Annotated in this window: 54 protein-coding genes, 2 tRNA genes and 1 other RNA gene (2 of these 57 running past the window's edge); 22 read left to right on the top strand and 35 right to left on the bottom strand. The window is 52.9% G+C overall.

Going from position 1 to position 57,217, the window contains the following annotated elements; translation table 11 throughout:
• Positions 1–499, bottom strand: the 5' portion of a protein-coding gene (yhaJ, locus tag ACH0WD_RS16280; protein WP_001041026.1) for a DNA-binding transcriptional regulator YhaJ. It extends 398 nt beyond the left edge of the window; the window shows 499 of its 897 coding nt (coding positions 1–499); it begins with the start codon at positions 497–499; its stop codon lies beyond the left edge, outside the window.
• A gap of 104 nt (positions 500–603) precedes the next feature.
• Between yhaJ and ACH0WD_RS16275 the strand changes: the two genes are divergently transcribed.
• On the top strand, positions 604–1,305 hold the full coding sequence (locus ACH0WD_RS16275; RefSeq protein ID WP_000633549.1) for a pirin family protein: 702 nt from the start codon (positions 604–606) through the stop codon (positions 1,303–1,305).
• A 23-nt stretch (positions 1,306–1,328) separates the two neighbouring features.
• Entirely contained in the window at positions 1,329–1,493 is a 165-nt protein-coding gene (locus ACH0WD_RS16270; RefSeq protein ID WP_000039326.1) for a hypothetical protein, read from the top strand.
• Between the two features lie 112 nt (positions 1,494–1,605).
• Here ACH0WD_RS16270 and ACH0WD_RS16265 read toward each other — a convergent pair whose 3' ends face one another.
• From ACH0WD_RS16265 to tdcA, 8 genes are all read right to left on the bottom strand, one after another.
• Entirely contained in the window at positions 1,606–2,916 is a 1,311-nt protein-coding gene (locus tag ACH0WD_RS16265) for a serine dehydratase subunit alpha family protein (RefSeq protein WP_000463070.1), read from the bottom strand.
• Positions 2,917–2,941: 25 nt separating this feature from the next.
• Positions 2,942–4,273, bottom strand: a complete 1,332-nt coding sequence (locus tag ACH0WD_RS16260; RefSeq protein WP_000443189.1) for an amino acid permease — start codon at positions 4,271–4,273, stop codon at positions 2,942–2,944.
• Positions 4,274–4,588: 315 nt separating this feature from the next.
• Positions 4,589–5,953 carry an L-serine ammonia-lyase gene (gene tdcG, locus ACH0WD_RS16255; protein WP_000622082.1) on the bottom strand — a complete coding sequence of 455 codons (1,365 nt, stop codon included), beginning with the start codon at positions 5,951–5,953 and terminating at the stop codon, positions 4,589–4,591.
• A gap of 69 nt (positions 5,954–6,022) precedes the next feature.
• Complete coding sequence (gene pflB / locus ACH0WD_RS16250) at positions 6,023–8,317, bottom strand: formate C-acetyltransferase (protein ID WP_000867317.1); 2,295 nt, start codon at positions 8,315–8,317, stop codon at positions 6,023–6,025.
• Positions 8,318–8,350: 33 nt separating this feature from the next.
• A complete protein-coding gene (gene tdcD, locus ACH0WD_RS16245; RefSeq protein WP_001001854.1) occupies positions 8,351–9,559 on the bottom strand; it encodes a propionate kinase in 1,209 nt (402 codons plus the stop codon).
• Between the two features lie 66 nt (positions 9,560–9,625).
• Complete coding sequence (gene tdcC, locus ACH0WD_RS16240) at positions 9,626–10,957, bottom strand: threonine/serine transporter TdcC (RefSeq protein WP_000108129.1); 1,332 nt, start codon at positions 10,955–10,957, stop codon at positions 9,626–9,628.
• 20 nt (positions 10,958–10,977) lie between these two features.
• A complete protein-coding gene (tdcB, locus tag ACH0WD_RS16235; RefSeq protein ID WP_000548365.1) occupies positions 10,978–11,967 on the bottom strand; it encodes a bifunctional threonine ammonia-lyase/L-serine ammonia-lyase TdcB in 990 nt (329 codons plus the stop codon).
• A 97-nt stretch (positions 11,968–12,064) separates the two neighbouring features.
• Positions 12,065–13,003: a transcriptional regulator TdcA gene (gene tdcA, locus ACH0WD_RS16230; RefSeq protein ID WP_001094907.1), complete on the bottom strand. Its 939-nt coding sequence runs from the start codon at positions 13,001–13,003 to the stop codon at positions 12,065–12,067.
• Between the two features lie 713 nt (positions 13,004–13,716).
• Between tdcA and ACH0WD_RS16225 the strand changes: the two genes are divergently transcribed.
• Positions 13,717–13,944, top strand: a complete 228-nt coding sequence (locus tag ACH0WD_RS16225; protein WP_001747714.1) for a hypothetical protein — start codon at positions 13,717–13,719, stop codon at positions 13,942–13,944.
• A 102-nt stretch (positions 13,945–14,046) separates the two neighbouring features.
• Here the strand turns inward: ACH0WD_RS16225 and rnpB are convergent.
• From rnpB to garL, 4 genes are all read right to left on the bottom strand, one after another.
• Positions 14,047–14,421: RNase P RNA component class A (gene rnpB, locus ACH0WD_RS16220), an RNA gene on the bottom strand.
• Positions 14,422–14,453: 32 nt separating this feature from the next.
• Positions 14,454–15,599 carry a glycerate 2-kinase gene (garK, locus tag ACH0WD_RS16215; RefSeq protein WP_000706466.1) on the bottom strand — a complete coding sequence of 382 codons (1,146 nt, stop codon included), beginning with the start codon at positions 15,597–15,599 and terminating at the stop codon, positions 14,454–14,456.
• Between the two features lie 97 nt (positions 15,600–15,696).
• Positions 15,697–16,587 carry a 2-hydroxy-3-oxopropionate reductase gene (gene garR, locus ACH0WD_RS16210; protein ID WP_000178106.1) on the bottom strand — a complete coding sequence of 297 codons (891 nt, stop codon included), beginning with the start codon at positions 16,585–16,587 and terminating at the stop codon, positions 15,697–15,699.
• A gap of 25 nt (positions 16,588–16,612) precedes the next feature.
• Positions 16,613–17,383: a 2-dehydro-3-deoxyglucarate aldolase gene (gene garL, locus ACH0WD_RS16205; RefSeq protein WP_001057715.1), complete on the bottom strand. Its 771-nt coding sequence runs from the start codon at positions 17,381–17,383 to the stop codon at positions 16,613–16,615.
• Positions 17,384–17,900: 517 nt separating this feature from the next.
• Between garL and garD the strand changes: the two genes are divergently transcribed.
• The 8 genes from garD to ACH0WD_RS16165 all read left to right on the top strand — a co-directional run bounded on the left by garD (position 17,901) and on the right by ACH0WD_RS16165 (position 26,117).
• Complete coding sequence (gene garD / locus ACH0WD_RS16200; RefSeq protein WP_001273722.1) at positions 17,901–19,472, top strand: galactarate dehydratase; 1,572 nt, start codon at positions 17,901–17,903, stop codon at positions 19,470–19,472.
• Between the two features lie 257 nt (positions 19,473–19,729).
• A complete protein-coding gene (locus ACH0WD_RS16195) occupies positions 19,730–20,584 on the top strand; it encodes a tagatose bisphosphate family class II aldolase (protein ID WP_000469979.1) in 855 nt (284 codons plus the stop codon).
• Positions 20,585–20,703: 119 nt separating this feature from the next.
• Positions 20,704–21,975: a tagatose-bisphosphate aldolase subunit GatZ gene (gene gatZ, locus ACH0WD_RS16190; RefSeq protein WP_001747713.1), complete on the top strand. Its 1,272-nt coding sequence runs from the start codon at positions 20,704–20,706 to the stop codon at positions 21,973–21,975.
• 14 nt (positions 21,976–21,989) lie between these two features.
• Positions 21,990–22,454: a PTS galactitol transporter subunit IIA gene (gene gatA / locus ACH0WD_RS16185; protein WP_000080445.1), complete on the top strand. Its 465-nt coding sequence runs from the start codon at positions 21,990–21,992 to the stop codon at positions 22,452–22,454.
• A 30-nt stretch (positions 22,455–22,484) separates the two neighbouring features.
• Positions 22,485–22,769, top strand: coding sequence for a PTS galactitol transporter subunit IIB (gatB, locus tag ACH0WD_RS16180; RefSeq protein WP_000824293.1), 285 nt, complete (start codon positions 22,485–22,487; stop codon positions 22,767–22,769).
• A gap of 3 nt (positions 22,770–22,772) precedes the next feature.
• Positions 22,773–24,146 (top strand): galactitol-specific PTS transporter subunit IIC, encoded by a 1,374-nt coding sequence (locus tag ACH0WD_RS16175; protein ID WP_000490601.1) that lies wholly within the window; start codon positions 22,773–22,775, stop codon positions 24,144–24,146.
• 43 nt (positions 24,147–24,189) lie between these two features.
• Positions 24,190–25,233, top strand: a complete 1,044-nt coding sequence (gene gatD, locus ACH0WD_RS16170) for a galactitol-1-phosphate 5-dehydrogenase (RefSeq protein WP_000844173.1) — start codon at positions 24,190–24,192, stop codon at positions 25,231–25,233.
• A 110-nt stretch (positions 25,234–25,343) separates the two neighbouring features.
• Entirely contained in the window at positions 25,344–26,117 is a 774-nt protein-coding gene (locus ACH0WD_RS16165; protein ID WP_001083898.1) for a DeoR/GlpR family DNA-binding transcription regulator, read from the top strand.
• A gap of 157 nt (positions 26,118–26,274) precedes the next feature.
• Here the strand turns inward: ACH0WD_RS16165 and rsmI are convergent, their stop codons facing one another.
• The gene (rsmI, locus tag ACH0WD_RS16160; protein WP_000812295.1) at positions 26,275–27,138 is read right to left on the bottom strand and encodes a 16S rRNA (cytidine(1402)-2'-O)-methyltransferase; all 864 of its coding nucleotides are present in this window, start codon (positions 27,136–27,138) and stop codon (positions 26,275–26,277) included.
• Between the two features lie 63 nt (positions 27,139–27,201).
• Between rsmI and ACH0WD_RS16155 the strand changes: the two genes are divergently transcribed.
• The 4 genes from ACH0WD_RS16155 to dolP are packed head-to-tail and all read left to right on the top strand — an operon-like array spanning position 27,202 to position 30,794.
• The gene (locus tag ACH0WD_RS16155; protein ID WP_000249223.1) at positions 27,202–29,244 is read left to right on the top strand and encodes a penicillin-binding protein activator; all 2,043 of its coding nucleotides are present in this window, start codon (positions 27,202–27,204) and stop codon (positions 29,242–29,244) included.
• Positions 29,202–29,597 (top strand): YraN family protein, encoded by a 396-nt coding sequence (locus tag ACH0WD_RS16150; protein WP_000057284.1) that lies wholly within the window; start codon positions 29,202–29,204, stop codon positions 29,595–29,597. Before ACH0WD_RS16155 ends, ACH0WD_RS16150 begins: the two co-directional genes overlap by 43 nt.
• Before the next feature lie 21 nt (positions 29,598–29,618).
• Complete coding sequence (gene diaA / locus ACH0WD_RS16145) at positions 29,619–30,209, top strand: DnaA initiator-associating protein DiaA (protein ID WP_000893481.1); 591 nt, start codon at positions 29,619–29,621, stop codon at positions 30,207–30,209.
• A 9-nt stretch (positions 30,210–30,218) separates the two neighbouring features.
• Positions 30,219–30,794: a division/outer membrane stress-associated lipid-binding lipoprotein gene (gene dolP / locus ACH0WD_RS16140; protein ID WP_000643280.1), complete on the top strand. Its 576-nt coding sequence runs from the start codon at positions 30,219–30,221 to the stop codon at positions 30,792–30,794.
• Positions 30,795–30,860: 66 nt separating this feature from the next.
• Here dolP and ACH0WD_RS16135 read toward each other — a convergent pair whose 3' ends face one another.
• Positions 30,861–31,496, bottom strand: a complete 636-nt coding sequence (locus ACH0WD_RS16135; RefSeq protein WP_001747711.1) for an NAD(P)H-binding protein — start codon at positions 31,494–31,496, stop codon at positions 30,861–30,863.
• A 130-nt stretch (positions 31,497–31,626) separates the two neighbouring features.
• On the opposite strand from ACH0WD_RS16135, the gene yhbO reads away from it, so the two are divergent.
• Positions 31,627–32,145, top strand: a complete 519-nt coding sequence (yhbO, locus tag ACH0WD_RS16130; RefSeq protein WP_000037599.1) for a protein/nucleic acid deglycase — start codon at positions 31,627–31,629, stop codon at positions 32,143–32,145.
• Here the strand turns inward: yhbO and ACH0WD_RS16125 are convergent.
• Positions 32,125–32,568, bottom strand: coding sequence for a YhbP family protein (locus ACH0WD_RS16125; protein ID WP_000380404.1), 444 nt, complete (start codon positions 32,566–32,568; stop codon positions 32,125–32,127). The two genes, yhbO and ACH0WD_RS16125, sit on opposite strands and share 21 nt — an antisense overlap.
• Before the next feature lie 37 nt (positions 32,569–32,605).
• Here ACH0WD_RS16125 and ACH0WD_RS16120 point away from each other — a divergent pair, with 37 nt between their 5' ends.
• On the top strand, positions 32,606–32,923 hold the full coding sequence (locus tag ACH0WD_RS16120; protein ID WP_000928379.1) for a GIY-YIG nuclease family protein: 318 nt from the start codon (positions 32,606–32,608) through the stop codon (positions 32,921–32,923).
• Here the strand turns inward: ACH0WD_RS16120 and ACH0WD_RS16115 are convergent.
• Both ACH0WD_RS16115 and ACH0WD_RS16110 read right to left on the bottom strand, forming a co-directional pair.
• On the bottom strand, positions 32,910–33,413 hold the full coding sequence (locus tag ACH0WD_RS16115; RefSeq protein ID WP_000908562.1) for a GNAT family N-acetyltransferase: 504 nt from the start codon (positions 33,411–33,413) through the stop codon (positions 32,910–32,912). The genes ACH0WD_RS16120 and ACH0WD_RS16115 overlap by 14 nt on opposite strands.
• A complete protein-coding gene (locus ACH0WD_RS16110; RefSeq protein WP_000884721.1) occupies positions 33,407–33,931 on the bottom strand; it encodes an SCP2 domain-containing protein in 525 nt (174 codons plus the stop codon). Before ACH0WD_RS16110 ends, ACH0WD_RS16115 begins: the two co-directional genes overlap by 7 nt.
• A gap of 216 nt (positions 33,932–34,147) precedes the next feature.
• Between ACH0WD_RS16110 and ACH0WD_RS16105 the strand changes: the two genes are divergently transcribed.
• The 3 genes from ACH0WD_RS16105 (at position 34,148) to ACH0WD_RS16095 (ending at position 37,214) form a co-directional block, all read left to right on the top strand.
• A complete protein-coding gene (locus tag ACH0WD_RS16105; protein WP_000421312.1) occupies positions 34,148–35,143 on the top strand; it encodes a peptidase U32 family protein in 996 nt (331 codons plus the stop codon).
• The gene (locus ACH0WD_RS16100) at positions 35,134–36,030 is read left to right on the top strand and encodes a U32 family peptidase (protein WP_001540959.1); all 897 of its coding nucleotides are present in this window, start codon (positions 35,134–35,136) and stop codon (positions 36,028–36,030) included. Before ACH0WD_RS16105 ends, ACH0WD_RS16100 begins: the two co-directional genes overlap by 10 nt.
• Positions 36,031–36,206: 176 nt before the next feature.
• Complete coding sequence (locus ACH0WD_RS16095; protein WP_000130433.1) at positions 36,207–37,214, top strand: LLM class flavin-dependent oxidoreductase; 1,008 nt, start codon at positions 36,207–36,209, stop codon at positions 37,212–37,214.
• Here ACH0WD_RS16095 and ACH0WD_RS16090 read toward each other — a convergent pair.
• Positions 37,192–37,911 carry a murein L,D-transpeptidase family protein gene (locus ACH0WD_RS16090; protein ID WP_000532749.1) on the bottom strand — a complete coding sequence of 240 codons (720 nt, stop codon included), beginning with the start codon at positions 37,909–37,911 and terminating at the stop codon, positions 37,192–37,194. The two genes, ACH0WD_RS16095 and ACH0WD_RS16090, sit on opposite strands and share 23 nt — an antisense overlap.
• Before the next feature lie 158 nt (positions 37,912–38,069).
• On the opposite strand from ACH0WD_RS16090, the gene ACH0WD_RS16085 reads away from it, so the two are divergent.
• On the top strand, positions 38,070–38,600 hold the full coding sequence (locus tag ACH0WD_RS16085) for a hypothetical protein (protein WP_001294029.1): 531 nt from the start codon (positions 38,070–38,072) through the stop codon (positions 38,598–38,600).
• A gap of 61 nt (positions 38,601–38,661) precedes the next feature.
• Here ACH0WD_RS16085 and mtr read toward each other — a convergent pair whose 3' ends face one another.
• The 12 genes from mtr to ACH0WD_RS16025 all read right to left on the bottom strand — a co-directional run bounded on the left by mtr (position 38,662) and on the right by ACH0WD_RS16025 (position 52,454).
• The gene (gene mtr / locus ACH0WD_RS16080; protein WP_000224376.1) at positions 38,662–39,906 is read right to left on the bottom strand and encodes a tryptophan permease; all 1,245 of its coding nucleotides are present in this window, start codon (positions 39,904–39,906) and stop codon (positions 38,662–38,664) included.
• 153 nt (positions 39,907–40,059) lie between these two features.
• Positions 40,060–41,949: an ATP-dependent RNA helicase DeaD gene (gene deaD / locus ACH0WD_RS16075; RefSeq protein WP_000807248.1), complete on the bottom strand. Its 1,890-nt coding sequence runs from the start codon at positions 41,947–41,949 to the stop codon at positions 40,060–40,062.
• Positions 41,942–42,022, bottom strand: coding sequence for a protein YrbN (yrbN, locus tag ACH0WD_RS16070; RefSeq protein ID WP_010723222.1), 81 nt, complete (start codon positions 42,020–42,022; stop codon positions 41,942–41,944). Before yrbN ends, deaD begins: the two co-directional genes overlap by 8 nt.
• Before the next feature lie 105 nt (positions 42,023–42,127).
• Positions 42,128–43,012, bottom strand: a complete 885-nt coding sequence (gene nlpI, locus ACH0WD_RS16065) for a lipoprotein NlpI (protein WP_000802069.1) — start codon at positions 43,010–43,012, stop codon at positions 42,128–42,130.
• A 109-nt stretch (positions 43,013–43,121) separates the two neighbouring features.
• On the bottom strand, positions 43,122–45,257 hold the full coding sequence (gene pnp / locus ACH0WD_RS16060) for a polyribonucleotide nucleotidyltransferase (RefSeq protein WP_001670767.1): 2,136 nt from the start codon (positions 45,255–45,257) through the stop codon (positions 43,122–43,124).
• A 241-nt stretch (positions 45,258–45,498) separates the two neighbouring features.
• Complete coding sequence (gene rpsO, locus ACH0WD_RS16055) at positions 45,499–45,768, bottom strand: 30S ribosomal protein S15 (protein ID WP_000059465.1); 270 nt, start codon at positions 45,766–45,768, stop codon at positions 45,499–45,501.
• A 150-nt stretch (positions 45,769–45,918) separates the two neighbouring features.
• On the bottom strand, positions 45,919–46,863 hold the full coding sequence (gene truB / locus ACH0WD_RS16050; protein ID WP_000089678.1) for a tRNA pseudouridine(55) synthase TruB: 945 nt from the start codon (positions 46,861–46,863) through the stop codon (positions 45,919–45,921).
• The gene (gene rbfA / locus ACH0WD_RS16045) at positions 46,863–47,264 is read right to left on the bottom strand and encodes a 30S ribosome-binding factor RbfA (protein ID WP_001040208.1); all 402 of its coding nucleotides are present in this window, start codon (positions 47,262–47,264) and stop codon (positions 46,863–46,865) included. The genes truB and rbfA overlap by 1 nt, the downstream gene beginning before the upstream one ends.
• A gap of 220 nt (positions 47,265–47,484) precedes the next feature.
• A complete protein-coding gene (gene infB / locus ACH0WD_RS16040; protein ID WP_000133064.1) occupies positions 47,485–50,163 on the bottom strand; it encodes a translation initiation factor IF-2 in 2,679 nt (892 codons plus the stop codon).
• A 24-nt stretch (positions 50,164–50,187) separates the two neighbouring features.
• Positions 50,188–51,690, bottom strand: coding sequence for a transcription termination factor NusA (gene nusA, locus ACH0WD_RS16035; protein WP_001031038.1), 1,503 nt, complete (start codon positions 51,688–51,690; stop codon positions 50,188–50,190).
• A gap of 27 nt (positions 51,691–51,717) precedes the next feature.
• Positions 51,718–52,170, bottom strand: coding sequence for a ribosome maturation factor RimP (gene rimP / locus ACH0WD_RS16030; RefSeq protein WP_000105461.1), 453 nt, complete (start codon positions 52,168–52,170; stop codon positions 51,718–51,720).
• A gap of 207 nt (positions 52,171–52,377) precedes the next feature.
• Positions 52,378–52,454: transfer RNA gene (locus ACH0WD_RS16025), tRNA-Met, on the bottom strand.
• 343 nt (positions 52,455–52,797) lie between these two features.
• On the opposite strand from ACH0WD_RS16025, the gene argG reads away from it, so the two are divergent.
• Complete coding sequence (gene argG / locus ACH0WD_RS16020) at positions 52,798–54,141, top strand: argininosuccinate synthase (protein WP_000207646.1); 1,344 nt, start codon at positions 52,798–52,800, stop codon at positions 54,139–54,141.
• 85 nt (positions 54,142–54,226) lie between these two features.
• On the opposite strand, the gene ACH0WD_RS16015 is transcribed toward argG, so the two are convergent.
• The 4 genes from ACH0WD_RS16015 to glmM form a co-directional block, all read right to left on the bottom strand.
• Positions 54,227–55,291 carry a YwqG family protein gene (locus ACH0WD_RS16015; protein WP_000051502.1) on the bottom strand — a complete coding sequence of 355 codons (1,065 nt, stop codon included), beginning with the start codon at positions 55,289–55,291 and terminating at the stop codon, positions 54,227–54,229.
• A 334-nt stretch (positions 55,292–55,625) separates the two neighbouring features.
• Positions 55,626–55,712: transfer RNA gene (locus tag ACH0WD_RS16010), tRNA-Leu, on the bottom strand.
• A gap of 13 nt (positions 55,713–55,725) precedes the next feature.
• On the bottom strand, positions 55,726–56,058 hold the full coding sequence (gene secG, locus ACH0WD_RS16005; protein WP_000272680.1) for a preprotein translocase subunit SecG: 333 nt from the start codon (positions 56,056–56,058) through the stop codon (positions 55,726–55,728).
• 222 nt (positions 56,059–56,280) lie between these two features.
• On the bottom strand, positions 56,281–57,217 hold the 3' portion of the coding sequence (gene glmM / locus ACH0WD_RS16000; protein WP_000071169.1) for a phosphoglucosamine mutase. It continues 401 nt past the right edge of the window; 937 of the gene's 1,338 nt are visible here — the last part of the coding sequence; its start codon lies off the right edge, out of view; it ends in the stop codon at positions 56,281–56,283.

The following is a 57,217-nucleotide window of genomic DNA, read 5'->3' as shown; positions in this document are numbered from 1 at the left end:
ACTTACGGGAGTTAATTTCCGACGACGATCGAAAATGCATATCCGGAGCGATAACGATATCCGCCCGTCCCTGCTCAAGCCGCTCCCATGCGCCAGCCAGTACTTCGGTAATCAATGAAAGCTGCGTATTGGCTTTAGCAGCCAGCCGGTCGATCAGCGGAAAAAAAGCAGGCGTCGGTACCAGAGCTTCAGTGACCAGCGTCAGATGCGTTTCCCAACCGCGGGCCAACGCTTCAGCATCCGTCGTTAACTTGTCTGCCGCTTCCAGCAATACCCGCCCGCGTTCCAGCAGCATACGTCCGACGTTGGTGAATTTTGTACGATGGCCGGAGCGATCGAACAGTACAACGTCCAACTCTTCTTCCAGCTTCTGCATGGTGTAACTCAGCGCGGAGGGCACCCGCCCCAACTCATCAGCCGCTGCGGCAAAACTGCCCCGGCGGTCAATGGCGTCCATCACACGCAATGCTTCAAGCGTCAGCGCTCTCTCTTTAGCCATAACGTTCTCATTCAGGAAATTTGAACATACCGGGCAGAATATCTGGCTAACAATGCAGCGTCCAGCCCCTTAACATAAAAGGAAGTAAAGAGAGGTTAATAACGATGATTACGACCCGAACCGCCAAACAATGTGGACAGGCAGACTACGGATGGCTACAGGCCCGCTATACCTTCTCCTTTGGACACTATTTCGACCCTACACTGCTGGGCTACGCGTCGTTGCGCGTACTGAACCAGGAAGTGCTGGCGCCGGGCGCCTCTTTTCAGCCTCGAACTTATCCAAAGGTGGATATTTTAAACCTGATTCTGGACGGCGAAGCGGAATACCGCGACAGCGACGGCAACCATGTACAGGCTAAAGCGGGCGAAGCGCTACTGCTCGCCGCGCAGCCAGGCATTAGCTACAGCGAACATAATCTCAGCAAAGTTAAGCCGTTAACCCGAATGCAACTGTGGCTTGACGCCTGTCCTGAACGGGAAAACGCGCTGGTACAAAAAATCCCACTCCTGGCGGCGCAACAACAGCTTCTTGCCTCGCCCGACGGTGAGCAAAACAGCTTACAACTGCGCCAACAGGTATGGGTACATCATATTACGCTGGAGAAAGGCGAATCGCTTAATTTCCAGCTTCACGGGCCGCGCGCCTATTTGCAGTCGATTCACGGTACGTTCCACGCGATGACGCACAACGAAGAACGCGAGGCGTTAACCTGCGGAGATGGCGCATTTATTCGTGATGAACCTAACATTACGCTGGTTGCCGATACGCCGCTGCGCGCATTACTGGTAGATTTACCGGTGTAGTCAGCCAGAAAAGGAGTCGCAAGATGAGCAAAAAATCGGCGAAGAAACGTCAGCCCGTGGTAAAACCTGCCGTACAGGAGGCGATGAGCGCCACTGTGCCGCTGGGCTATGAAGAGATGCTAACCGAACTGGAAGCCATCGTGGCGGACGCCGAAGCCCGGCTGGCAGAAGAAGAGGCCGCAGCCTGAAATCATGCCGGATGGCGGCGCAAGCGCCCGCTCCGGCTGATAACAGGTAGACCCGATAAGCGCAGCGCCATCGGGCAGCACGCTGCCCCGACGACATGCCGGGGCGTTATTATTAATGCGCTTTACTGGCCATAATCTCGATGATCTGCTTGTCTGTCTGCTGCATTGAGCGACACGCCAGCGAACACAAATTCGCAATAGATTGTTCGACATTGTGCGCCACAATCCCTTCGTTTCCGGTCACCGCCGTATCATCCAACGCCATCAGTACGGCTTTCCACGCCGCCGACGCGCTGGTAGAGACTTTCATCGCGCAGCTATTCGACGCGCCATCGCAAATCATCCCGCTGACATCGCCGATCATACTGCTGATAGCCATTGCGATAGTGTCATAACGACCATCTATCAGCCACGCCATACCCGCCGCCGCGCCCATCGCCGCCGTGGTTGCCGCGCACAGAGCCGACAAACGCGGAAGCTGATGGTGAATATAGATAGCGCTCAAATGCGATAACATTAGCGCGCGCGCCAGGCGTTCGTCATCGGCGCCGACATGTTCAGCCACCACCATGACTGGCACCGTGGCGGTAATCCCCTGGTTGCCGGAGCCGGAGTTGCTCATCGCGGGCAACGTGGCGCCGCCCATTCTGGCGTCTGACGCCGCGCTGGTACGGATCAAAATCGCCGTGGAGAGATCTTTCGCCAGCAGACCGCGATCGCACTGTTTGGCCAGCGTCGAACCAATATGCAGCCCCCAGGAACCACGCAGTCCCTCCTGCGACAACGCGCCGTTTAGCCTGGCCGCATCGAGAATAAAGCGAATAGCGTCAAAGGGCACCGCATTCACAAACGCCAGGATCTCTTCCAGCGAGGTATGAGACAGCACTCCCAGTGGCGAGGTTTTTTCTTCTTCCTGCGCATTATCGGCCTGGGTAAATACCACGCCCTTGTCGGTTTCTATCCGCACAATATTTGTATGATCGCCGACGATCGTGACACATGCCCAGCTATCGCCGCTATACACTTTCGCCCGTGAAAACAGGATATCGTTACATGGCTCCTGCAACATCACTGCGACATGTCCGGCGGCCAGCATCGCTTTTGCATCGGCAACGGCTTTAGCGGAAGCGTCTTTTAGCACCTCCAACCCGGCTTTCGCATCACCGCCCAACGCGCCAAGCGCCGCGGCGATCGGTAGCCCTACCATTCCCGTTCCTGGAACGGTAACGCCCATACCATTTTTCATCAGATTAGGCGAAACCCACGCGTCAATGCGTTCAACTGTGCCGTCAAGTTCAGCCGCCGCCGCCGCTGCCGCCAGCGCCAGTGAAATTGGCTCAGTACACCCCAGCGCCGGTTTTACTTCTTCCTGTACGGCCAGGATAAAACTTTGCCACAATGGATTTATTTTAGATTCAAACATAACAACAACCTTAATCTCAGGTATATCAAGAGAATGCCAGGAACGGAGAAACGCATAGCAGCAGACCGGTAATAATAATCAGGTACAACGAAGCGCCTTTATATTTGTGCAATGCGGGAACCTTGTAGACCAACCATGCCGGAATTAAACAGCCCACCATACCGAAGATAGGGCTACAAATAGAGGTGAAGCTCAGTACCGGCGCGTTGAGCACAATGGCGCTCCAGGCCAGCAAAATAGCGAAAATCATAATGCCGCGCTGTACCAGATTTTCCTTAATCTTCTCGGCGGGCATTTTGCGGCGCAGGATATTCATCACAATGCCTTGCGTCGCTTCGCGGAATCCTAAGTAAACGCCAAAGAAGGCGGTCATGACGGCAAAGATGTTCAGAATTACGCTAACCACTTTGACCCAGCCTGCGCCATCGCCGCTAATAAATTGCGCGGCGATCGCCAGGGCGGAAATATTCTGCTCATAGGCTTTCACCGCTTCGTCATGCCCCATCGCCAGGGTAAAGGAAACCGCATAGAAAAAGACGGTAACGAACAGGACGCCAAACGCGATATTCATGGCGCGCAGCGCTTTATGACGTGCGACCTCAATAGATTTTTCGCGTGAACGGTAAGAGATCACCATTGGGCTTAACGTCTGGATAAACAAAATCGAGGTCAGCGTAAATGGCAGGGTAATAATGGCGTTTTTAATCAGCAGGGCCATCGGCGGCAGCGCGCCAATGTTATACAGATGCCACATACCCACCATGGAGACGCCCAGCGCCGCCACTACCAGTAGCTTGGTCAGCACCATGCCGGTGGAGATTTTGAACAGTAATTTTTCACCGCGTGAGGAAATCGCCACCAGGATGCAGATCAGCACCAGACCATAAAATGGACTATCGGAAAGCAATCCTTCCGTTACGCCGAAAGTATGCAGATAAGAGGCGCTGTCGTTAGTAATCGCCGTAGAATAGACGAACATCCAGATGACGAGCATCACAAAGTACAGCGCGCCTAATAAAATACCCCAGTTTTTGCCCAGATAGCCGCTGATCACGCTGGGGTAGTCTTTACATTCCGGGGATTCCGCCAGCGTATTAATAAACAGCCGCTGGAACAGGTACATGGCCGGATAGCCAATAATAGAAGAGAGTAAAAAGACCCAAAGTCCCATCAGGCCAACCTGGACAGGAAGAAAAACGATCCCTGCGCCAATCGCCATCCCGATACTCATAATGACCCAACCGGTGTCGGTACTATCAAATTTGATGGCTTCACGCCATTCGCTTTCTGTCATCCCTGCCCGACGCGCCGGGGCTGATGCGTCGAGGATTACGCTGGTATTACTTGCCGATTCCATAAAATTCTCGCTCAATGTGTAGGTAGAGGTTTTTTTTATTTTTCGTGCCGCAGCAAGGCGATATGCAGAACGTGAGGTGCAGGTACTTTCTTGTAATAAGAAAATCATACGCGCACGATAAGAGAAAAACTTACCAATAAAACGCCTGCATTTCTTGTGGGTTAAGAATTCTTTTCTATTTACTATTGGTTTAATGTTGTTATTTTCTCTATTTGACGCGTATCACAACAAAAAAGGGCGCACTTTGGTGCGCCCTTTTCTCAACTTCTGTCTTCTACGTTATCCCATAGCCTGCTCACTCTGCGCCTGTCGGGCCTATCCACAAACGACTTTAATCGCCAGACCGCCGCGCGACGTCTCGCGATATTTGTCGTTCATGTCTTTACCCGTTTCGTACATGGTTTCGATTACTTTATCGAGCGAAACCCGCGGTTCAGAGGTACGGCGTAGCGCCATTCGCGCCGCATTTACCGCTTTAACGGCGTTAATCGCATTACGTTCAATACAAGGGATTTGTACCTGACCCGCCACCGGGTCACAGGTGAGGCCAAGGTTATGCTCCATCGCAATTTCCGCCGCAATACAGACCTGCGCCGGGCTGCCGCCCAGCAGTTCTGTCAGCCCCGCCGCCGCCATCGAACACGCGACGCCAACCTCACCCTGACACCCCACTTCCGCGCCGGATATCGAGGCGTTCATCTTGTACAGCATGCCAATTGCCCCCGCCGACAGCAGATAACGGGCGATAGAGTTGGCATTGACCGGACGACGGAATTTGTCGTAATAGGCCAGCACCGCGGGAATAATGCCGCACGCGCCGTTGGTCGGCGCGGTGACCACTCGCCCACCCGCCGCGTTCTCTTCGCTCACGGCCAGGGCGAACATGTTAATCCAGTCGATGACGTTCATCGGATCGCGGGAGAGATTATCGCTGGAAACCAGCAGACGCCGTAACGCTACCGCGCGGCGTGGAACGTTCAGCGGCCCCGGCAGCACGCCCTCAGTATTCATGCCACGTTCAATTCCGGTCGCCATCACCTGCCAGATGCGGGCAAAGCCAGCGTCAATCTGCTCTTTGCTCCGCAACGCCAGTTCATTTTGCATCATCAGGCCGGAAACCGAGAACCCCTGTCTTTCACACAGCGTCAACAGTTCGCTGGCGGAATGAAAATCATACGGCACCGATTTTTCTACGTCGTGCGACTGGCCAAAGCGTTCCTCTTCGACAATAAAGCCGCCGCCAATAGAGTAATACGTTTTGTGTAAAAGCGGCGTTTGCCCGTGCCAGGCGGTAATTCGCATACCGTTTTCATGGCGCGCCAGGGTTTCAGCGTGAAAGAGAATACTGTCGGCGACGGGAAAATCCACCACATGCGCGCCACCCGCCACCGATAAACGGCTGCTGCGGGCAACCTCCTGGATAAACGCCGGAATGCTATCAATATTGACATCCTGCGGCGTATTGCCCGCCAGGCCCATAATGACGGCGGTATCGGTCGCGTGGCCTTTTCCCGTCAGCGATAGCGATCCGTAAAGATCAACCGTGATGCGCGTCGTTCGCGGCAGGTCGCCGCTGTCGATCAGCCGATCGATAAAACATTTTCCTGCATTCATTGGCCCTACGGTATGGGAGCTTGAAGGTCCAATGCCAATCTTAAAAATATCAAATGCGCTAATCATATCTCCCCCTAAGATTACCGTTCAGTGAAGATCCGTCGCGGGGCGATCCACACGATCGCCCCGTTCACGTTACATCGCCTGAGTAAAGGTGCGCGAAATAACGTCCTGTTGCTGTTCACGCGTCAGCGCATTGAAGCGCACGGCATAGCCGGAAACGCGGATCGTCAGGTTCGGGTAGTTTTCCGGATGTTCAATCGCATCCAGCAACATTTCACGGTTCATGACATTGACGTTCAGATGCTGCCCGCCTTCTACCTGTGCTTCATGATGGAAATAGCCGTCCAGCAGGCCGACCAGATTGGTTTTCCGCACCGCATCTTCTTTCCCGAGCGCCGCAGGCACAATCGAGAAGGTGTACGAAATACCGTCTTTGGCGTAGGTAAACGGCAGTTTCGCCACCGACGTCAGCGAGGCTACCGCTCCTTTGCGGTCACGACCGTGCATCGGGTTCGCCCCCGGCGCGAACGGCGTTCCGGCGCGGCGTCCATCCGGCGTATTGCCAGTCTTCTGCCCGTACACGACGTTCGAGGTGATGGTCAAAATGGACTGCGTCGGCACCGCATTGCGATACGTCGGCAACACGCTAATTTTTTGCATAAAGCGTTTCACCAGGTCGCAGGCGATGCTGTCCACGCGCTCATCGTTGTTGCCGTACTGCGGATACTCGCCTTCAATAGCGAAGTCGATGGCAAGGCCATTTTCGTCGCGAATCGGTTTCACCTGAGCGTACCTGATGGCGGACAGGGAATCCGCCGCCACCGACAGTCCGGCGATGCCGCACGCCATCGTCCGATACACATCACGGTCGTGCAGCGCCATCAGCGAAGCTTCATAGCTGTACTTATCGTGCATGTAGTGAATGATGTTCAGCGCGCTAATGTACTGCACCGCCAGCCAGTCCATAAAATGGTCGAGGCTCTCCATTACCGTGTCGTAATCCAGCACCTCATCCGTTAACGGCGCGGTTTTCGGCCCAACCTGGATTTTCAGTTTCTCATCAACGCCGCCATTGATAGCGTACAGCAACGTTTTGGCAAGGTTGGCGCGCGCTCCGAAGAACTGCATCTGCTTACCGATGACCATCGGGCTGACGCAACAAGCGATGGCGTAATCGTCGCTGTTAAAGTCGGTACGCATTAAATCGTCGTTTTCATACTGCAAAGATGAGGTCACGATGGAGACCTGCGCAGCATATTTTTTGAATGCCACCGGCAACGCTTCAGACCACAGTATGGTCAGGTTCGGCTCCGGCGCTGGCCCCATCGTGTGCAGGGTATGCAGATAACGGAAGGAGTTCTTCGTCACCAGCGTGCGGCCATCGAGCCCCATCCCGCCAATAACTTCGGTGGCCCAGATCGGATCGCCGGAAAAGAGCGAATCAAATTCCGGCGTGCGCAGGAAGCGCACCATGCGGATCTTCATGATGAAATGGTCGATCAGTTCCTGCGCCTGCTGCTCTGTCAGAAGGCCCGCGTTGAAATCGCGCTCAATGTAGATATCAAGGAACGAGGCGGTTCTTCCCAGCGACATTGCACCGCCATTTTGCGATTTTACCGCCGCCAGATAAGCGAAGTAGAGCCACTGTACCGCTTCCTGCGCGTTCCGCGCCGGGCGGGAGATATCATAGCCGTATTTCGCCGCCATCTCTTGCATTTGCAGCAGCGCGCGACGGTGCTCCGCCAACTCCTCACGCAGGCGAATCGTCGCCTCAAGATTCTGTCCCCGCTCCAGATTCGACTGCAGGTCGGCGAATTGCAGCTCGCGTTCGCGCACCAGATAACGGATGCCATACAGCGCGACGCGGCGATAATCGCCAATAATGCGCCCGCGACCATAACCATCCGGCAAACCGGTTAATACGCCGGATTTACGGCAGCGCAGCATATCCGGCGAGTAAACATCGAATACGCCCTGATTATGGGTTTTCCGCAGGTCGGTAAAGGTATATTCAAAATCGGCGTCCATTTCGCGGCCATAAGCGTGGAATGAACTTTTAATCATGTTAACGCCGCCAAACGGATGCAAAGCGCGTTTAAGCGGCTTATCCGTTTGTAAACCGACGATTTTTTCCAGATCTTTTTCAATATACCCCGCATCGTGCGCGGTAATCGTCGTCGCGATGTTGGTATCGAAATCCACCGGCGCATGGGTCGCGTTCTCGATACGTATTCCCGCCATCACCTTTTCCCACAACGCCGTGGTCGCTGGCGTCGCGTCGGCGAGAAAAGATTCATCCCCCTCATAGGGCGTATAGTTATGCTGAATAAAATCACGGACATTAATTTCTTCTTTCCAGTCCGTACCTTTAAAATCACGCCATGCTTCGGCATACAGCATATCGCTGGTATCGATATTTACCTTCATGAAAAATAATCTCTCTACAGAACAGCCGTTAAGTTATGCAAATTCCACTGGTGCTTTCACGTTGCCTAAATGAATGGCATCAAGGGCAATCATTTTCTCTTCATTCGTGGGAATAACAGCGCAAATAACCTGAGAAGGGTTAGCGGAAATAATGCGCTCGCCGTGAGAATTCGGCTGCTTATTCATTTCAACGTCTAACGTAAGCCCCAGTACGCCCAAATGTTCAATGGCCAACTGGCGAATTAATACTGAATTTTCACCAATACCGCCGGTAAAAATAATGCCATCCAGCCGATGTAACGATGCCGCGTGTCCGGCAATATGACGGGCGATACGGTGGACAAATGTTTTTATCGCTAACCGGGCGCGCTCATGTCCTTCGTGCCAGGCTTTTTCCAGGACTCTAAGGTCGGATGACAACCCGGAGATGCCGAGCAAACCGGACTCTTTATTCACCACTCGCTCCAGATCGCTCAACGTCTGCCCGGTTTCTTTGGCTATCCACGCCATCGCGCCGAAATCAACGTCGCCGCTGCGAGTACCCATCATCAGCCCCTCAAGCGGCGTCATCCCCATTGAGGTATCCACGCTCTGACCATTGCGTACCGCGCAGATAGACGCCCCATTGCCCAGATGCGCGACAATCAGACCCGAGTTTTTTTCATCGAGGTCAAGCAGTTCATACGCGCGCCGCGAAACATAGCGATGCGACGTACCGTGAAAGCCGTAGCGACGCACACCCAGGCTGGAAAAATATTCCCACGGCAATCCGTACAAATAGGCTTCCGGTGCCAGCGTCTGGTGGAAACTGGTATCAAATACCGCCACCTGACGCACGGCCGGGAAAAGGTGCCGCGCCGCGTCAATGCCGCTTAAATTAGCGTAATTATGCAGCGGCGCTAAAGGTGATACCCGACGAATATTATCGATAATCTCATCGGTAATAATGACGGACTGCGTAAATAGCTCTCCACCGTGCGCGATACGGTGACCAATTAATGCCACGCTATCCGTTAAATCACGTTTTTCCAGCTCAAAGGCAATGGCTTTTAACGCGTCCTCATAATTAGAGTGCGCGAGGTTTATCGGCTTATCGCCATTAATAGATAAAAAGGCGTTTTCAGTATTCATTCCATCTGCTATTCCCGCCATTAAAACATCACAGGTAGCGACATCCAGTACAGAGAATTTGATAGAAGATGATCCGCAATTAATGACCAGAACGACCGGAAATTCATTCATGTAGTGCCTCCGTCGATGTCAGCCTGCGTCCACGCCCTGGGGCGGAACGCAGGCTAAACGTGAGGATTAGAACAATTTGTAGACAATATTCAGGATGGTCAGCAAACCAATCAGGGTGACGAACACGTTATCCAGACGGCCACGGTACTTCGCCAGCGACGGCGCTTTACGAATGGCGTACATCGGCAGCAGGCATAACAGCGAGGCGATAATCGGCGCGCCCATCGCTTCAATCAGGTCCAGAATGTTCGGGTTTGCGTAAGCTACGACCCAGGTAGACCCCATAATGAAGATCATGCTGATGGTGTTAAGCTTGCCCATAGAGACTTTGGTTTTATCGCCTTTATAACCGAATTTCAGCACCAGGCCGTTCAGCCCTTCCAGCGTCCCCAGGTAGTGACCGAAGAAAGATTTGAAAATAGCAACCAGCGCGATGATAGACGCGCCATACTCCAGCACCGTTGCAAAAGTAGATTTTGTCCCCGACAAAGAGGCGAAATGGTTGGCCAGGTAGGAAAGTACCGGAATGTTCTGCGCTTTCGCATCCGCCATGTTCTGCGGAGAGAGCGTAAACAGGCAGCTAAAGGCGAAGAACATCACCACGGCGACCATCAGCATACTGGCGCGCGAGATGATCTGTGAACATTTACGCTCGGTAAATTCGCGACCAAACTCTTTCTCATACTCTTCCCGCTTAGACACCACGAAGGAAGAGACGATGGGCGAAAAGTTAAAGGAGAACACCATGATAGAGATGCCCAGCCACACCGTAACCAGTATGCCATCATGCCCGGTCAGCGCGATATTACTGAGATCAACCTGATCGATAACCGCCGAGTTCCAGTAAGGAATCAGCGATAATGAGATTAGCACCAGACTGGCGATAAACGGCCATACCAGGTAACTCATCACCTTAACCATCAGATCTTTACCAAACCAGATCACAAAGGCCATCAGCAGCAGCAAGAACAGCGCCACGAAACCGCGATTCAACGCTGGCATCTGCAACTGGTTTTCCCAAAACGTCATGAACGTGTTAGTGATGGTGACGCCATAAATCCACAGCAGCGGACAAATCGCAAAGAAGTAAAGGAACGTGATAACTACCCCGCCCGTTTTACCAAAGTGCTCTTCGACCGTTTCCGTAATATTGCCGGACGGATTAGATCCGGATAAACACAGACGCGCCAGCGCCCGGTGACAATAGAACGCAATGGGGTAAGCTAAAACCAGCATCAGCAGAATGGGGATAAGCCCGCCAAACCCGGCGCGGATAGGGAAAAACAGCACCCCGGCGCCAATGGCGGTACCAAATAAACCCAGCGTCCACGTCGTGTCCGATTTACGCCATGACGACTGTTTTGCCTGGCTGGATACAATGCTATCAGTAGTACTCATATCCTATCCTCACGAAAAGATTAAGCGTCAACTAAACCCGTAATTTGTGATACACGAGAAAGATCGATATTGCCGCCAGAAATAATACTGACCGTTTTTCTGTTCTGAATATGGCTATCTAATTTCCCGCTTAATAGTGCGGCGCAGGCCAGTGCGCCAGCGCCTTCAGTAATAACCTTATTGCGCTGAATTAAAGCGATCATGCTGTTACGAATTTCATCTTCGCTAACCAGAACAATGTCATCGACTAATTCACGAACAATTTCATAGGTTAAATTACCCGGGCGGGAGACATCACAACCATCCGCCAGGGTGCCGGTCGTTCGGTGCGTGGTTATTTCGCCAGCGTAATAAGACGCCGCCATACCGTGAACATTTTCGGCCTGTACGCCGATAACTTTAATAGTCGGGTTAATCGATTTAATCGCAATGGCAATACCTGCAATTAAACCGCCGCCGCCAATAGGCACGATGACATTATCGACATCGTACAGATCTTCCATAATTTCCAGACCAATAGTACCCTGTCCGGCAATAACTTTTGGATCGTCGTAAGGCGGAATAAAAATGCGGCCTTCGATTTCGACAATTTCACTCACCTTAGCAATGGTGTCATTGAAGTTGTCACCGTGGAGCACCACTTCCGCCGAATAATCACAGGTGGCCGCCACTTTTGACTTTGGCGCGCCCTTCGGCATCACGACTTTGCCGTCAATACCCAGCATTGCGCAAGAAAGAGAAACGCCCTGTGCATGATTACCTGCGGAACAGGCCACGACGCCTTTACGTTTTTCCGCCTCCGTTAACGAGCTAAGTTTGTTAAAAGCGCCACGAATTTTAAATGAACCCGTACGCTGCATATTTTCAAACTTGAGAAATATTTCGCCTTTGCAACGTTCACTAAAATAGTTAGAGCGAGGCATTCCCGTTTTATATATCTTCCCCGCCAGTCTTTTTTTCGCTTCGAGGATATCTTCAATTGCAACCGGGAGATCGTATGTAATGTGCATTATAACCTCTTAACCTGGGTATTAAAAATAAGTTACCGTTGCCCACTGTTCAAAAGAAACAGGTGACGTCAATTTCGCTAAATATGTTTATTCCATATCATTCAATTTCTATTAACTGCCTGCGTCTGCATCCATTATATGATGAATATTGCTTAGCCAATTCTACTAATACTGAAGCGGCTTTTTTGATACGATAATTTTTAGACCATACCGCCGCATAACGTGCGACGGGTAACGTGTCTTTTATGGGTATCGTGATAAATTGATTAGAGCCAAAAGGCGTGGTCATATCGCAGGGAATAACAGTTAAGAAATCAGCATTGAGAACAAGATTATATATTGTGACAACGGAATCTGTTTTAACAATGTTTTCGATGCTGATGCCATTTCGTTGTAGAGTGGTGAGTAATTCGCTGTAGTAGCCCATATTCGTTTGCGGCAACACCCACTGTTCGTCTTTTAACGATTCCAGTGTGATGGTGCCGGTGCATGTTCGGGACTTGCTGGCTACCAGGACAAACTCTGATTCAAACAGCGGCTCGACATGCAGATCCTGTAGTTGCATTTCATTACTGAGCGTACCGATAGCAAAGTCCAGCCGCCCGTCGCGCAGGGCCGGCAGAAATGAAGAGAGCTGGGCTTCGTACATGGATACCTGCGCTTTTGGAAATACCTCTTTGAACTTATGAATCATATCGGACATGAAGGTAAAGCCAATCAGCGAAGGAAAACCAAACGAGACGTCGACAACGGTATTGCACGTCATACTGTTCATCTCGTTGATCATGTTTTTCATTTCGCGGGTGATAGATTCAGACCAGGAAAGCAGTACCTGTCCCGCTTCGGTCAACGTAACGCCGGTATTTTTACGTACAATTAGCTCAACGCCAAAATAGGCCTCAACATCGCTAATGATTTTACTGACGGCGGGCTGGGTTAACCCTAACGATTTTGCGGCAGAACCGATAGAACCACTTCTAATGACTTCCTGAAAGACCACCAAATGCTGTGTTTTAGGGAGAACAAGAGTATTCATATCTACCGCTCTGAAATAACATTGTGAACGGCAGGAAGTGTAGCAAATTAAATCTTAAAGGTTATGTGCGACCACTCACAAATTAACTTACCGCAATTTTTACATGGTCTTTATTAAATAAAGAAAGCCTATTACTTCAATGAGTTACAAAAATAAAACAGCAACTTAGTCTGATTTCAATCAAAAAATAGGGTCGGGATAACGATATATTATGGCGATAACCAGTCTATTTTACCTCCTATTTTCGACATCCCATGAAGACGATATTTCAATCAATTACGGGGCATTTTATCGACAATTCCAGCGTTAAATTTAAAACGTAATTTCTCAAATTTAAGTATAAACCGAAGGTAAATGCGCTTAAAAACCGTTACGCGTCACATTTTTTTACCTTATTTGTTTGTAAAGAAACATTTAATAAAATTTTAACCAAAATATTTCATACATTTAATTTTCATTTACAACAAATAATTTACACCGCTTTCTTGCTGTTTTTCAGGATGTAATTTTGTGAAAGAAATCGATTTCTTTTCACTTCAACTAAAAAGAGCGCAATCCATAGCGTTTTGTGTTTCTCATCACAAAAACGAATAATATTATGTCACCACGGCTGTCAATTAATTGCCGGATAGTGACGCTGGCGTCTTCTGCAACCTCTATACCCTTCACCGGCCTGATAAGCAAAAACCCGCCGAAGCGGATTTTATGAAGAGGTGAAACTGACCGATAAGCCGCTTTCTTTTGGGTATAGCGTCGTGGACAGTCATTCATCCTGCCGCCCTGTAAAAGCAAAAACCCGCCGAAGCGGGTTTTATGAAGAGGTGAAACTGACCGATAAGCCGCTTTCTTTTGGGTATAGCGTCGTGGACAGTCATCCATCCTGCCGCCCTGTAAAAGCAAAAACCCGCCAGCTTACACTGACGGGTTTTATGAAGAAGTGAAACTGACCGATAAGCCGCTTTCTTTTGGGTATAGCGTCGTGGACAGTCACTCATCCTGCCGCCCTGTAAAAGCAAAAACCCGCCGAAGCGGGTTTTATGAAGAAGTGAAACTGACCGATAAGCCGGGTTCTGTCGTGGACAGTCATTCATCTAGGCCAGCAATCGCTCACTGGCTCAAGCAGCCTACCCGGGTTCAGTACGGGCCGTACCTTATGAACCCCTATTTGGCCTTGCTCCGGGTGGAGTTTACCGTGCCACGGACTGTTACCAGCCGCGCGGTGCGCTCTTACCGCACCCTTTCACCCTTACCTGATCCCACTTGCGTGGGCCATCGGCGGTTTGCTCTCTGTTGCACTGGTCGTGGGTTTCCCCCCCAGGCGTTACCTGGCACCCTGCCCTATGGAGCCCGGACTTTCCTCCCCTCCGCCCGTCTCCCCGAAAGGACGACGACGAAGCGGCGACTGTCTGGTCAGCTTCGGCGCGCAGTATAGAGGGTTCGCGCGACTTTGTCACCCTGCGCTGCGCATTCCTATCGCCAGAGCGGCAGCAACATTTCTGGATGCCCGATAAATATTGTCAAAAGCGCCCCGAAAAGCCTCCTCCAGCGTCACGATGCGCGTGAGTACGCTAAAGACAGCGTCGATGCCATAATGATGCACTATCCCTACATCGTGCGTCAGGCTGCCGGCAATGCCAATCACTGGCTTATGATATTTTTTCGCCACATTCGCGACGCCAATCGGCACTTTACCGCGAATACTTTGGCTATCAATCCGCCCTTCTCCCGTCACCACCAGCGTACAGTCGTGGATATGCTCCTCCAGGTTCAGTGCCGCCGTGACAATTTCGATCCCGCTGCGTAATTCCGCACCGAGAAAAGCCATTAACGCCGCCCCCATACCGCCTGCCGCGCCTGCGCCGGGCGCCGCCTTTACGTCGACATTCAGCGATTTTTTTATGACGTCGGCATAGTGAGCAAGATTTCTGTCCAGCTCAACAATGTTCTCTTCGGTCGCGCCTTTCTGCGGCCCAAAAATTCGTGATGCGCCGTTGTCGCCGATCAGAGGATTAGAGACATCGCAAGCGACACGAATCGCGCAGAGTTTTAAACGGGGATCGAGCTCTGAAATATCAATGTCGCTTAGACAATGAAGGCTTCCGCCACCGTAACCGATATCCGCGCCGTTTGCATCGCGCAGTTTTGCGCCTAGCGCCTGCATCATCCCCGCGCCGCCGTCATTTGTCGCGCTGCCGCCAATGCCGATAATGATATTGCTTGCGCCGCTTTCCAGCGCCTGCAATATCAGCTCCCCCGTTCCCCGCGAGGTAGTAATCAAAGGGTTGCGTTTTTCTGGTGGAACCAGCGCCAGTCCGCTGGCCGCCGCCATTTCAATAAACGCGGTTTTACCATCCCCGGACATTCCCCAGCAGGCTTTCACTTTTTCACCCAACGGCCCGGTCACCCATGCGGTGCGTTCAACGCCCTGCGTCGCGGCAATCATAGCTTCGACCGTTCCTTCGCCGCCATCGGCAACCGGAACAGAGACATATTGCGCATCGGGGAAAATTTCCCGAAATCCTTTTTCTATCGCCTGCGCTACCTCGGCGGCAGAAAGGCTTTCTTTGTAGGAGTCGGGGGCAATTACGATTTTCATAGTGGTAGCCTGTTACTGCACAACGCCGGATGGCGTTTCACTTATCCAGCCTGAAATTCAGGCCCGGATCGCTACACGCCATCCGGGCACAACGTCGTTAGCGAGTGACTTCCACTTTCGCCAGTTTTTCGTAGTAGCACGCCAGCGCGCTATGGTCGTCATTACCGTGTCCATCCGCGCGTAACGCCTGCATCATTTCCATAACGGCGGCGGTCAGCGGGAGCTGCGCGCCAACGCCGTGGGAGGTATCCAGCGCATTCGCCAGATCTTTAATGTGCAGATCGATACGGAAACCTGGTTTAAAGTTTCGGTCCATGACCATCGGCGCTTTCGCATCCAGTACCGTGCTGCCAGCCAGACCGCCGCGAATCGCCTGATAGACCAGATCCGGGTTGACGCCCGCTTTAGTCGCCAGCGTCAGCGCTTCAGACATGGCGGCGATATTCAACGCCACGATCACCTGGTTAGCCAGTTTTGTGACGTTGCCTGCGCCGATATCGCCGGTATGCACCACGGAACCCGCCATCGCTTTCATCAGGTCGTAGTACTTGTCGAAAATGGCTTTATCGCCCCCCACCATCACCGACAGCGTGCCATCAATCGCCTTCGGCTCGCCGCCGCTGACCGGCGCATCCAACATCTCAACGCCCTTCGCCTTCAGCGCATCGCTGATTTCACGGCTTGCCAGCGGCGCGATAGAACTCATATCAATCAATACGGTTCCCGGCTTCGCGCCTTCGATGATACCGTTCTCGCCCAGCGCAACCTCTTTCACATGCGGAGAGTTAGGCAGCATCGTGATGATGACGTCACACTGTTCAGCGATCGCCTTCGCCGTAGAGGCCGTTTCCGCGCCTGCGGCAATGACGTCGGCAATCGCTTCAGGATTACGATCGGACACCACCAGCGAATACCCTGCTTTCAGTAAGTTTTTGCTCATGGGCTTACCCATGATGCCTAAGCCAATAAAGCCAACTTTCATCGTCATAGCGTTCTCTCTTTCCATACCAGGATTATTTTTTAAAGGTGTCGGCAAGCTTCTGCGTGCTGGCGCGGAATGCGCCTAAATCGCTGCCAACGGCGACAAAGGTCGCGCCCCATTCCAGATAACGGCGGGCATCCGCCTCTACCGGCGCCAGAATGCCGCACGGTTTACCGTGCGCTTTAGCGCGGGCGAAAATATGTTGAATCGTCTGCTGCACGTCAGGGTGAGAAGCATTGCCGAGATGACCCAGCGCGGCGGCCAGATCGCTTGGGCCGACAAAAATGCCATCAACGCCTTCCGTTGCGGCGATGGCATCAACATTGTCGACACCCAACTGGCTTTCGATTTGAACAATAATGGTGATGTTTTTGTTCGACTGCGCAAAGTAATCAGGCACCGTACCGAACATATTCGCGCGGTGAGAAACGGAGACGCCGCGAATGCCTTCCGGCGGGTAACGCGTCGAGGCGACGGCGCGAGCCGCTTCCTCTTGCGTTTCAACAAAGGGGATCAGGAAGTTATAAAACCCAATATCCAGCATCCGTTTGATAATGACCGGTTCATTGGTTGGCACACGTACTACAGGCGCGCTGGCGCTGCCTTTCAATGCCATTAACTGCGGAATTAAGGTGGTCACATCGTTCGGCGCATGTTCGCCATCCAGCACCAGCCAGTCAAATCCCGCCAGACCGAGAACTTCGGTGGTGATTGGGCTTGCCAGTGCAGACCAGCAGCCAATCTGCACCTGTTGCGCCGCTAGCGCCGCTTTAAACTTATTCGGGAAAATAGCGTTATTCATCGCTTATACCTTTAATTCTCTACATGTGATGCCGCCACCATAACTTATAGCAACGACAATAAAATGCTTATCTGAAATCAGAATGGGTCTCCGCATTCTATTTCTAATGTGGTACACATCCTGTAGCACAATATACCGTTCTGATATCTTTATCGTCTTTTATTATTATCATGGTATTTTCAAATAACTCGTCAGATACACTGAATTCGCCATTCAGTATAAACAGCCTATGGCGGATAATCATTGTGCAAACGCTCATTAAAAAGGGATTATTTAACGCTTATTTTTGAGCATACGCCCATGATACTGGGCGCTAATGCACACATTTACGCTTTACCCGGCCTGCATAAAAAATTTCATAATTTGCGGTGATCTGGATCACATTCTTATATTTATACTCCTGTCATTCTTATTTCATTATGCATGAACTTTATTTCTTATATTGAGATTTAACGATTTAACCATAACCAAAATAGATAATCCTATTTCTATCATCCAGGCTGGAGAATGTTGAACAATGGCCAATATCGAAATTCGCCAGGAATCGCCATCGGCGTTTTATATAAAAGTACATGAAACCGATAATGTCGCAATTATTGTTAATGACCACGGTCTTAAAGCCGGAACACGTTTTCCGGATGGCCTGGAACTGACTGAACATATTCCGCAAGGCCATAAAGTTGCTCTGACGGATATCCCCGCTCACGGCGAAATCATCCGTTATGGCGAAGTCATCGGTTATGCGGTACGCGACATCCCGCGCGGAAGCTGGATCGACGAGTCGCTGGTTGAACTGCCAAAAGCGCCGCCGCTGAATACGCTACCGCTGGCGACCAAAGTACCGGAACCGCTGCCGCCGCTGGAAGGCTACACGTTTGAGGGCTATCGTAACGCCGATGGCAGCGTCGGCACCAAAAATCTGCTTGGCATTACCACCAGCGTGCACTGTGTGGCGGGCGTGGTCGATTATGTGGTGAAAGTGATTGAGCGCGATCTCCTGCCCAAATACCCGAATGTCGATGGCGTTGTAGGGCTAAACCATCTGTACGGCTGCGGCGTGGCAATCAACGCGCCGGCGGCGGTCGTGCCGATTCGCACAATTCATAACATCGCGCTCAACCCCAATTTTGGCGGCGAAGTGATGGTGATTGGCCTCGGTTGCGAAAAACTGCAGCCGGAACGACTGCTGGAAGGCACCGAGGATGTCCCCGCTATCGCCGTTGAAAGCGCCAGTATTGTGCGTTTACAGGACGAGCAGCATGTCGGCTTTAAATCAATGGTCGACGATATTTTGCGGGTCGCCGAACGCCATCTGACGAAACTGAACCAGCGCCAGCGCGAAACCTGCCCGGCCTCCGAGCTGGTCGTCGGGATGCAGTGTGGCGGCAGCGATGCGTTTTCCGGCGTCACGGCAAACCCGGCGGTGGGTTATGCTTCCGATCTGCTGGTACGCTGCGGCGCGACCGTCATGTTCTCGGAGGTCACCGAAGTGCGCGATGCCATTCATCTTCTGACGCCGCGCGCCATCAACGAAGCCGTGGGTAAACGCCTGCTGGATGAAATGGCCTGGTACGATAACTACCTTGATATGGGGAAAACCGATCGCAGCGCTAACCCGTCCCCTGGCAACAAAAAAGGCGGTCTGGCGAACGTCGTGGAAAAAGCGTTGGGCTCTATCGCTAAATCGGGTAAGAGCGCCATTGTCGAAGTATTGTCGCCGGGCCAACGCCCCACCAAACGCGGCCTGATTTACGCCGCGACGCCCGCCAGCGATTTCGTCTGCGGCACGCAGCAGGTCGCTTCCGGCATTACCGTACAGGTCTTTACCACCGGACGCGGCACGCCGTACGGGCTGATGGCGGTGCCGGTCATTAAAATGGCGACGCGTACCGAGCTGGCGAACCGCTGGTATGACTTAATGGATATCAATGCAGGCACCATCGCCACGGGTGAAGAGACAATCGAAGATGTGGGCTGGAAGCTGTTTCACTTTATTCTCGATGTCGCCAGCGGCCGGAAAAAGACTTTCTCGGACCAGTGGGGCCTACATAACCAACTGGCGATATTTAACCCGGCGCCAGTGACCTGATCCAGTCAGTACCCTTCTCCGACCAGGGTATAACCGCATAATCTGTAGACCGGGTAAGCGCCAGCGCTACCCGGTATTTTTTCGCCCTTAGTCTGTAGCCTGAAGTATGTCTGCCCGACATGCTTTTTTTACTCCTGACTTTCGATAACTTCCATTTTATTTCGAAACTTTCATTTATCAGATCAAAATCACAAAAAAACATTCCGAAAGCCTATAAATTCTTTCAAAGAAAACAAACGAAAGATTTCGGAGGAAGGATGTTTATCATTTCAGGCAGAACAATGCTAAAGAAGGCGCAGCAGGAAGGCTATGCTGTGCCAGCGTTTAACATCCACAACCTGGAGACATTGCAAGTGGTGGTGGAAACCGCCGCAGAATTGCGCTCTCCGCTGATTGTCGCCGGTACGCCAGGCACCTTTAGCTACGCAGGCGTCGGTAATATCGTGGCTATCGCCGCAGAACTGGCGAAAAGCTGGAACCATCCTCTCGCGGTACATCTCGATCATCATGAAAAACTGGCCGACATCAAAATGAAAGTCGCCGCCGGGGTACGCTCGGTCATGATCGACGGGTCGCATTTCCCCTTTGCCGACAATATTGCGCTGGTGAAAAGCGTGGTTGATTACTGTCATCGCTACGATGTCAGCGTTGAAGCTGAACTTGGGCGTCTCGGCGGGCAGGAAGACGATCTTATCGTTGACGGCAAAGATGCGCTTTATACCCATCCGGAACAGGCCCGGGAATTTGTAGAAAAAACGGGTATCGACTCGTTAGCCATTGCTATCGGCACCGCTCACGGCCTCTACACCGCTGAACCAAAACTTGATTTTGAACGACTGACGGAAATTCGTCAGCGGGTTGATGTCCCCTTAGTCCTTCACGGCGCCTCTGGCCTGCCGACCCGCGATATTACCCGCGCTATTTCGCTGGGCATCTGCAAAGTTAACGTCGCCACCGAGCTTAAAATCGCCTTTTCCGGCGCGCTTAAAAACTATTTAACGCAACACGCAGAGGCCAGCGATCCCCGCCATTACATGATCCCGGCGAAAGCGGCCATGAAAGAGGTTGTACGTAAAGTGATTGCCGACTGCGGTTGTGAAGGGAAGCTCTAAAGCCCCCGGATTTAGCACGGCAAAGGGCGTTTTCATAGCTGGATCACGAAAGCCATTATTATCCTTTGCCTTCAAACCAAAAATATTATGAAGATAAACAAAAGATATCGGAGCCAGAAGTGAAAGAAATAATTTCTCGTCACAAAGCAGGGGAACAGATAGGGATCTGTTCCGTATGTTCAGCACACCCGCTGGTGATTGAATCCGCATTACGTTTTGATCTGAATAGCGGGAACAAAGTTCTGATCGAAGCGACCTCTAACCAGGTGAATCAGTTTGGCGGTTATACCGGAATGAAACCGGCTGATTTTCGTGATTTTGTTTATGGCATTGCTCAGGAAGTGGGATTTCCACGTGAGCGGTTGATTCTTGGCGGCGATCATTTAGGGCCTAACTGCTGGCAGAACGAACCGGCAGCGGCGGCAATGGAAAAGTCAGTTGAGTTAATAAAAGCGTATGTCGTCGCTGGTTTTAGCAAAATTCACCTGGACGCGTCGATGTCCTGCGCTGACGACCCGACACCGTTGGATCCGATGGTCGTTGCACGCCGTGCCGCCGTGCTTTGTAAAGCAGCAGAAGAGACCGCAAACGAAGAACAAAAATGCCATCTGACTTATGTCATCGGCACGGAAGTGCCCGTTCCTGGCGGTGAAGCCAGTACCATCGGCAGCGTTCATGTCACCCGCGAAGTCGATGCTGCCCGTACGCTGGAAACTCACCAAATCGCGTTTCGTGAATCAGGTCTGGAAGAAGCACTGTCACGCGTGATCGCCATTGTGGTGCAGCCGGGCGTTGAATTTGATCATACCCAGATTATTCATTATCAGCCGCAGGCGGCACAGGCGCTCTCCGCATGGATAAAAGAAACGCCGATGGTCTATGAAGCGCACTCCACCGATTACCAAACTCGCCAGGCCTACCGCGCCCTCGTTCGCGATCATTACGCCATTCTGAAGGTCGGCCCGGCGCTCACTTTCGCGCTGCGCGAAGCCATTTTCGCACTTGCGCAAATGGAAAACGAGCTGATCTCCCCGGAACAACGTAGTCGGGTACTGGAGGTCATTGATGAAGTTATGCTAAACGAACCGGGCTACTGGAAAAAATACTACCGTCCAACCTGGAGCCAGGCGATGGTCGATATCCACTTTAGTTTGTCTGACCGTATTCGCTATTACTGGCCGCACCCGCGTATTCGTCAAAGCGTAGAAAAGTTAATCGCCAATCTGAACAACGTCACATTGCCGCTGGGATTAATTAGCCAGTTTATGCCCGTACAGTTTGAACGCCTGTCTGAGGGCGTGCTCACCCCCACGCCGCATAACCTGATTATTGACAAAATTCAGGATGTTCTGCGCGCTTATCGCTTCGGTTGCACGCCGGATGTCGCCTGAATAATGGAGAATTTATGAGCCAACTATTTGTCCGAACCGGAATCACATTCGACTCGAGCCAACAGGCGCTGGCGCACATTGGCAAAGAGATGCTGGCGAAAGGCGTGGTACATGATAGTTATCCGCAGGCGCTGGTGGAACGTGAAGCGTCTTTTCCTACCGGCATTGCGCTGGAGCGTCACGCCGTCGCTATCCCTCATTGCGAGGCGGTTCATGCGAAATCACCCGCTATCTATCTGATTCGTCCAGATAAGCCGGTCATGTTTCAACAGGCGGATGATGACGAAGAGATTGCTGTTTCGTTAATCATCGCCTTAATCGTTGAAAACCCGGCGGCACAGCTAAAACTTCTGCGCCGCCTGTTTAGTGAGCTACAGAACCCAAGCACCCTCGATGCCCTGTTAAGCGCGCCGGATGCCGAACTGGCGATACGCTTTCAGGAAACCATCCTTGAGCCTGAGCAGTGCGTCCAGGTTTGATAATAAATTGATAATAATGAGGAATACCCTATGAAACGTAAAGTAATTGTGGCCTGTGGCGGTGCGGTTGCAACCTCAACGATGGCTGCGGAAGAAATTAAAGAGCTATGTGATGCCAACCATATTGAGCTCGACTTAGTGCAATGCCGGGTCACCGAAATCGAAACCTATATGGACGGCGCCGATCTTATCTGTACCACTGCCAGGGTCGATCGCGCCTTTGGTGATATTCCCGTCGTTCACGGTATGCCTTTTGTTTCCGGCGTGGGTATTGAAGCATTACAGCAAAAAATTCTGTCCATTCTCATGGGGTAACGTATGTTTAGCGAAATAATGCGTTATATCCTCGACTTAGGCCCAACGGTGATGTTGCCTCTGGTGATCATCGTGTTCTCTAAACTGCTGGGAATGAAGCTTGGGGATTGTTTTAAATCGGGTTTGCATATTGGTATCGGCTTCGTGGGTATTGGTCTGGTCATCGGCCTGATGCTGGATTCTATCGGCCCCGCGGCGAAAGCCATGGCGGAACATTTCCAAATCAATCTCCACGTTATTGACGTCGGCTGGCCAGGTTCATCGCCCATGACCTGGGCGTCACAAATCGCGCTGGTCGCGATCCCTGTCGCCATCGGGGTTAACGTCCTGATGCTGGTGACCCGCATGACCCGCGTGGTGAATGTTGATATCTGGAATATCTGGCACATGACCTTCACGGGCGCCATGCTGCATCTGGCGACCGGTTCATACTGGCTGGGGATTCTGGGCGTTGTGGTTCATGCCGCCTTTGTCTACAAACTGGGGGACTGGTTTGCCAAAGATACCCGCGACTATTTTGGCCTCGAGGGGATTGCAATCCCACACGGTTCATCCGCGTACCTGGGCCCCGTGGCGGTACTCGTTGATACCATTATCGAGAAAATTCCGGGTCTCAATCGTATTCACTTTAGCGCAGACGATGTCCAGAAACGCTTCGGACCGTTTGGCGAGCCGGTGACTGTCGGCTTCGTGATGGGGCTGGTGATTGGTGTACTGGCAGGCTACGACGCCAAAGCCGTTCTGCAACTGGCGGTCAAAACCGCAGCGGTGATGCTGCTTATGCCACGCGTCATTAAACCTATTATGGATGGCCTAACGCCTATCGCGAAACATGCGCGTAAACGTCTACAGGCTAAATTTGGCGGGCAGGAGTTCCTGATAGGCCTTGATCCAGCGCTACTGCTCGGTCATACCTCTGTTGTCTCCGCGAGCCTGATATTCATTCCGCTGACCATCCTGATTGCCGTCTTAGTACCGGGGAACCAGGTGCTGCCGTTCGGCGACCTCGCCACCATCGGTTTCTTTATTGCGATGGCGGTTGCGGTACACCAGGGCAACCTGTTCCGCACGCTGATTTCAGGTGTCATTATCATGGGCATCACCCTGTGGATAGCCACCCAGACGATTGGCCTGCATACCCAACTGGCTGCCAATGCCGGAGCGCTAAAAGCTGGCGGACAAGTCGCCTCGCTGGATCAGGGCGGTTCCCCCATCACCTGGCTGCTGATTCAACTTTTTACCTGGCAGAATATCGTCGGCTTCGCCGTCATTGCCATTATCTATCTGGCTGGCGTACTGCTGACCTGGCGTCGCGCCCGACAGTTTGTCGCGGCTGAGAAAGCCACGGCGCTACAGCAAAGTCAAATCGCCTCTTAATTTTAGGGGAGCAATCGCTCCCCTCACCTTCCTGGAGAATGTTATGAAATCAGTGGTTATTCACGCTGAGGGAGACGTGCGCGTTGAAGAACGCCCCTTACCACAACTGCAAGCCGAGGACGATGTGTTGGTCAAGGTCGTTAGCTCAGGGCTTTGCGGGTCGGATATCCCGCGTATTTTCGCGCAGGGCGCCCATTATTATCCTATTACGTTAGGTCATGAATTCAGCGGCTACGTTGAATCCTACGGCACAGGCGTAACGGATATGCAGCCCGGCGATGCCGTCGCTTGTGTCCCGCTTCTTCCCTGCTTTCACTGTCCACAATGCGAACGCGGTTACTTTTCTTTATGCAAACAGTATCAGTTTGTAGGATCGCGCAGCGAAGGCGGTAATGCGGAATATGTGGTGGTCAAACGGGCCAATCTTTTCCGCTTGCCGTCTGATATGCCAATTGAAGATGGCGCGTTTATCGAACCGATTACCGTGGGCTTACACGCCTTTCATCTGGCGCAGGGCTGCGAGGGGAAAAACGTAATTATCGTCGGGGCCGGGACAATTGGCCTGCTGGCCTTACAGTGCGCGCGGGAACTGGGCGCGCGAAGCGTAACGGCGATTGATATCAATCCGCAGAAACTGGAACTTGCGAAAGCGCTCGGCGCAACGCATACCTGTAATAGCCGGGAAATGACCGCCGACGACATCCAGACCGCGTTGTCCGACATTCAGTTTGATCAACTGGTTCTCGAAACGGCAGGAACTCCCCAGACCGTCTCGCTGGCTATCGATATCGCCGGGCCGCGCGCGCAACTGGCGCTGGTGGGGACGTTACATCACGATCTCACCCTGACAACGCGTACATTCGGGTTAATTTTGCGTAAAGAGCTCACACTCCTCGGCAGTTGGATGAACTACTCCGCGCCATGGCCAGGAGAGGAATGGGAAACCGCAGCGCGCCTGTTGGCTGAAAAACGTCTTCAACTGGCCCCTCTCATTGCCCATCGCGGCGATGCGGAAAGCTTTGCAGAAGCAGTCAAAGCGCTTAATGGCGCGCCCATGCAGGGCAAAATTTTACTTCAACTTTCCTGATGGTACGAGCCAGCAACCTGCGCTGGCTCACATTTCCTTTCGAAATTTAGCGTTCACCTTTCGCAATCCTTCGTTTAAACTAGTTACAGTTAATTATCAGGCAAATCAATATGAACTCATTTGAGCGAAGAAATAAAATTGTCGACCTGATTAATACGCAAGGCAGCGTGCTGGTGATGGACCTTTCAAATACCTTTGGTATTTCTGAAGTGACTATCCGTGCTGACCTGCGTCTGCTGGAAGAGAAAGGCCTTGTCACCCGTTTTCATGGCGGCGCGGCAAAACCGGGAAGTCATCTGGCGGAAGGCGACAATCAGGAAGTCATTCTGGAAGATCGGTATCAACTCGCCAGCGATCCGAAAAAGCGGATTGCCCAGGCGGCTGCGGCAATGGTTGAAGAAGGAATGACCATCATTCTGGATAGCGGGAGCACAACATTACTGATTGCGGAAGCGCTCGCGCGAAAAAGCAATATTACGGTGATCACTAACAGCTTGCCTGCCGCTTTTACGCTATCAGAAAATAAAGATCTCACGCTGGTGGTCTGCGGCGGTACGGTACGGCATAAAACCCACTCAATGCACGGCACGATTGCGGAACGATCGCTACACGGCATCAGCGCCGATGTCATGTTTGTCGGGGCGGATGGCATTGATGCGACAAACGGTATTACCACGTTTAACGAAGGTTATTCCATTAGCGGCGTCATGGCGGCGGCGGCACACAAAGTTATCGCGGTACTGGACGCGACCAAATTTAACCGTCGCGGCTTTAACCAGGTATTGCCGATGGACAAGATCGACTGTGTGATAACCGATGACAGTATCAGCAAACAGGATAAAGCGGCATTAGCGAAAACAGGCGTGGAACTAATGATCGTCTAAAAAGGAGTCGGTTATGCGTTGCTGATCGCGAGAGTAAGCCCGAAGGAAAGGTCCGGTCCGCTATTACCGCCCAATGCCCCCATCACTTTACCCACATCAATCACCTGATTGAGTATTAACGCGATGGCGATAAAAGGCGGTTCCCGGGCGCTCGCTTTTATTCTTCCTGCTGCTCCAGCGCATACTTATACAGCGCATTTTTCTTCACGCCGTGAATTTCTGCTGCCAGCGCCGCCGCTTTTTTCAGCGGCAGTTCTGCCTGTAGCAGCGCCAGCGTGCGCAGCGCGTCGGCGGGCAGGTCGTCTTCTTGCGCTTTATGGCCTTCGACAATCAGCACCATTTCGCCTTTGCGACGGTTTTCATCTTCTTTGACCCACGCCAGCAGCTCGCCAACGGGCGCGCCGTGAATGGTTTCCCAGGTTTTGGTCAGCTCCCGCGCCAGCACCACATAACGGGATTCTCCCAATACCGCGACGATATCTTCCAGGCTATCTAACAGGCGGTGGGTTGACTCATAAAAAATCAGCGTTCGCGGTTCCGTTTCAATGGCTTTTAGCGCATCACGGCGGCCTTTGGATTTCGCCGGTAAAAAGCCTTCATAGCAGAAACGGTCAGATGGCAGGCCAGCGGCGCTCAGGGCGGTAATCGCCGCACATGGCCCCGGTAGCGGCACCACGCGAATCCCCGCTTCACGGCAGGTACGCACCAGGTGATAGCCGGGGTCATTAATTAGTGGCGTACCGGCGTCGGAAACCAGCGCAATGTTCTGCCCTTCTTTTAGCTTCGCGACCAGCGTTTCCGCTTTTTGTTGTTCGTTATGGTCGTGCAGCGCGAACAATCGGGCATTAATCCCAAAATGTTGCAGCAATAAACCGGTGTGACGAGTATCCTCGGCGGCAATCAGATCTACAGCCTGTAACACCTCCAACGCACGCTGGGTGATATCCGCCAGATTACCGATAGGAGTAGGTACAATAAAGAGTTGGCCCTGAGAATTATCCGCCGATTCGTTTTGTTTCATTGTGTCGTCCGTATTGCCGATTTAATATTGAGCATTGCGTAAAAAAATATCACTGGATACAGTATGGTACCCTCAACATTTTCTCGTTTGAACGCCGCACGCGCGCTGCCTGTCGTCCTGGCTGCGCTACTTTTCGCCGGGTGCGGCACCCAGGCGCCAGATCAAAGCGCAGCCTATATGCAGGGTTCAGCGCAAGCTGACTCCGCCTTTTACCTGCATCAGATGCAGCAAAGCGCAGATGATAGCAAGACCAACTGGCAATTACTCGCCATTCATGCACTGTTGAAAGAAGGAAAAAGCCAGCAGGCCGTCGACCTGTTCAACCAACTCCCGCAAAATCTGAACGATGCCCAGCGTCGCGAACAGTCTTTATTAGCGGTAGAAATCAAACTGGCGCAAAAAGATGTCGCAGGCGCGCAGGCCTTGCTGGATAAACTAAAACCCGCCGACTTTGCGCCACATCAGCAAGCGCGTTACTGGCAGGCGCAGATCGTTGCCAGCCAGGGACGCCCGTCGCTTACCCTATTGCGGGCGTTAATCGCCCAGGAACCGCTACTGGCGGCGAAAGAGAAACAAAAAAATATCGACACCACCTGGCAGGCGCTCTCCGCCATGACGCCGGATCAGGCCAGGACGCTGGTTATCAACGCCGATGAAAATGTGCTTCAGGGCTGGCTGGATCTGCAACGCGTCTGGTTTGACAACCGCAACGATCCAGACATGCTGAAAGCCGGGATCGCCGACTGGCAAAAACGCTACCCGCAAAATCCGGGGGCGAAAATGCTGCCGACGCAGCTCGTCAATGTACAACGTTTTAAACCAGCTTCCACCAGCAAAATCGCTCTGCTGCTGCCGCTGAACGGTCAGGCTGCCGTGTTTGGCCGTACCATCCAGCAAGGTTTCGAAGCCGCGAAAAACCTCGGCACCCAGGCGGTAGAGACGCAGCCTGCCGCCGCGCCTGACGCGCCGGTCGAACCTGGCGTGGAGGAGACGCAGCCACAAATGACCAACGGCGTCGCCAGTCCGTCGCAGGCCTCGGTGAGCGATCTGACTGATGACGCTCCATCCCAGTCCGCTACGCCAGTCAGCGCGCCACAAACTCCCCCTGCTACAACAAGCGCGCCGGCGGATCCCTCCGCTGAATTAAAAATCTACGATACCTCTTCCCAGCCGTTGGATCAGGTGCTTGCTCAGGTTCAGCAAGACGGCGCCAGTATCGTGGTCGGGCCGCTGTTGAAAAACAATGTGGAAGCGCTGATGAAAAGCAACACGCCGCTCAACGTGCTGGCGCTCAACCAGCCGGAAACGGTACGTAGCTTCCCTAATATCTGCTATTTCGCGCTCTCTCCAGAAGATGAAGCCCGTGATGCGGCGCATCATATTTATGACCAGGGCAAGCAGTCGCCGCTGCTGTTGATCCCACGCAGCACGCTTGGCGATCGCGTGGCGAACGCCTTCACCCAGGAGTGGCAAAAACTGGGCGGCGGCATCGTGTTACAGCAAAAATTCGGCTCCGTAGCCGAGCTGAAAATGGGCGTGAACGGCGGTGCGGGTATCGCGTTGACGGGCAGCCCGGTCGCCGCCAGCGTGCCTGCGCAGCCTGGCGTCACCATTGGCGGTCTGACCATCCCTGCGCCGCCGACCGACGCGCAAATCACCGGCGGCGGACGCGTAGACGCGGTCTATATTCTGGCTACGCCGGAAGAGATTGGCTTTATCAAACCGATGATCGCCATGCGTAACGGCACTCAGAGCGGCGCGACGCTGTATGCCAGCTCCCGCAGCGCGCAAGGCACCTCCGGCCCCGACTTCCGTCTGGAAATGGAGGGTTTACAATACAGTGAAATTCCTATGCTGGCAGGCGGCAATATGCCGTTGATGCAGCAGGCGCTGAGCGCTGTACATAACGACTATTCTCTGGCGCGGATGTACGCCATGGGCGTGGATGCCTGGACGCTGGCGAACCACTTTTCGCAGATGCGTCAGGTGCAGGGATTTGAGATCAATGGTAATACCGGCGCATTAACCGCCAGCCCGGATTGTGTGATTAACAGGAAGTTATCATGGCTCAAATACCAGCAAGGGGAGATTGTTCCCGCCAGCTAACGCGTAAACAGGCTGGCGACGCGTGGGAAGCTGCCGCGCGTCGCTGGCTGGAAAGCAAAGGACTGCGGTTTATCGCCGCCAACGTGCGCGAGCGCGGCGGCGAAATCGATCTGATCATGCGCGATGGAAAAACGACGGTTTTTGTTGAGGTCCGCTATCGGCGCTCCGGGCTTTATGGCGGCGCGGCGGCTAGTGTGACCCACAGCAAGCAACACAAATTATTACATACTGCCCGCTTGTGGCTCGCCCGCCAGAATGGGAGTTTTGATACTGTGGATTGTCGGTTCGATGTGTTAGCCTTCACCGGAAATGAGATTGAGTGGTTTCGGGATGCGTTTAACGACCACTCATAATTGAAGATTTTAAGGATTAGCGTGCTCGAAAGAATCAAAGTTTGCTTTACAGAAAGCATTCAAACTCAAATTGCTGCGGCGGAAGCGCTTCCGGATGCCATTTCCCGCGCCGCCATGACGCTGGTTCATTCCCTGCTTAACGGCAACAAAATCCTCTGTTGCGGAAACGGGACGTCCGCGGCCAACGCACAGCATTTTGCTGCCAGCATGATTAACCGCTTTGAAACGGAGCGACCCAGTTTACCCGCCATTGCACTAAATACCGATAATGTGGTCTTAACTGCGATCGCTAACGATCGCCTGCACGATGAAGTTTATGCAAAACAAGTCCGGGCGCTGGGACATGCAGGCGATGTTTTATTGGCGATCTCTACGCGTGGTAATAGTCGCGATATCGTAAAAGCCGTTGAAGCAGCCGTCACACGTGACATGACCATTGTGGCGCTAACCGGGTATGACGGGGGCGAGCTGGCCGGACTATTAGGGCCGCAGGATGTCGAAATTCGTATCCCTTCACACCACAGCGCGCGCATTCAGGAAATGCATATGCTGACGGTAAACTGCCTGTGCGATTTGATCGATAACACGCTTTTTCCTCACCAGGATGATTAAGGAGTACACATGAAGGCATTTTCGCCGCTCGCAGTCCTTATTTCTGCGTTGCTATTGCAAGGTTGCGTCGCCGCCGCGGTAGTGGGTACGGCAGCCGTCGGCACCAAAGCCGCAACCGACCCGCGTAGCGTGGGCACCCAGGTGGATGACGGAACGCTGGAACTGCGTGTCAGCAGCGCGCTGTCGAAAGATGAGCAAATCAAAAAAGAGACGCGCATCAATGTCACGGCTTATCAGGGCAAAGTTTTGTTAGTGGGGCAGTCGCCAAACAGCGAACTCTCCGCACGCGCTAAACAGATAGCGATGGGCGTTGAAGGCACCACCGAGGTCTATAACGAGATTCGCCAGGGTCAGCCTATCGGCCTGGGGACCGCCTCTAACGATACCTGGATCACCACGAAAGTTCGCTCACAGCTACTGACCAGCGATCAGGTAAAATCGTCAAACGTGAAAGTCACCACCGAAAATGGCGAAGTGTTCCTGCTGGGCCTGGTGACTGAACGTGAAGGTAAAGCGGCAGCGGACATCGCCAGCCGGGTGAGCGGCGTGAAACGCGTGACCACCGCCTTTACGTATATTAAGTAACCGGTGTGCCGGGTGGCGATAAGAATGTGTAAACCGCGTCGCCATCCGGTAAATCATCCGGCTTCGCTATTCCGCTTTTTCCCGCAGTTGCGATGAGGTCAGAATCGTCACGCCTTCTTGTGCTGGCGCCAGCGCTTCCGCCAGCATGGCCCGCGCCACATCCCGCGCATCGATCGATTTCCAGTTTCCTGGCAACAGCCGAAATAGCGGAGCGAAAAGCGTTTCATTCACCCGCCGCGTTGTTCTGTCGCCGAGCAGCATAGAAGGCCGGGCAATCGTCAAACGAGGCCAATTTTGCGCGATTAACGCCTCCTCCATTTCTCCTTTCACCCGATTGTAGAAAAACGGAGAGTGCGCGTTTGCTCCCATTGCGCTGACCACCAACATGTGCTGCGCGCCCAGTCGACGCCCGGTCAGCGCGGTATCAACCACCAGCGTATAATCCGCATGAATAAACGCCGCTTTACTTCCCGCTTCATGCCGGGTCGTGCCCAGGCAGCAAAAAACAATATCTACCGGGTCGGTCACCTGAGCTAACGCATCGGTAAGCTGCGGATCGTGAGGGTTATAAACGCCGACAATATCCGTCAGCGGGCGACGCGTCGGCGCGGCGATAGCGCTCACCTGCGGCGTGTTGATTAACATTCTCAGCAGATGTCCGCCGACCAGTCCGGTCGCGCCGGTAATCAGTACCTGACTCATCCTCGCTCCTTTACAGATTTGTCCACCTTGCACTCTCGGCCCTATCGACCAGGCTTAATAGTCTACGAGGTAAGTATCCATCATTGTGGAAAATTTGCCTTACCCGACGCCACCACTGCGGAGGAAACGCATGAGTAAGAAAATTGCCGTTTTGATTACCGATGAATTTGAAGATTCAGAATTTACCTCGCCGGCTGCAGAATTCCGTCAGGCCGGCCATGAGGTCATCACCATCGAAAAAGAGGCGGGAAAAACGGTGAAAGGAAAAAAAGGCGAGGCCAGCGTCACCATTGATAAGGCTATTGATGACGTTCGTCCCGACGAGTTCGACGCCTTGCTATTGCCGGGAGGTCATTCGCCGGACTACCTGCGCGGCGACAGCCGTTTCGTGGATTTTACCCGCGATTTCGTTAACAGCGGTAAACCGGTTTTTGCCATTTGCCACGGCCCACAGTTGTTGATCAGCGCCGATGTCATTCGTGGCCGCAAACTCACGGCGGTGAAACCGATTATTATCGATGTGAAGAATGCGGGCGCGGAATTTTACGATCAGGAAGTCGTCGTCGATAAAGATCAGCTGGTGACCAGCCGCACGCCTGACGACCTGCCGGCATTTAACCGCGAGGCGCTACGCCTGCTGGGCGCGTGAGTCGCGTAACCAGTGCAGTTTTTTACCAAACCCCAGCGTGTTGTCGGTGAATTTAATTTCATCCAGCCGGATTTCCCATACCGGCGCTGGCAGCACCCTGGCGACCGGGAAGCGACGAAGGTAAGCTTTACGCGCGGCGTCGCTCTCCTGCCCCTCCAGACGGCGAATTTCCCCTTTAAACTGTACGCCGCGAATGCGCGCCACCGTTTTCGGCTGACCATTGACCGTTCCCGCAACTGGCGCGCACGCGCCAGACATTTGCGCATGGCGGGTTTTATCATCCGTTAACAGATACAGCGCGACGTTTTGCGCATCAAACAAATAAAACGCATTGGCGCACCACAGCTCTCCCTCATGGTGTACGCACCAGGTCACCACGTGTTGTTTCGCCAGCCAACGGCCAATAGCGGTAAGTGTGTCCATCTTTATTCTCGCTTATACTGGGAACCTGAAAATTATCATGCTGATGGCGACAATGACACCCTGGTATCTGTATCTGATTCGTACTGCAGACAATGCGCTTTACACCGGAATAACCACCGATGTGGCGCGTCGTTACAGGCAGCATCAAACGGGAAAAGGCGCAAAAGCATTACGGGGAAAAGGCGAGTTAACGCTGGCGTTTGCGGCGCAGGTCGGCGATCGCTCGCTGGCCCTGCGCATAGAGTATCGCATCAAACAGCTCACAAAGCGCCAGAAGGAGCGCCTTGTGACGGAACGCGAAGCGTTTGAGGCGCTGCTGTCCAGCCTGCAAACGCCGGTGCTTAAAAACGATTGAAGTGGTCGTGATACTCCACCAGCCCCGTCACGCCTTCCAGCGCATCCTCAGCCAAACGGTGTACCTGGAAAGCGCTTTCCGTACCGGGCCAACGGCAGTGAAGATCGTAATGCGCGGCCAGTTCAAAACCGAAGCGGCTATATAACGCCGGGTCGCCCAGCGTCACGACCGCCGCGTAGCCGAACTCGTTGAGCGAATCCAGCCCTTCATACACTAACTGGCGCGCCAGCCCTTGCCCGCGATACTTTTCATCGACCGCCAGCGGCGCCATGCCGACCCACTGTAAATCTTCGCCCTGCACATCAACCGGGCTAAAGGCGACATAGCCCACCACCTGACCTTCATCATCCGTGGCCACCAGTCCGAGCGTCAGAAAACCATCTTCACGCAAATCGTGAACCAGCTTCGCTTCCGCATCGCTTTCGAATGAACGGCGTAACAGCGCATCAATACCAGGCGCATCAATGGGAATTTCTACTCGAATTAGCATGGTTCACCTACCGAGGTCTGTTTGGTTTCCGGCGAGTTTTTCATACCCGCCTCAACAAAATCCGCCAGTTGCAGCAGCATAACGCGTAACGCTTTCGGCATCTGCTCCAGTTCGATGGCGTCCATCAGATTCTTCACATACAACCCTAACTCAGTATCGCCTTCAATGACCAGTCGACGCTGGAAAAAGAGCGTATCCGGATCCTGTTTACGGGCGGCGATCATTAGCAGATCGCTGGCGTCGGCGCTAAAACTGACGTCGGCATCCGCCTGCTGGCTAACGATCAGTTTTTCATTTTCAACCGTGGTATACCATTTTAAGTCGATGTCACGAACATGAATGCTTAACCAACGACCTTCGAGGAATTCCAGCTCTCCATCGGCCAGCGCCTGACGAAACTGCCAGCTCAGAACCTGTTCCAGAACCTGGCGCTTTAGCGCAAAGGGCGTCAGTTTAACCGGTACACTCATCAGAGACGGGCCAGCATGGACTAAGCGTGAACGCAGTTTATCTAACACGAGCTTTACTCCCTGTTTCAATAGTCCTGTTATTTTGCCATATCCAATAAATCACATGGCGGCGTAAATCAACAATTGGGTCTGATTTTCTACCCCATTATTGGTGTTACCAATACGCCTTTAACTGCCTTAAATCAAAAATTGTCGCAGCAAGGTTAACTAAAATCCCTGTTCGTTAACAATTTTGCGTCTCAGACGTAACCCTCAGGATAAATTATGGAGCTGCTCTGCCCTGCCGGAAATCTCCCGGCGCTGAAGGCGGCCATCGAAAACGGCGCTGACGCCGTTTATATCGGGTTAAAAGACGATACCAATGCCCGTCATTTTGCCGGCCTTAACTTTACCGAAAAAAAATTGCAGGAAGCGGTGAGTTTTGTTCACCAGCATCGCCGCAAATTACACATCGCCATTAATACTTTTGCGCATCCGGACGGCTATGCTCGCTGGCAGCGCGCCGTGGATATGGCGGCGCAGCTTGGCGCCGACGCGCTGATTCTTGCCGACCTCGCTATGCTGGAATATGCCGCAGAGCGTTACCCACATATTGAGCGCCATGTTTCCGTTCAGGCCTCGGCAACCAACGAAGAGGCGATTCGCTTTTATCACCGCAACTTTGATGTCCACCGTGTAGTACTGCCGCGTGTACTGTCGATTCACCAGGTAAAACAACTCGCCCGCGTCACGCCGGTGCCGCTGGAGGTATTCGCGTTTGGCAGCTTGTGCATTATGGCGGAAGGTCGCTGCTATCTTTCTTCCTACCTGACGGGGGAGTCGCCCAATACCGTCGGCGCCTGCTCTCCCGCCCGCTTTGTCCGTTGGCAGCAAACGCCGCAGGGGCTGGAATCGCGCCTGAATGATGTCCTGATTGACCGTTACCAGGATGGCGAAAACGCGGGCTACCCAACGCTGTGCAAAGGCCGCTATTTAGTGGACGGCGAGCGCTATCACGCGCTGGAGGAGCCAACCAGCCTGAACACGCTGGAACTGCTGCCGGAGCTCATGGTGGCGAACATCGCTTCGGTGAAGATCGAAGGCCGCCAGCGCAGCCCGGCCTACGTTAGCCAGGTGGCGAAAGTGTGGCGCCAGGCGATCGATCGCTGCAAAGCCGCCCCGCAAAACTTCGTTCCACAGCGCGACTGGATGGAGACGCTCGGCGCGATGTCCGAAGGCACTCAAACCACGCTTGGCGCATATCACCGTAAATGGCAGTGAGAGGAGCTATGAAATATTCCTTAGGACCGGTGCTTTATTACTGGCCGAAAGAGACGCTGGAAGATTTTTATCAGCAGGCCGCAAAAAGCAGCGCTGACGTCATTTATCTGGGCGAAGCGGTGTGCAGCAAGCGTCGCGCGACTAAAGTCGGCGACTGGCTGGAAATGGCGAAATCCCTCGCTGCCAGCGGTAAGCAGGTGGCGCTCTCCACCCTGGCGCTGGTACAGGCGTCATCTGAATTAAGCGAGCTGAAACGCTATGTGGACAACGGCGATTTTCTGCTGGAAGCCAGCGATCTTGGCGTGGTGAATCTGTGCGCCGAGCGCAAACTGCCGTTTGTCGCCGGCCATGCGCTGAACTGCTACAACGCGGTCACGCTGCGCCGGTTGCTGAAAGAAGGCATGGTACGCTGGTGTATGCCAGTGGAGCTGTCTCGCGACTGGCTGGTGAATTTGCTTAATCAGTGCGATGAACTGGGCATCCGCAATCAGTTTGAAGTGGAAGTGTTGAGCTACGGCCATCTGCCGCTGGCCTACTCCGCTCGCTGCTTTACCGCCCGTTCGGAAGACCGTCCGAAAGATGAGTGCGAAACCTGCTGTATCAAGTATCCAAACGGTCGTGACGTGCTCTCGCAAGAGAATCAGCAGGTGTTTGTGCTTAACGGTATTCAGACCATGAGCGGCTATGTCTATAACCTTGGCAACGAACTGACGTCAATGCAGGGATTGGTCGATATCGTGCGCCTGTCGCCGTTGGGGACGGAGACATTTGCCATGCTTGATGCCTTTCGCGCTAACGAAAACGGCGGCGCACCATTACCGCTTGCCGCGCATAGCGACTGTAACGGCTACTGGAAGCGGCTGGCCGGGCTGGAGCTACAGGCCTAGCCGGATGGCGGCATCAATACCTTATCCGGCCTACAAATAGCGCTCCCGTAGGCCCGATAAGCGCAGCGCTATCGGGCATTGTTTTGCCGTCAGTCTCATAAAGCTCACTTTGTTAACAACATTCGCTAATCTTTAATGCAGTATTAAAAGATTAATCGGTAACAAAGTGAGCCGTTATGACTGACAAAACTATTCCGTTCTCGGTGCTGGATCTGGCGCCGATCCCTGAAGGATCTTCGGCAAAAGAAGCCTTCACGCACTCGCTTGATCTCGCACGGCTGGCCGAAAAGCGCGGTTATCACCGCTACTGGCTGGCGGAACATCACAACATGACCGGTATCGCCAGCGCGGCGACCTCGGTATTGATTGGTTATCTGGCGGCCAATACCACAACATTACATCTTGGCTCCGGCGGCGTGATGCTGCCTAACCATTCACCGCTGGTGATTGCCGAGCAGTTCGGCACGCTGAATACGCTCTACCCGGGACGTATCGACTTAGGATTGGGACGCGCGCCGGGTAGCGATCAGCCGACGATGCGCGCGCTGCGTCGCCATATGAGCGGCGATATCGATAACTTTCCACGCGATGTCGCAGAGCTGGTGGACTGGTTCGACGCTCGCGACCCTAATCCGCATGTGCGCCCGGTGCCCGGCTACGGCGAGAAGATCCCGGTCTGGCTGTTGGGCTCCAGCCTGTATAGCGCACAACTGGCGGCCCAGCTTGGCCTGCCGTTCGCCTTTGCTTCGCATTTCGCGCCGGATATGTTGTTCCAGGCGCTGCATCTGTACCGTACCCAGTTCAAACCTTCAGCGCGGCTGGAAAAACCGTACGCGATGGTGTGTATCAATATTATCGCCGCCGACAGCAACCGCGACGCCGAATTCCTGTTTACCTCCATGCAGCAGGCTTTTGTGAAGCTACGTCGTGGGGAAACCGGCCAACTGCCGCCGCCGATTGAGAATATGGAGACCTTTTGGTCGCCATCCGAGCAGTATGGCGTGCAACAGGCGCTGAGTATGTCGCTGGTCGGTGATAAGGCGAAAGTCCGCCACGGGCTGGAATCCATCCTGCGGGAGACCCAGGCGGATGAAATTATGGTAAATGGGCAGATTTTCGACCACCAGGCACGCCTGCATTCGTTTAATTTAGCGATAGATGTTAAGGAAGAGTTGTTGGGCTGATTTTATAACGCCGATTTTCAACGGTGATGGTTGGCAATCGGCGATTTTTTTCGAAGTAATCATAGCCGGGCTTCAACATACGCCAGAAATTATATTCCGGCCATGCTTGCGCCTGGCGCATATTTTTGTCATTCATCGTAAATGGGAAGATATGGACAGGCACGCTCTTCTGCCCGCTGTTTAGCGCCTGCGCCACCAGTTGATAAATCTCTTCAATACCGGCATCGGTCATGGCATAGCAACCCGCCGAAACGCAGTTCCCATGAACCATAATGAAATCACCGGTGTAGCCATTTGCCCGATCGTAAGCATTCGGGTAGCCAATATTAAATGCCAGATGATAGCGGCTGTTTGGGTTAAGCAACCCTTTGTTGGTGGCATAAAAGCCTTCCGGGCTTTTACCATCTCCCTGTTTGTGTTTTGGCCCTAAGCCACCAGACCATGCGCATATAGTCCAGGTTTTGTAGAGTTCGTAAGGCTTGTTATTGGCGCTTGCCCACAGTTCTAGCTTATCTTCCGCTTTCAGAATGCGGATAAATAACTGGTCGCCGGGGTGAATGATTTTTAAAGACGATACGACAGGTTTTTCCACTGGCAGGTAAATGTGTTCATCGTACGGAGTGAGCCAGAAAAATTTTAAAATAAAAGCGATAAACAGGCTCAATAATACAATAGCGAGTAGTCCTTTACGCCCCATTTTCGTATTCCGCTTATTCTGAACCAGTTCAAGTATATATTTTCCTATGACAGGAAATAGAGGAAAGGTCCAGTTCTGTACTTTTATAAAATAGTAATCGTTTTATCATAACCGAACAGGGATATGAATAAATCGACTTATTACCAGAGAAAATCATCATGAGTGAACCTGCTTCCTTTTTTCTTCATGCACATATTACCGAGAGTAACCTCAAGAAATTTTTCCATTCACCGGCAACAAATATTAAAGACTATGACGACTGGTTGCCATGGTTTACTGAGGAGCAAAGGTTGTACGGCGAGCCTGCAAAAATGCTTAACAATCTTGCCGCATGTAATTCTGGTGAAAGTGAAAAGAATATTTATGCTGAACATATCAACTTTAATAAAGAAACACAGATAGTCACGATGGATCACATATTTCTCTCAGAGAGCTATGAAACCTTCATGCCACTCATGGCCTGTGTGCGGGGAATCGAGAAATTTATTACGCCAGGGAAAAATAATTTTGCGCTAATTTATTATTACTGGTGGGGTTCGGAGATCGCCATCGCACTCGAATTTGACGCCAATGGTAGCAGAATAACGGCAAATCCTAAGGCAGAAAATTTAACTATCGCCGATGCTTTTTTCGATGAACACGGGGAAGCACTCGCCGAAGAACTTTATAATAAACAGGGATTTATTTGATACCATTTCGCGGACTTGTGAAATATTGCCGGATGAAAACAGCTCATCCGGCACAATAACGTTACTGGTACACCGGCAGCAAATTAAAGCTCGATAAAATATGCACCAGTGCGTTCCCAACGCCAAATAGCAGAATCAGTACAATCATCGGCGTGCCGCCCCAGACGCGGAATTTCGGGCTGCCGAAACGTTCGCGAGATTTACGCGCCAACAGCGCAGGCACAATGGCCGCCCAGATCGTCGCGGCCAGCCCTGCATAACCAATGGCATACAGAAAACCGTTCGGGTACAGCAGGCCACCGACAATCGGCGGTACGAAGGTCAGCAGCGCCGTTTTAAAACGCCCCATTGCCGAGTCGTCAAAACCAAACAGATCCGCCAGATAGTCAAACAGCCCCAGCGTCACGCCGAGGAAGGAACTGGCGACCGCAAAGTTAGAGAACACCACCAGCAGCAGATCCAGGCTGCGGCTGTTCAGCACGCCGCTCAACGCCTGTACCAGCACATCAATATTGCCGCCTTTCTGCGCAATGCCGATAAATTCCGGACGCGGGATGTTGCCCATCGTCCCCAGCAGCCAGACGGAATAGAGCGCCAGCGCCAGTAACGTCCCATAAATCAGGCATTTCACGATGGTGCGCGGATCTTTGCCGTAATATTTCATCAGGCTCGGTACGTTACCGTGATAACCAAAAGAGGCCAGACAAAATGGCAGCGTCATCAGCAGGTACGGCGTATATGACGCGTGGCTTTCAGCCACGTTAAACAACGTGGCAGGCTGAACGTGCCCTAACAGGCTGCCGAAGGTCAGGAAGAAAGTAATCACTTTCGCGCCCAGCACAATCGCCGTCATCCGGCTGACCGCCTTCGTACTCAGCCACACAACAAACGCCACCAGCAGCGCAAAGGCAAAACCTGCCGCTCGCGCCGGAACGTTCAGCGACATCTCAGCAAAGGTATGATGCAGAATTGAGCCGCTCGCCGAGATATAGGCGTAAGTCAGGATGTAGAGCACAAAGGCAATAGAAATGCCGTTGACAATGTTCCAGCCTTTCCCCAACAGATCTTTGGTGATGGTGTCGAAACTCGAACCTATGCGGTAGTTAAGGTTGGCTTCGAGAATCATCAGCCCGGAGTGCAGCATACAAAACCAGGTAAAGACCAGCGCCGCCATCGACCAGAAGAACCACGCCCCGGACATGACCACCGGCAGGGAGAACATCCCCGCGCCAATGATGGTGCCGCCGATAATCACCACGCCGCCAAGCAGCGAAGGTGACGTTTGGGTGGTGGTAAGTGTTGCCATTCAGCTCTCTCTCCAGTCATTTATAATGTGACTATCTCTCAATACGTTGCACTGTACCAGTACGCGAGTACAAAAGAAATAAAAAAAGCCCCGATTGTGACGATCGGGGCTGTATATTTTACTTTACGCTGTGAATGCGCAGGTCAGCGTGAGTTACGCATCACCGCCGAAACGACGGCGACCGGTAGAGTCATCACGACGCGGACCACGGCTTTCACGACGCTCGCCGCTGAAGCGACGACCATCACCACGACCACCTTCACGACGTTCGCCGCTGAAATTACGACCGCCTTCACGACGTTCGCCACTGAAGCTACGACCACCGCCGCGACGTTCGCCGCCCGCGTGCGGAACCGCATCACCCAACAGCTGCATATTCATCGGCTTGTTCAGAATGCGGGTACGCGTGAAGTGCTGGAGCACTTCGCCCGGCATACCTTTCGGCAGCTCGATGGTGGAGTGAGACGCGAACAGCTTAATGTTACCAATGTAACGGCTGCTGATGTCGCCTTCGTTAGCGATAGCGCCCACGATATGACGAACTTCAACGCCGTCATCACGGCCCACTTCAATGCGGTATAACTGCATATCGCCAACGTCACGACGTTCACGACGCGGACGTTCTTCCCGGTCGCCACGCGGGCCACGGTCATTACGATCGCGCGGACCACGGTCATCACGGTCACGGAATTCACGCTTAGGACGCATCGGCGCATCCGGCGGCAGAATCAGCGGACGCTCGCCCTGCGCCATTTTCAGCAGTGCGGCAGCCAGCGTTTCGAGATCCAGCTCTTCACCTTCAGCAGACGGCTGGATTTTCGCCAGCAGCGCACGGTACTGATCCAGATCGCTGCTTTCCAGTTGCTGCTGAACTTTCGCGGCGAATTTTTCCAGACGGCGTTTACCCAGCAGTTCTGCGTTCGGCAGTTCCACTTCCGGAATGGTCAGCTTCATGGTGCGTTCGATGTTGCGCAGCAGACGACGCTCGCGGTTCTCAACGAACAGCAGCGCGCGACCGGCGCGACCCGCACGGCCGGTACGACCGATACGGTGAACGTAGGACTCGGAATCCATCGGGATATCGTAGTTCACCACCAGGCTGATACGTTCAACGTCCAGACCACGTGCCGCAACGTCGGTAGCGATCAGGATGTCCAGACGACCATCTTTCAGGCGCTCCAGAGTCTGCTCACGCAGCGCCTGGTTCATATCGCCATTCAACGCGGCGCTGTTGTAGCCGCTACGTTCCAGAGCTTCTGCTACTTCCAGGGTCGCGTTTTTGGTACGTACGAAGATAATCGCCGCATCAAAGTCTTCCGCTTCCAGGAAACGCACCAGCGCTTCGTTTTTACGCATACCCCAGACAGTCCAGTAGCTCTGGCTGATGTCAGGACGGGTAGTCACGCTGGACTGAATGCGCACTTCCTGCGGCTCTTTCATAAAGCGGCGGGTAATGCGACGAATCGCTTCCGGCATGGTGGCGGAGAACAGAGCGGTCTGATGACCTTCCGGGATCTGCGCCATAATAGTTTCAACGTCTTCGATGAAGCCCATACGCAGCATTTCGTCGGCTTCATCCAGCACCAGACCACTCAGTTTAGAGAGGTCGAGGGTGCCGCGTTTTAAGTGATCAAGCAGACGTCCCGGCGTACCGACAACGATCTGCGGCCCCTGACGCAGGGCGCGTAACTGCACGTCATAACGCTGACCGCCGTACAGGGCAACCACGTTTACGCCGCGCATGTGTTTAGAGAAATCCGTCATGGCTTCGGCAACCTGTACCGCCAGTTCGCGGGTCGGCGCCAGCACCAGAATCTGAGGTGCCTTCAGCTCAGGATCAAGATTGTTGAGCAGCGGTAAAGAGAACGCTGCGGTTTTGCCGCTACCGGTCTGGGCCATGCCCAGCACGTCGCGACCGCCCAGCAGATGCGGAATGCACTCTGCCTGGATTGGAGATGGTTTTTCGTAACCCAGATCGGTAAGGGCTTCAAGGATAGGAGCCTTCAGCCCCAGATCTGCAAAAGTGGTTTCGAATTCAGCCATGTAGTACGTGTGCCTCAAAATTAATGGCGGCCAGTCTACATAACTCATCATGAAATTGATCTGCAATTTTCATTGAAAAGTGTGAACCGGCTCAAAGTAGGTGTATTAACGAACAACAACGCCCTCACCCGCGAAGGTGATGGCAATCAAAAAGATTACGGGCTGATATGTTCGTCAGCTATTGCTGGTCCGATTCTGCCAGGTCATCTTGGTCCTGGCCCAGGAGCGATAATTCCAACAATGCGTATCGGTGCTCAACAAAGTTATGAACGTTGTTGGCCACCGCCAGTTTGAACAGAGCCGTGGCGCTGTCCAAATCCCCCAGACTTAGGTAATACTTACCTAAATAGAAGTTGGTTTCACTGAGATGCTCAGCGAGCGAGGTGTTATCCGTTGCGTCCGCCTTGAGCCTTTCCATCAGCGTTGCTTCGCTAATGTCGCCCAGGTAGAACTCGACAATGTTCCATCCCCATTGCTCTTTATCCGATTTTTCAAAGCGTGCTTTTAACGCTTCTTTCGCCTGCTTCTCATTAAGCTTCTGCTCAACAAGATACAGCCACAGGCTGCGGTAAGGATCATTGGGATCGTCTTGATAAAACGCCAGCAGATCATCTTGCGCTAACTTATCACGGCCGCCGTAATACAATGCGATACCGCGGTTTAAGTGCGCGTAGTTGTAAGTTGGATCAAGCTCTAGTACAGAATCAAACGCTTCATAGGCAGCATCAAAATTGCCTGCCTGCGTTAAATAAATGCCTAAGTAATTGAATACTTCAGGCATATCCGGTCTGATTGCCAGCGCTTGTGAAAAATCATTTCGCGCTAATGCCCTCAAACCAAGACTATCATACAACACTCCGCGCTCATATAAAAGCTGTGCGCGTTCGTCATCGGTTAAAGCCCGACTGGCAAGAATCTGTTCCATACGCGCCAGAATCACTTCCTGCTGTAAAGTCGGTTGCAATGGTACTGCGAGGACTTCACTTTTACGCCAGGCGGAATTACTGCATCCTGCAAGCGTAAGTGCTGTCGCAACGAAACACCAGCGCAAAAAAGGCTTCATTTCCCACTCCCGAAGACAACGATTGAATGAACGTCCTGTTCCCCGGTGGCTCAACAAGGCGTCCAGCCAGGTCTAAAGCCCTCCGCACTGCGGAGGGCAAAAGGCTACCTTACTCGGCCTGTTCGCTCGCCGGAGCTTCCGGCGCAGCCGCAGGTTGAGACTGCTCGGTTGCTTCTTTAATGCTCAGACGTACACGGCCCTGGCGGTCAACTTCCAGAACCTTAACCGGGACTTCCTGACCCATCTGCAGATAGTCGGTCACTTTCTCTACACGTTTATCCGCGATTTGAGAGATGTGAACCAGACCTTCTTTCCCGCCGCCGATGGCAACAAACGCGCCAAAGTCAACGATACGGGTCACTTTACCATTGTAGATACGGCCGACTTCGATCTCCGCGGTAATCTCTTCGATACGACGGATAGCGTATTTCGCTTTTTCACCGTCGGTCGCCGCGATCTTCACAGTACCGTCATCTTCGATTTCGATGGTGGTGCCGGTCTCTTCAGTCAGCGCGCGGATCACAGAACCGCCTTTACCGATCACGTCTTTGATCTTGTCCGTGCTGATCTTGATGGTATGGATACGCGGCGCAAATTCAGAGATATCGCCGCGCGGCGCGTTGATCGCCTGTTCCATCACGCCCAGGATGTGCAGACGCGCACCTTTAGCCTGGTTCAACGCAACCTGCATGATCTCTTTGGTGATACCTTCAATTTTGATATCCATCTGCAGCGCAGAGATACCGTCGCGGGAACCCGCCACTTTGAAGTCCATATCGCCCAGGTGATCTTCGTCGCCCAGAATGTCAGACAGTACAACGTAGTTGTCGCCTTCTTTCACCAGACCCATAGCGATACCTGCTACGGCGGCTTTAATTGGCACGCCAGCGTCCATCAGCGCCAGAGAAGCGCCGCACACGGAAGCCATAGAAGAAGAACCGTTGGATTCGGTGATTTCAGACACCACGCGAACGGTGTACGGGAATTTATCCATGTCCGGCATCACTGCCAGCACGCCGCGCTTCGCCAGACGACCGTGACCAATTTCACGACGCTTCGGAGAACCGACCATGCCGGTTTCGCCTACGGAGTACGGAGGGAAGTTGTAGTGGAACAGGAAGCTGTCAGTACGCTCGCCCATCAGTTCATCAAGCACCTGCGCGTCACGGGCAGTACCCAGAGTTGCGGTAACCAGCGCCTGCGTTTCACCACGGGTAAACAGAGCGGAACCGTGAGTACGCGGCAGTACGCCAGTGCGCACGTCCAGACCACGGATCATGTCTTTTTCACGGCCATCAATACGCGGCTCGCCTGCCAGTACGCGGCTACGCACCACGTTTTTCTCGATAGCGTGCAGGATTTCGCCCAGCTCGTTAGCATCCAGAGTTTCATCTTCTGCAATAAGCTGCTCGATGGTTTCGGATTTGATTACGTCAACCTGAGCATAGCGCTCTTGTTTATCGGTGATGCGGTACGCGTCGCTCAGACGAGATTCAGCCAGCGCAGCAACACGCGCGTTCAACGCGTCGTTGACGGCTTCCGGCTGCCAGTCCCAACGCGGTTTACCGGCTTCTTTCACCAGATCGTTGATCGCCTGGATAACAACCTGCTGCTGCTCGTGACCGAATACCACCGCGCCCAGCATAGTGTCTTCGCTCAGCAGTTCAGCTTCGGATTCCACCATCAGCACAGCCGCTTCGGTACCGGCAACCACCAGGTCCAGCTTGCTTTCTTTCAGCTCGTCCTGGGTCGGGTTCAGCACGTACTGGTCATTGATGTAACCTACGCGCGCCGCGCCGATTGGACCGTTGAACGGAATGCCGGACAGGGACAGCGCAGCGGATGCGCCGATCATGGCAACGATGTCTGGGTTAACCTGCGGGTTAACGGAAACGACGGTCGCAATAACCTGCACTTCGTTAACGAAGCCTTCCGGGAACAGCGGACGAACCGGGCGGTCAATCAGACGCGCGATCAGGGTTTCGCCTTCGCTTGGACGGCCTTCACGACGGAAGAAGCTGCCCGGGATACGACCAGCAGCGTAGGTACGCTCCTGATAGTTAACGGTCAGTGGGAAGAAGTCCTGGCCTGGCTTGGCTTTTTTCTGGCCGACAACGGTAACGAATACGGCGGTGTCATCCATGCTTACCATAACAGCGGCAGTGGCCTGACGCGCCATCATGCCAGTTTCCAGCGTAACGGTATGCTGACCGTACTGGAATTTACGAACGATCGGATTAAGCAAAATAATATCCTTTCCAATTTTTGACGGCATAATACGCGCCGTCGTTAATACCCGACCTTCTGCGCATCCTCGCGACTAATGACAACCCTAACCCTGATATGGGTAAAGCCTCTCATTAGCCGCGCGAACCTCTGCAACGGAAGATCATTCATAGCAACAATACATTAGTTTCCAGCGAATTGCTGCCATCTGCTGGAAAAAAGGGGCCATGAAGGCCCCCTCTTTCTGAAACTCGAAAGAATTAGCGACGCAGACCCAGACGCTCAATCAGCGCGGTGTAGCGTGCAACATCTTTACGTTTCAGGTAGTCGAGCAGTTTACGACGCTGAGAAACCATACGCAGCAGACCACGACGGCTGTGGTGATCTTTTTTATGCTCTGCAAAGTGACCCTGCAGGTGGTTAATCTGTGCAGTCAACAGAGCAACCTGAACATCGGTAGAACCGGTGTCGTTTGCGTCACGACCGAACTCAGAAACGATTTTAGCTGTAGCTTCAGTACTTAGAGACATTTTAAAACTCCAAAGTATTTAAGAATGAGAGGACGCCGATCTCTAATTCAGCGATCCCAGTGTACGCCGCGTAAACTGTTAAATAATTTACGCGACGTTAAGCGGCGGTATTCTACTCGCAGCGCTCTCTTATCGCAAGACGAAGCGACATTACGCTGGGTACTCTACTACCAGCCGACGAGGCGCGACACGGCCTTCGTCGTCAATTTCGCCCATACCGATAAATTTATCGTCTTCACCTTCCGTCACACGAACCAGTCCCTTCAACGGCGCGCCCGTGGTACGAACCGGGTTGCCATTTTTGAAGTATACCGAAGATGTTAACGGCAGATTAACAACAGGATAGTCCGAAGCTGGACTGTCCATTGGCATCAATAATGGATCGAGCAACTGCGCCGCCGGAACGCCCTGCTGTTCCGCCTGTGCTACCAGCTCGCGCAAGTGCTCCAGCGTCACCATACGATCCACCGGATACTTGCTGACCGTCAGACGACGCAGGTAGGTTACGTGCGCGCCACAGCCCAGTTTCTCACCTAAATCATCAATAATGGTACGAATATAGGTGCCTTTGGAGCAATGAACTTCCAGCTCCAGCTCGTTACCTTCATGGCGAATAAACAGCAACTCATAGACGGTAATCGGGCGGGCTTCGCGCGGCACTTCGATACCCTGGCGGGCATATTCGTACAGCTTCTTGCCCTGATACTTCAGCGCCGAATACATTGAGGGAATCTGTTCGATATCCCCACGAAAGGTCTCCAGCGCGCTCGCAAGCTGCTCAGCGCTGAAAGTCACCGGACGCTCCTGCACGATTTGACCATCGGCGTCAGAGGTATCCGTGCGCTGCCCCAGACGGGCAATAACACGATAGCGTTTGTCAGAATCCAGCAGGTACTGCGAAAATTTTGTCGCTTCGCCGAGGCAAATCGGCAACATGCCGGTCGCCAGCGGGTCCAGCGCGCCGGTATGCCCGGCGCGGTTGGCATTGTAGATGCGCTTAACTTTCTGCAGCACGTCATTGCTGGACATACCCTGCGGCTTATCCAGCAGCAGAACGCCGTGAATGTCGCGGCCACGACGACGAGGACGACTCATCAGTCCTCCTTGCTGTCGTCCGGGTTCACACGACGTTCTTCGTCATGTTTCACCACGTTAGTCACCAGGTTGGACATACGCATCCCTTCCACCAGCGAGTTGTCGTAGAAGAAGGTCAGTTCCGGTACGATGCGCAGACGCATCGCTTTACCCAGCAAGCTGCGGATGAAACCAGACGCTTCCTGCAGGGCCTTAATGCCGTTTTTCACAGCCGCTTCGTCCTGATCATTGAGGAACGTCACGAATACTTTGGCGTATGCCAGATCGCGGGACATTTCAACACCCGATACGGTGGTCATCATACCTACACGTGGATCTTTGATTTCGCGTTGCAGGATGAGCGCGATCTCTTTCTGCATCTCTTGCGCTACGCGCTGAGGGCGACCAAATTCTTTCGCCATAATAAATTCTCCAGAATAAAGACAAAAAAGGGGCCATAAGCCCCTTTTTAAATTTCTTGCCGGGTGGCGCTTCGCTTACCCGGCCTACGCCTAATCATCTTCTAAGGATTTTGGATTGCAACAAGGCGGCAAGCTCGTAAATCCCCGGGAGCATAGATAACTATGTGACCGGGGTGAGCGAGCGCAGCCAACGCCGTTGCGGCCCAAAAGACGACGAAGATTAAGCGATGGTACGTTGGATCTCGATGATTTCGAACACTTCAATCATATCGCCAACGCGAACGTCGTTGTAGTTCTTCACGCCGATACCACATTCCATGCCGTTACGGACTTCGTTAACGTCATCTTTGAAGCGGCGCAGGGATTCCAGCTCGCCTTCATAGATAACCACGTTGTCACGCAGAACGCGGATTGGGTTATGGCGTTTAATCGTACCTTCGGTAACCATACAGCCCGCGATCGCGCCGAATTTCGGCGATTTGAACACATCGCGCACTTCAGCCAGACCGATAATCTGCTGTTTCAGTTCCGGAGACAGCATACCGCTCATCGCCGCTTTCACTTCGTCGATCAGGTTATAGATGACGGAGTAGTAACGCAGATCCAGGCTTTCAGATTCGATCACTTTACGCGCAGAGGCATCGGCACGAACGTTGAAGCCCACCAGAATGGCGTTGGACGCCGCAGCCAGGGTCGCGTCGGTTTCGGTGATACCACCTACGCCAGAACCGATGATCTTCACTTTCACTTCGTCGGTAGACAGTTTCAGCAAGGAGTCGGAGATCGCTTCCACAGAACCCTGTACGTCGGCCTTCAGCACGATGTTCACTTCGTGAACTTCGCCTTCGGTCATATTGGCGAACATGTTCTCGAGTTTAGATTTCTGCTGACGAGCCAGTTTAACTTCACGGAATTTACCCTGACGATACAGAGCAACTTCACGCGCTTTCTTCTCGTCACGAACCACGGTCACTTCGTCACCGGCAGCCGGAACGCCGGACAGGCCGAGGATTTCCACCGGAATGGACGGACCCGCTTCCAGCACTTCCTGACCCAGTTCGTTACGCATCGCACGCACGCGGCCGTATTCGAAGCCACACAGCACGATATCGCCCTTATGCAGCGTACCTTCGCGTACCAGAACGGTAGCCACCGGACCACGACCTTTATCCAGGAAGGATTCGATCACCGCGCCGCTCGCCATACCTTTGCGTACCGCTTTCAGTTCCAGAACTTCGGCCTGCAGCAGGATAGCATCAAGCAGTTCGTCAATACCGGTACCCGCTTTCGCAGACACGTGAACGAACTGGCTTTCACCGCCCCACTCTTCCGGCAGAATGCCGTACTGGGACAGTTCGTTCTTAACGCGATCCGGATCGGCTTCCGGCTTATCGATTTTGTTCACCGCAACCACGACCGGCACACCTGCCGCTTTCGCGTGCTGGATAGCTTCGATAGTCTGCGGCATCACGCCGTCGTCTGCCGCTACCACCAGAACCACGATATCCGTTGCCTGGGCGCCGCGAGCACGCATAGAAGTAAACGCGGCGTGACCCGGGGTGTCCAGGAAGGTGATCATCCCGTTGTCAGTTTCAACGTGGTAAGCACCGATGTGCTGGGTAATGCCGCCCGCTTCGCCAGAGGCCACTTTCGTGGAACGAATGTAGTCCAGCAGAGAGGTTTTACCGTGGTCAACGTGACCCATGATGGTCACAACCGGTGCGCGCGGTTCAGCCGCAGCGCCGGTATCACGGTCGCTCATTACCGCTTCTTCCAGTTCGTTTTCACGACGCAGGATAACTTTGTGGCCCATCTCTTCGGCAACCAGCTGTGCGGTTTCCTGGTCGATGACCTGGTTGATGGTGGCCATGGCGCCCAGCTTCATCATCGCTTTGATGACCTGAGAACCTTTCACCGCCATCTTGTTCGCCAGTTCGCCAACGGTGATGGTTTCACCGATCACCACGTCGCGGTTAACGGCCTGAGCGGGCTTCTGGAAGCCTTGCTGTAAAGAAGATCCTTTACGCTTGCCGCCTTTACCGCCGCGAACCGCAGCACGCGCTTCTTCGCGATCGGCTTTGGATTCGGCATGTTTGCCTTTTTTCGCCGGACGCGCCGCTTTTGCATTACGGCCACGACCACGACCGCCTTCTACTTCACGATCGTTTTCGTCTTCGGCCTGGCGAGCGTGCTGAGAAGTGGTGACATGATAGTCACTGGTGTCTTCTACTGGCTCAGGCGTTGCGGTCCATTTGTTTTCTTCCGCCATGCGGCGAGCTTCTTCTGCTACACGACGCGCTTCTTCTTCGAGTTTGCGACGTGCTTCTTCTTCCGCTTTACGCTTCAGCTCTGCAGCTTCATTCTCACGGCGGGCTTTTTCGGCCTGGGCGGTTTTGGTCATATCGTCAGTCTGTTGATTGCTCACTTTGTCTTTTTCCGCAGCTTCACGTTTCGCTTTTTCAGCGGCTTCACGCTTAGCTTGTTCTGCGGCCTCGCGTTCAGCTTTTTGTTGCGCCTCGCGTTTGGCCTGTTCTTCTGCCTCACGACGGGCTTGCTCTTCCGCTTCACGCTGCGCCTGCTCTTCCGCGGCCAGGCGTTCAGCCTCTTGCGGATCGCGTTTCACAAAGGTGCGCTTCTTGCGGACTTCGATTTGTACCGATTTACTTTTTCCACCGGTACCTGGAATGTTCAGGGTGCTGCGCGTCTTACGCTGCAGCGTCAGTTTATCGGGACCAGAAACCGCTTCGCGGTTCAGGTGCGCCAGTAAAGTCTGTTTTTCTTGTGCGGACACAGAGTCGTCAGCAGATTTCCGGATACCTGCATCAGCAAACTGCTGTACCAGGCGATCCACGGAAACCTGTCTCTCTGCGGCCAGCGCTTTTAGGGTTACATCTGTCATGCTGTTCCTTCCTGCTACAGTTTATTACGCTTCGTCGCCGAACCAGCAAATATTACGGGCAGCCATAATCAGCTCACCGGCTTTTTCGTCGGTCAACCCTTCGATATCAGCCAGATCATCAATGCCCTGGTCGGCGAGATCTTCCAGCGTACAAACACCACGAGCCGCCAGTTTGAAAGCCATATCGCGATCTAATCCTTCCAGATTCAGCAGATCGTCAGCCGGTTTGTTATCACCGAGGCTTGCTTCCTGGTCCTGCGCCAGAGTGGCCAGTGCGTTTTTAGCACGCTCGCGCAGTGCTTCAACGGTCGGCTCATCAAGGCCGTCAATTTCCAGCAGTTCTTTCATTGGCACATAGGCCAGTTCTTCGAGCGTGGAGAAACCTTCTTCTACCAGAACGGTCGCGAACTCTTCATCAATATCAAGATATTTAGTAAAGATCTCGATAGCGGCATGTGCTTCAGCCTGATGTTTAGCCTGCAAGTCATCAACGGTCATTACGTTGAGTTCCCAGCCGCTCAATTGCGAAGCCAGGCGGACGTTCTGACCATTACGTCCGATCGCCTGCGCCAGATTACCGGCTTCAACGGCGATATCCATGGTATGTTTATCTTCGTCCACCACGATAGACGCGACGTCTGCCGGCGCCATCGCATTAATGACGAACTGCGCCGGGTTATCATCCCACAGCACGATATCAATACGCTCACCGCCCAGTTCGGTAGAGACCGCCTGAACGCGCGCGCCGCGCATCCCCACGCAAGCGCCGACCGGATCGATACGTTTATCGTTGGTTTTCACTGCGATTTTCGCACGAGAACCCGGATCGCGAGCCGCCGCTTTAATTTCAATCACTTCTTCGCCGATTTCCGGCACTTCGATGCGGAACAGTTCGATCAGCATTTCCGGCTTGGAACGGGTGACGAACAGCTGCGCGCCACGCGCTTCCGGGCGAACAGCATACAGCACGCCGCGAATACGGTCGCCAGGGCGGAAGTTTTCGCGCGGCAGCATATCTTCACGCAGAATCACCGCTTCAGCGTTACCGGCCATCCCTTCGGATTTAATTTCCAGAGAGATATTGTCGCGGTTCACTTTCTTCACCACGCCAGTGACGATTTCGCCTTCCTGGTCACGGAACTGATCGACAACCATCGCCCGTTCAGCTTCACGCACTTTCTGAACGATAACCTGTTTCGCAGTCTGCGTGGTGATACGGTCAAAGGTGACAGATTCAATCTGATCTTCAACATAGTCGCCGACATTCAGGCTTTCGTCTTCAAAACGCGCCGCTTCCAGCGTAATTTCCTTCGTCGGCATGGTTACTTCTTCAACGATCAACCAACGGCGGAAAGTATCAAAATCACCGCTTTTACGATCGATTTCTACACGAACATCGATCTCCTGCTCATATTTTTTCTTTGTTGCTGTCGCCAGCGCACTTTCCAGCGCTTCAAAAATTTTTTCGCGTGGCAGCGCTTTTTCGTTGGAGACGGCTTCAACAACAGCCAAAATTTCTTTGTTCATCGCGGGCTTTTCACCTCATCCAGACTGTTAAAAGTGGGGAACCAGGTTCGCCTTCTGGATATTACTCAGCGCGAACACTTCATCTTTGCCTTCGACTGTGACGGTAATCATTTCACCGTCCACCGCTTTGATAATGCCCTGCCACTTGCGACGGTTCTGTACCGCCATGCGAAGAACCAGCGCGACTTCTTCACCCTGGAAACGCGCATAATGATCGGCAGTGAACATAGGACGGTCGAGACCCGGTGACGAGACTTCAAGGTTGTAAGCCACGGAGATAGGATCTTCAACGTCCAGCACCGCGCTTACCTGGTGGCTCACATCAGCACAATCATCAACATTGATGCCATCTTCACTATCAATATAGATGCGCAGTGTGGATGTGCGACCGCGAATAAATTCGATGCCGACCAGCTCGTAGCCTAAGGCTTCAACTGGCGCTGTAATCATCTCTGTTAATTTTTGCTCTAATGTGGACAAGCCCACCCCCAAGACATAAAAAAAGGGCCTAAAGCCCAGTTATTCTGTAGTCAGATAACAAAAAACCCCGATAAATCGGGGCTTTAGATAACTGAACCCTATAACCGCAACGGCGGTCTGGTGTACCTTCCGAAAGAATTTTTTTCAAATCCAGCTACGAAGGACATAATCTTCACAGTATATTTGAAAAAGAACTCTAAGGGAAAGTGGTTGCGGGGGCCGGATTTGAACCGACGACCTTCGGGTTATGAGCCCGACGAGCTACCAGGCTGCTCCACCCCGCGCCTGAAACGTGGCAAATTCTACTCGTTTTGGGCAAAATTTGCAAATACTGCTGGGATTTGGTACCGAGGACGGGACGTAAAATCTGCGCACAGTATAGTGACCAGGCATGAGTTATGTCAACCCTATTCCCAATATGCAGATGAATGAATACCACTCTTCGTTATACTCATCCCACCTCTCCGGCTTATACATGCATTTCACAACGTTATTTCAGTAAACCTTCACTAAACGCTTCCTGTCTCTGCTAAAAGATGATTAAATGAAAACTCATTTATTTTGCATAAAAATGCACTAAAGCAGAAACCGATCTCATTATCAGTCAATCAAGCAGGGTTCTATTCTATGACGACGATTCTTAAGCATCTTCCAGCAGGTCAACGTATTGGTATCGCTTTTTCCGGCGGTCTGGACACCAGCGCCGCGCTGCTGTGGATGCGACAAAAAGGAGCTGTCCCATATGCCTATACTGCGAATCTGGGACAACCGGATGAGGATGACTATGACGCCATTCCTCGTCGCGCAATGGAGTATGGCGCAGAGAATGCTCGCCTGATTGATTGCCGCAAGCAGTTGGTTGCAGAAGGGATCGCAGCGATTCAGTGCGGCGCTTTCCATAATACGACTGGCGGACTGACCTATTTCAATACCACGCCGCTGGGCCGTGCCGTGACCGGCACGATGCTGGTCGCCGCGATGAAAGAAGACGGCGTGAATATCTGGGGCGACGGCAGTACCTATAAAGGCAACGATATTGAACGTTTCTATCGTTACGGCCTGCTGACGAATGCTGAATTACAGATTTACAAACCGTGGCTGGATACCGACTTTATCGATGAGCTGGGTGGTCGCCATGAGATGTCTGAATTTATGATTGCCTGCGGTTTCGACTATAAGATGTCAGTCGAAAAAGCCTACTCCACCGACTCCAACATGCTCGGCGCCACGCATGAAGCGAAAGATCTGGAGTTTCTTAACTCCAGCGTCAAGATCGTCAACCCGATTATGGGCGTGAAGTTCTGGGACGAGAGCGTGAAGATCCCGGCAGAAGAGGTGACCGTCCGCTTCGAGCAGGGCCACCCTGTTGCCCTGAACGGTAAAACCTTCAGCGATGATGTTGAGATGATGCTGGAAGCGAACCGCATCGGCGGCCGTCACGGCCTGGGTATGAGCGACCAAATTGAAAACCGCATCATTGAAGCAAAAAGCCGCGGTATTTATGAAGCCCCCGGAATGGCACTGCTGCACATCGCTTACGAGCGTCTGTTGACCGGTATTCACAACGAAGACACCATTGAGCAATATCACTCTCATGGTCGTCAGTTGGGCAAACTGCTGTATCAGGGCCGCTGGTTCGACTCGCAGGCGCTGATGCTGCGTGACGGCCTGCAACGTTGGGTCGCCAGCCAGATTACCGGTGAAGTGACGTTGGAGCTGCGTCGCGGCAACGACTACTCCATCCTGAACACCGTGTCAGACAACCTGACCTATAAGGCTGAGCGTCTGACCATGGAGAAAGGCGAGTCCGTATTCTCACCGGACGATCGTATTGGCCAGTTGACCATGCGTAATCTGGACATTACCGATACCCGCGAGAAACTGTTCGGCTACGCGAAAGCGGGTCTGTTAACCGCCTCTTCCGCGACCGGTCTGCCGCAGGTTGAGAACCTGGAAAACAAAGGCAAATAAGCCCGCGTCGTTGATGCAACAGGCCGCGAAAGCGGCCTTTTTTGTGAATATCACCCCAGGTTGATGCAAATGGCTGATTTGCCAGTTAATCAAACTGGACAACATTTCGCACCCTGTCAAAGCATTGTGCAGCCATGTCTTTTTCAGTCATCATTATATAGTCAACGCCCCCGCCAAAATCCGGCCCAGCGACAGCCAGTAATGCTGTTGTAGAATGAATTTCTTCATCCCAGCTAAAAAGCTGTCGCCATCTTGTATCATTTTGATTCAGTTCATCTTCCACACTACGTTGGAGAGGAATTGTCCACCCTCCCAGAAGATCGCCGGAATAGCAGGCATCAACTCGATACGGGTTATCCTGTTCGTAATCACTTAACGCGTCATACCATGATTCATACGCTTTCTGCTGCGTAACGCTTAATCCCTCGCAGACTGACGGAACACTGATAACGGAAAGAGGTTCCAGGCACTCAACCTGTGTACACAATTGCCATGGTTCACGAAATTCAATCTTATTGTAAAAAGCCAGCAAGTCATCTGGCACAGCTAGCGTGCTTAATGTATCTACCTCAACATCGTGCCAGAAAACAAAGGGCTGCCGATCTTCCCAGGTAACATCGACAAAGAAGCTCAATAACCCCCGCCTGGGAAGCAGTGGATCAAACCCCGGGAGTAACGCCAGGTCACTCAAATTTAGTTGGGCAACGAAAGCAAGCGGAAAATCAACCAACTGATTCTCTATGCGGATGTCAGTTTCGGTTAATAACCGTTGCTGTACTGACCGATACTTCTCCTCATCAAAATCTTCCGCTGGCTGCCCAAGCAGCTTACGCCCTTCATTGAGCAGCTCATAACTCATTTTCATTTCATGAACAAACATGGCATTTCGCGTTTTTTCAGCTTTCAGCTTTAGCACGCGAGATGTGGCATTAACCGATTTTTTTCGTATAGGCCAGTTTTGTCCTAATGGCCAGTCGGGTAGACCGCCCAACCGCGATGCCCCCACCTTTACTGTTTCCATATCCCGCAGACAACGTTTAAATGCAATAGCAGCACGTGCCTGTTGCACGACTTTCTCCTGAATAGCAGAGCTCAAATTGGATGTGCGCAATTCGGCAATCAATCCAGCACGATCGAAAAATAAACTCATTAATCTCTTCCTTAGATATTCGGCTCAGTGCAAAGGAAGATTAGATAAAACTACTTGAGAAAAAGATATGGAGGGGGATAACAGATACAAGCATTTCAGATTATAGCTGAACAACTACCGTCTTCAATGAACGAAGATGATCTCGTAATCGGTGGAGTTAACCTGACGCAGGGAGATCACCAGAGAGGACATACATGAGTATGTATGGAGGGCTATCTCAACGTATTGACGGGGCCATGCCAGGGACGCGTGTAAACTTGCTTCAACCTCCTCTCTGAGAGCAGTTTCAACAGACGAAAAAAAGACGCTTTTCAGCGTCTCTTTTCTGGAATATTGGTACCGAGGACGGGACTTGAACCCGTAAGCCCTATTGGGCACTACCACCTCAAGGTAGCGTGTCTACCAATTCCACCACCTCGGCACGGATACTGCTATTAGCGCGGGATATCGCTGGTCGGCTGGGCCGGTGCAGCAGGTTGAGTCTGCTCGGTCTTCGCCGGCGCGCTCAGATTTTCCCACTCGCTTCCTTTATTGGTTTTGTTGCTATTGATATTACCCAACACCAGACTGATGATGAAGAACAGCGTCGCCAATACCGCCGTCATTCGGGTCATGAAGTTACCAGAACCACTTGAACCAAATAGCGTAGCGGAAGCGCCTGCTCCGAAGGAGGCTCCCATATCAGCGCCTTTACCTTGCTGCAGCATGATCAGACCTACAAGGCCAATTGCCACAATAAGGAAAACAACTAAAAGAGCTTCGTACATAATCAACCTGTTCCTTGCGGAGTTGCCGCGTACCAATGCTTCTACCAATAAAGCGGGATTTTTACTGTTTCCCACTGAAGCGGGTGTGAATACTAACCAAAGCGAATGACCTTCGCAAGGGCAATTTAAGCGCATTGTATCAACTGCGGAAAAAAACAGCAAAAGCGTTGTTTTTTGCGGGCCGTAAGGCGGCAACCGCCGCCTTTTTAGTCACTTAAACGCTTAAACGGCTTTTACCGCATCCGCGATACGATGGGCGAATGCCGTAACCTGCGCTTCATCCTCGCCCTCCACCATCACGCGAATCAACGGTTCGGTACCGGATTTACGTAGCAGTACCCGCCCACGATTGCCGAGCGTGGCTTCTACGTCCGCCGTTACCGCTTTCACCGCTTCATTTTCCAGCGGATCGCCGCTACCGGCGGTGTAACGCACGTTAACCAGAATCTGCGGGAACATTTTCATACCGCTGCACAGATCGTGCAGACTCATATGATTACGCACCATCGCCGCCAGAACTTGTAGCCCCGCTACAATACCGTCGCCAGTGGTCGTTTTATCCAACAGAATAACGTGACCAGAGTTTTCCGCGCCGATGCGCCAGCCTTTTTCCTGCAATTTTTCCAGCACGTAGCGGTCGCCCACTTTCGCCCGGGCAAACGGAATGCCAAGCTGCTTGAGCGCCAGCTCCAGCCCCATATTGCTCATCAGCGTCCCCACCGCGCCGCCGCGCAGCTGCCCCTGGCGCAGCCCTTCGCGCGCGATGATATACATGATCTGATCGCCATCGACTTTATTGCCTTCATGGTCAACCATGATGACCCGGTCGCCGTCGCCGTCAAGCGCGATGCCGAGGTCCGCCTTCTCCGCCAACACGCGCGCCTGCAACGCGCGCACGTCGGTCGCGCCCACTTCTTCGTTAATGTTGACGCCGTTTGGCTCACAGCCGATGGCGATAACGGTCGCTCCCAGCTCGCGCAGCACATTCGGCGCGATATGGTAGGTAGCGCCGTTGGCGCAATCCACAACCACTTTCAGGCCATTGAGGCTCAGTTCGTTCGGGAAGGTGCCTTTACAGAACTCAATATAGCGTCCGGCGGCATCGACGATGCGGCTCGCTTTCCCCAGCTCGGCGGAGTCTACGCAGGTGATCTCTTTT

This window comes from Salmonella sp. 2020_1395, assembly GCF_043848115.1.
Lineage (GTDB): Bacteria > Pseudomonadota > Gammaproteobacteria > Enterobacterales > Enterobacteriaceae > Salmonella > Salmonella enterica.
This window is presented reverse-complemented; position numbering and strand designations above follow the sequence as displayed.

What these genes read in the sequence shown, in the direction of transcription:
- ACH0WD_RS16275 (WP_000633549.1), top strand. Translation starts at nt 604, where the DNA reads ATGATTACGACCCGAACCGCCAAACAATGTGGACAGGCAGACTACGGA.
- ACH0WD_RS16270 (WP_000039326.1), top strand. Translation starts at nt 1,329, where the DNA reads ATGAGCAAAAAATCGGCGAAGAAACGTCAGCCCGTGGTAAAACCTGCC.
- ACH0WD_RS16265 (WP_000463070.1), bottom strand. Translation starts at nt 2,916, where the DNA reads ATGTTTGAATCTAAAATAAATCCATTGTGGCAAAGTTTTATCCTGGCC.
- ACH0WD_RS16260 (WP_000443189.1), bottom strand. Translation starts at nt 4,273, where the DNA reads ATGGAATCGGCAAGTAATACCAGCGTAATCCTCGACGCATCAGCCCCG.
- tdcG (WP_000622082.1), bottom strand. Translation starts at nt 5,953, where the DNA reads ATGATTAGCGCATTTGATATTTTTAAGATTGGCATTGGACCTTCAAGC.
- pflB (WP_000867317.1), bottom strand. Translation starts at nt 8,317, where the DNA reads ATGAAGGTAAATATCGATACCAGCGATATGCTGTATGCCGAAGCATGG.
- tdcD (WP_001001854.1), bottom strand. Translation starts at nt 9,559, where the DNA reads ATGAATGAATTTCCGGTCGTTCTGGTCATTAATTGCGGATCATCTTCT.
- tdcC (WP_000108129.1), bottom strand. Translation starts at nt 10,957, where the DNA reads ATGAGTACTACTGATAGCATTGTATCCAGCCAGGCAAAACAGTCGTCA.
- tdcB (WP_000548365.1), bottom strand. Translation starts at nt 11,967, where the DNA reads ATGCACATTACATACGATCTCCCGGTTGCAATTGAAGATATCCTCGAA.
- tdcA (WP_001094907.1), bottom strand. Translation starts at nt 13,003, where the DNA reads ATGAATACTCTTGTTCTCCCTAAAACACAGCATTTGGTGGTCTTTCAG.
- garK (WP_000706466.1), bottom strand. Translation starts at nt 15,599, where the DNA reads ATGAAAATCGTAATTGCCCCCGACTCCTACAAAGAAAGCCTTTCTGCC.
- garR (WP_000178106.1), bottom strand. Translation starts at nt 16,587, where the DNA reads ATGACGATGAAAGTTGGCTTTATTGGCTTAGGCATCATGGGTAAGCCC.
- garL (WP_001057715.1), bottom strand. Translation starts at nt 17,383, where the DNA reads ATGAATAACGCTATTTTCCCGAATAAGTTTAAAGCGGCGCTAGCGGCG.
- garD (WP_001273722.1), top strand. Translation starts at nt 17,901, where the DNA reads ATGGCCAATATCGAAATTCGCCAGGAATCGCCATCGGCGTTTTATATA.
- ACH0WD_RS16195 (WP_000469979.1), top strand. Translation starts at nt 19,730, where the DNA reads ATGTTTATCATTTCAGGCAGAACAATGCTAAAGAAGGCGCAGCAGGAA.
- gatA (WP_000080445.1), top strand. Translation starts at nt 21,990, where the DNA reads ATGAGCCAACTATTTGTCCGAACCGGAATCACATTCGACTCGAGCCAA.
- gatB (WP_000824293.1), top strand. Translation starts at nt 22,485, where the DNA reads ATGAAACGTAAAGTAATTGTGGCCTGTGGCGGTGCGGTTGCAACCTCA.
- ACH0WD_RS16175 (WP_000490601.1), top strand. Translation starts at nt 22,773, where the DNA reads ATGTTTAGCGAAATAATGCGTTATATCCTCGACTTAGGCCCAACGGTG.
- gatD (WP_000844173.1), top strand. Translation starts at nt 24,190, where the DNA reads ATGAAATCAGTGGTTATTCACGCTGAGGGAGACGTGCGCGTTGAAGAA.
- ACH0WD_RS16165 (WP_001083898.1), top strand. Translation starts at nt 25,344, where the DNA reads ATGAACTCATTTGAGCGAAGAAATAAAATTGTCGACCTGATTAATACG.
- rsmI (WP_000812295.1), bottom strand. Translation starts at nt 27,138, where the DNA reads ATGAAACAAAACGAATCGGCGGATAATTCTCAGGGCCAACTCTTTATT.
- ACH0WD_RS16155 (WP_000249223.1), top strand. Translation starts at nt 27,202, where the DNA reads ATGGTACCCTCAACATTTTCTCGTTTGAACGCCGCACGCGCGCTGCCT.
- ACH0WD_RS16150 (WP_000057284.1), top strand. Translation starts at nt 29,202, where the DNA reads ATGGCTCAAATACCAGCAAGGGGAGATTGTTCCCGCCAGCTAACGCGT.
- dolP (WP_000643280.1), top strand. Translation starts at nt 30,219, where the DNA reads ATGAAGGCATTTTCGCCGCTCGCAGTCCTTATTTCTGCGTTGCTATTG.
- ACH0WD_RS16135 (WP_001747711.1), bottom strand. Translation starts at nt 31,496, where the DNA reads ATGAGTCAGGTACTGATTACCGGCGCGACCGGACTGGTCGGCGGACAT.
- yhbO (WP_000037599.1), top strand. Translation starts at nt 31,627, where the DNA reads ATGAGTAAGAAAATTGCCGTTTTGATTACCGATGAATTTGAAGATTCA.
- ACH0WD_RS16125 (WP_000380404.1), bottom strand. Translation starts at nt 32,568, where the DNA reads ATGGACACACTTACCGCTATTGGCCGTTGGCTGGCGAAACAACACGTG.
- ACH0WD_RS16120 (WP_000928379.1), top strand. Translation starts at nt 32,606, where the DNA reads ATGCTGATGGCGACAATGACACCCTGGTATCTGTATCTGATTCGTACT.
- ACH0WD_RS16115 (WP_000908562.1), bottom strand. Translation starts at nt 33,413, where the DNA reads ATGCTAATTCGAGTAGAAATTCCCATTGATGCGCCTGGTATTGATGCG.
- ACH0WD_RS16105 (WP_000421312.1), top strand. Translation starts at nt 34,148, where the DNA reads ATGGAGCTGCTCTGCCCTGCCGGAAATCTCCCGGCGCTGAAGGCGGCC.
- ACH0WD_RS16100 (WP_001540959.1), top strand. Translation starts at nt 35,134, where the DNA reads ATGGCAGTGAGAGGAGCTATGAAATATTCCTTAGGACCGGTGCTTTAT.
- ACH0WD_RS16095 (WP_000130433.1), top strand. Translation starts at nt 36,207, where the DNA reads ATGACTGACAAAACTATTCCGTTCTCGGTGCTGGATCTGGCGCCGATC.
- ACH0WD_RS16090 (WP_000532749.1), bottom strand. Translation starts at nt 37,911, where the DNA reads ATGGGGCGTAAAGGACTACTCGCTATTGTATTATTGAGCCTGTTTATC.
- ACH0WD_RS16085 (WP_001294029.1), top strand. Translation starts at nt 38,070, where the DNA reads ATGAGTGAACCTGCTTCCTTTTTTCTTCATGCACATATTACCGAGAGT.
- mtr (WP_000224376.1), bottom strand. Translation starts at nt 39,906, where the DNA reads ATGGCAACACTTACCACCACCCAAACGTCACCTTCGCTGCTTGGCGGC.
- deaD (WP_000807248.1), bottom strand. Translation starts at nt 41,949, where the DNA reads ATGGCTGAATTCGAAACCACTTTTGCAGATCTGGGGCTGAAGGCTCCT.
- yrbN (WP_010723222.1), bottom strand. Translation starts at nt 42,022, where the DNA reads ATGAAAATTGCAGATCAATTTCATGATGAGTTATGTAGACTGGCCGCC.
- nlpI (WP_000802069.1), bottom strand. Translation starts at nt 43,012, where the DNA reads ATGAAGCCTTTTTTGCGCTGGTGTTTCGTTGCGACAGCACTTACGCTT.
- rpsO (WP_000059465.1), bottom strand. Translation starts at nt 45,768, where the DNA reads ATGTCTCTAAGTACTGAAGCTACAGCTAAAATCGTTTCTGAGTTCGGT.
- truB (WP_000089678.1), bottom strand. Translation starts at nt 46,863, where the DNA reads ATGAGTCGTCCTCGTCGTCGTGGCCGCGACATTCACGGCGTTCTGCTG.
- rbfA (WP_001040208.1), bottom strand. Translation starts at nt 47,264, where the DNA reads ATGGCGAAAGAATTTGGTCGCCCTCAGCGCGTAGCGCAAGAGATGCAG.
- infB (WP_000133064.1), bottom strand. Translation starts at nt 50,163, where the DNA reads ATGACAGATGTAACCCTAAAAGCGCTGGCCGCAGAGAGACAGGTTTCC.
- nusA (WP_001031038.1), bottom strand. Translation starts at nt 51,690, where the DNA reads ATGAACAAAGAAATTTTGGCTGTTGTTGAAGCCGTCTCCAACGAAAAA.
- argG (WP_000207646.1), top strand. Translation starts at nt 52,798, where the DNA reads ATGACGACGATTCTTAAGCATCTTCCAGCAGGTCAACGTATTGGTATC.
- ACH0WD_RS16015 (WP_000051502.1), bottom strand. Translation starts at nt 55,291, where the DNA reads ATGAGTTTATTTTTCGATCGTGCTGGATTGATTGCCGAATTGCGCACA.
- secG (WP_000272680.1), bottom strand. Translation starts at nt 56,058, where the DNA reads ATGTACGAAGCTCTTTTAGTTGTTTTCCTTATTGTGGCAATTGGCCTT.